Source organism: Bacillus sp. 95MFCvi2.1, assembly GCF_000374965.1.
Taxonomy (GTDB): Bacteria; Bacillota; Bacilli; order Bacillales; family Bacillaceae_G; genus Bacillus_A; species Bacillus_A pseudomycoides.
This window is the reverse complement of the sequence record NZ_KB895690.1, coordinates 461,372-519,042: the sequence shown is the minus strand read 5'-3', so window position 1 is coordinate 519,042 and position 57,671 is coordinate 461,372. Positions and strand designations below refer to the sequence as shown.

Here is a 57,671-nt window from a genome sequence, read left to right as displayed (position 1 = left end):
TCTTAAATGGGATTAATTGTATATGGATATAGTTAGGGGGAAGAAATGTGCAAAGGGTATATAAACTGACATTGATATGTATCATTTTTATCTTTTGTAATGCTTTTGGTACACAAACAGAAACAACGAAAACAGAGAACAAGAATGTAAGCCAGAATGTAAGCCAGAAAGAAAGTAAGAAAATAGATAATGAAAAACAGGTTGTTCATTCTATTCCTGTTACATTTGAAGAAATGACGAAATATCCGAATGGAAAATATAACGGGAAGTATAAAGTGGGGTTATTGGACATATCGAAAGAATTGGAACCGATTATGAAAGAGGTAGCTCATGATACGGAAGAGAATGTAAAATCTGCCGATTTGAAGAATAAATCTAATAGTGAGCAAGCGGACTTATATGTACATACGATGTATAGCTTGTTAAAATAGGAGATTATACCATTTGATAAAATGCCATTACAAATTTTAGAAATAGGCAGAGTTGAGGATGAAGAAAAGAAAAGTAATGGAACAAAGGGAGAGCAAAAAAATAAAGAGGACAGGGGAAACTATAATATTGAAATACTATTAGATGCTAGTGGGAGTATGGCTGGTAAAATCGATGGAAAAATGAAGATGGATATTGCAAAAGAGGCAATTTAGCAATTTGTTTCTGATTTACCAGAGGCTGTTAATGTTTCGTTACGAGTATATGGACATAAAGGATCAAATGATGAGAAGGATAAAACGGCTTCATGCGGAGCAATTGAAAATGTATATACTTTACAAAAGTATAATCAAACAACGTTCCGTCAATCATTAGATGGGTTTCAGCCGGTAGGGTGGACACCGCTCGCTGAAGCAATTAAAAGATCTACAGAAACGTTCCAATCTGCAAAAGCAAATGATAAAAATATAATGTGTGTTGTAAGTGATGGAGTGGAAACATGTGGAGGAAATCCAGTTGAAGAGGCTCAGAAAGTTTCGAATTCAAACATAAAACCTATTATGAATATTATTGGATTTCAAGTAGATCATGAAGCAGAAAAACAATTAAAAGAGATCGCGGAAGTAAGTAAGGGGAAATACGTACTAGCAAATAATGCAAAAGAGTTACAAGATCAGTTTAAAGAAACAGGAAAAGATATTACGAGTCGTAGATTAAAGGCTGGTGGAGCTCAAGTAGATTTAAATATGGCTAGCGTCAGTGATAAAATGAAACTTGATGAATATGAACGGAAAACGAAAGAAAATATAAGAAGCGTTCAGATTGCTATGAAGCATACGGTTACAATTCTACATAAAGACGAAAAAATGAGTCAACAACTAGCTGATGAAATAGAGAAAAAGATAAACGATTTAACCGAGAAGCAAGAGAAACAAGTGGAAATGGCATATAGTCAATTCCAAGAAAAAATAAAAAAGCATTATGAAGAGATGAGTAGGTCGATTAAAAGCGAGTAATTGATAGATAATCCAAAAGGTAATGAGGGATTTTATGTTACCTTTTGGATTAGGAAATATGAATCAAGTTTCCAAGTGTTAGAATGATTGGTTTTGCGCAGGTTTAATAAATTGTTCTGGGTTCTCAACAAGCCCGCATACTGCACATTGGACACGATAGGAAGGTCCTTGATATGCCATATGAAAAGCATTCATTGTTTCGTTCGTATATTCTTCTTCAATTTGACCAGTTTGTGGATTTAATTTTACTGGTTTTATTTGCTGCTCAAGAATATTAAAGCGAGTGCGATTTGTTTTACAACTTGGGCAAAGCATTGGTTCCATATGTATACACCTCCATTTTTAGCATCTCTTTATATGAAGAAATTTATTCAAAAGCAAAAGTTATTGATGTACAAGCAATTATATTTAACCATCCCTGTAAAAAAAAGTTTCTCAACATAAATCGTTGATTATTATATTTAAAATTCAGAAAAGATAAAATATAATAAAAGTATGAACTGGTTATGTCCAAACCAATCTCCTGTTTTATGCCAATATGTTTGAGACCGAGAAATCGGTCTTCTTTTTTTTGTTTATAATTATGAATACTGTCATATAAACAAGGTTTTCTACGTCCTTTGTCGAATTTTTAGAAGAGAATTTGAAAGGGGGATTACAATGAACTTAAAAATGAAATATGTCATTTTATATGTGGAGCGATATGAAGAATGTCTTCGGTTTTATAAAGATCTTTTATGCTTACCGATAAAAGGCGAACATGGTACATACATTGAGTTTGATACCGGAGCAACAATTTTAGCGATGAATAGTAGAGAGGATGTACGAGAGTTAACGGGATTATCAATTCCAAAGGGTGAATCAGAATCCTCTAATTTTGAAATTGGATTTGTTGTGGAGGATGTTAACGAAACGATTTCGGGATTAAGAGAAAAAGGTGTAAAGGTATTAGTGGAGCCAATAACGAAACCATGGGGGCAAACCATTGCTTATGTGTCTGATCCAGATGGTAATTACATAGAAATTTGTAACTCATTAGAGTAGAGGGAGAAAAGAGAATGGGATTTCCAATCTTAGAAACTGAGCGTTTAAAATTACGGGAATTAACATTATTAGACGCTGAAACAATGTTTTATTATTTTGAGAAGGCATCTGTTATCCGTTACTTTGGTATGGACTCTTTTCAAAATATGGAACAAGTGAAAAATACGATTCAAACTTTTAGAAAAAGGTATGAAGAGGGAAATGTTTTACGCTGGGGGATAGAGCTAAAAGGAACAAATCAATTAATTGGTACATTTGGATTTCATTTAATCAATCAAAATCATAAGAGAGCCGAAATTGGCTATGAATTAGATGATACGTATTGGGGAAAAGGGTATGCATCTGAGGCTTTACAGGCAATTCTTACATATGGATTTGAAACACTACAGCTAATAAGGATTGCAGCAGTTGTTTATACCGAAAATGAGGCTTCACATCGATTACTGAAAAGAGCTGGTTTTCAGGAAGAAGGATTACTTCGAAAATATATGATTCAAAATGGTGTAGCTCATGATACTGTAATCTATTCATTATTAGAAGAAGAGTGGAAAAGATAATGAATTCAAACGAATTAGTAAAAGTGATTGCTGAAAATACAAGTAATCGTTTTATTCTAGGTATAGATGGTCTGAGTCGTTCGGGAAAAACAACATTAGTCAAGCAGCTAGAAGACGAATTGAAACAAAAAGATATTCCATTTCATATTTTTCATATTGATGATCATATTGTGGAGCGTAGCAAGCGCTATAATACGAAATATGAAGAATGGTATGAGTATTATCAACTACAATGGGATGTTGAATGGTTGCAACAGCATTTGTTTCATAAATTAAGAATGGCAAATCAGCTAACCATTCCGTTCTATGATCATCAAACGGATTTCTGTGAAATGAGAGAGCTAATCATACCTAATCCTTGTGTGATCGTAATTGAAGGAATATTTCTTCAGCGTAAAGAGTGGCGAGAATACTTTGATTACATGGTGTATTTGGATTGCCCAAGGGAACAAAGATTTCTTCGTGAAAATGAAGAAACACAAAAGAATCTCCTAAAGTTTGAACATAGATATTGGAAAGCGGAAGATTTTTATTTAAAAACGGAATTTCCGAAGCAAAATGCTAATTTAGTTATAAAATGAATGTTCCTACCCATTCATAGATAATTATAATTGTTAAAAAGCTAGCAAAATGCTAGCTTTTTGTATTTCTAATATTTGTATCATTTTTAATACGACGTGACATAATACCAATTTTTCTCGATTTTTGTGATTTCTTTATATTCGCTATTAAAATCATTTTTGTTTGGTTTTATATCATTTGGTGTGTAAATAAACCCGGAAAAGTTATCTAATATACCACGATAAGTAAAAAAGAAAACTAAGGTACCATTTTTATTATGCTGTATAAGTACATCTCCACCGCCTTTTGAAGTAGCTGCAAATCGTTCAGGTAAATGAATTTGGCTACTATCATGATTAATATTAGGAGTTAACTCTTTGCGATTTATAAGTTCTACAACTTCTTTACGGTTTTCTTTGTAGAATATAAAATCTAGTTTTAGATAGATTAGTGTAAATGGTGTACATAGCCAAATAACTATTATCGTTATTTGAATAATAAAAGGTTTCCAACTTTTATATTTGATAACATGTATAATCGTAAGGATTAACATTACGAAAAACCATCCGTGAATTGCTATTGATAAAAACGGCATAGCAAATGGTGTAAGAAATTCTACTAAATACCATTGAAAAAAATGATAGAAAATAAGAATGAGACCACTTGTTATTGTAATTTTTGTTAAGTTTTTATTCATATTCTGTATGTCCTTTCCATCCTGAAAAACATATCATTTTAGTGGGAATGTTCCGGATTATTGTATTTCTATTATATTATAAATTAAATATGTAGTGCGACAAAGGATAGATAAGGCATAAATGTTTTTGCCTTATCTATCCTTTTCTTGGTTTTATATAATGAGCAATATGTTAATTTACGAGTCTTTTTTGAAAAGTTTAAAATTCTAAAAATATAAAAGGATAAATTCGATATTTATAGAATTTAAAATAATAACAAAATAAGGAGGGATACAATGGAAGTATTGAATTTGACAAGTAGAAAAAAGGAGACATATGACGTTCAAATCAAGTATTCATTACTGTTTGAGTGTGCGCTCGGGATTGCGGCGATCACTCATAAAAGGCTGATTGATACGTTAGAAAAATCTCAAAGTGAGTGGGAGGAGATAAGACAATCATTATCAGCGGAAATGATAGAGCATTTACGTTTCGTAGAGAAACATAACACGTGGAAAGCGTTGTTACAGCTATTATATCGAGAGGATTTTATGAATTTATCTGAGTTTATTCAGTATATTAACTCGCTATCAGAGGAGGAACTAAAGTATATATGCATTCCATTTGTCGGCTATACATATCAAGAAAAAAGAAGGAAGGCAGCAAATGGAGAGATGAAAGCAGTTCAGGACTTAAAAGAGTTAACAAGTAGCAATCCATTTTTTCCTGCTTATATTGATTTCATCTGTAAAGCGGATATAAAAATGCTTAAAGAGCATTTCATTACAGTGATGACAGGCTGGTATGAAGCTATTATTGAACCGGAAGCAGAAAAGCTATCGCTTATACTAAAACAAGACTATGAAACGAAATGTAAAATGAACGAAAAGATGAAGGCCGAAGAATTTGTTGAATGGGCAACAGGCGGTGTTACCTATTCTCCAGAGCTAAGTGTACATCATGTTCTTCTTATTCCACAATACACGTATCGACCTTGGAATATCGAAGCAGATATAGAAGATACAAAAATATTTCATTATCCAATCGCAAATGAAAGTATACATCCAGAAGATCCATATCAGCCAAGTTATTTTTTAGTTCATAAACATAAGGCTTTAGGTGATGAAGCAAGATTGAGAATTGTAAAATTGTTATTTGAAAAAGATCGTACATTGCAGGAGATAACGGAACAATTAAATCTTGGGAAGTCAACAATTCATCATCATTTGAAAATTTTAAGATCTGCGAAGTTAGTTGATATTCAAGATGCAAAGTATCTTTTGAAAAAGAAAGCACTAGAGGCTATATCGAAAGAGTTGGAATTCTATTTAAATCATTAATTATAAATTTGTACATCCAAAGGTAAAAGATAAAATAATTTTACTTTTATAGAATATACACAATAGGAGGAGAACTAAAAATAAAAGTTGGTGCAAAATGGGGAGAAATATTTTAAAAAATCGATCGTTTTTCTTTATGTGGATTGGTAGCGCGATTTCTGAATTAGGCGGTGCATTTGGTACCCTATGTAATTCCATTCTTATTTATCAATTAACGGGCTCGAAAATGGCCTTAGGAAGTATGTGGCTACTTTACTTTATCCCATCGCTTCTTTTACAGCTTGTCATTGGTCCTTTCATTGATAAGTGGAGCCGGAAATGGATTATGATTGTATCTCAGTGGACACGTGGGCTAGCTTTTTTACTCCCTCTATGTATGATAATCATTGGAAATATAGAAACATGGCATATTTTTGTTGTACAAATAATCGTGGGGCTTATCACCCCATTCTATGTACCAGCCAATCAAGCGATTACACCAATAATTGTATCAAGGGAAGAGCTACAAACAGCGAACGCTTATATTGATGGTATGGTTCGTCTTATGATGTTTTTAGCCCCTGTATTAGGGGGAATTGTTATTGAGTTTATAGGCGTAAAGCTAACTTTATTTTTCGTTTGTTTATTTCTATTTATAAGTGGTACTTTACTGTTATTTATACAGGAACATAGAGTAGCTCAAACTGTTCGTAAAAGTTGGTTAAAGCAATCTATTGAAGGATTTACCTATTATTTCAAACAACCCATTATCGTTTGGTTAGGTATTTTTCTCACATTTGTTCAATTTGGAGTCGGTGTAACGATGGTTATCAACCTTCCATATATAATAGATGAGCTTTCGGCAAGTTATGCTGATTATGGATATTTTATGGCAGGTTTTCCCCTTGGATATGTAATTGGCTCTATACTTGTTGGGAAAGTTCAGTATCATAGTCGACGTCTTCTCATGCTTGGGGCGCTATTGGTAGGAGGAATCACATATATTTCACTAGGCCTAAATCATAGCATCATTTTAGCAGTTATGATTGAAGTTGTAGCGGGCGTATGCATGGCGTTTTTTAATGTCCATAACACGACAATATGCCAGCAAACTGTGCCAAATGATATGATGGGGAAGGTATTTTCGGTACGCTTATTTTTAATAAGGGGTGCGATGCCACTAGGTGTTTTAGTTGGAGGAGTATTGAGTGAGATATGGGGAGTAAGAACGTTATATATATTAATTGGCTCTATCATATGTGTAACTTCTTTAGCTGGAATAGTCCTTCCGTATTTTAAATTTCTCAATGAATCGATTCGAGAAAAATCAGCTTGAAACATTTTAATTGAAAATGATTATCGAAATCAATTATAATGAAACAATAATATATTTATTTGCATACAAAGGGAGTGGGATATATGTTTATCGAAACGAAAACAATTACAGTTAAAGAAGGAACTTCAGACCTTGTTGTTCAGCGTTTTTCTGGAGAAGGTATTATTGAAAAATTTGAAGGGTTTATCGACTTAAGTGTTCTTGTTAAAAAGGTGAGAAGAGGAGACGAAGAAGTCGTAGTTATGATTCGCTGGGAATCTGAAGAAGCATGGAAAAACTGGGAGACAAGTGAAGAGCATTTAGAAGGGCATAGAGCAAGTCGCGGAAAACCAAAACCGGATCATATTTTGAAATCGGAGCATGCGGTATATTATGTGAAATCATCGAAATCTGCTTATCAGCAGTCTTAATCAAAAAAGGAAATAAATTTTGTAAAATATAAGACATGGAGTGTCATAAAGTTTTTTAATATCAATGTTTTGTTTATAATATATGAAAAAAGTACATCACACATAGTGGTGTACTTTTTTATTCACTTGGTATGTGTAAATGTGTAAACAAACACGAATAATATTAAACATGTAAACAACATGAGAGAAAATCCTTTGGAGACTCAATCTTAACTTGCCGTTGATAGGGTATTACCAGTATTTTTGAAAAGATAAGTTAAGCTAAATAGACATGAAATGATAATTTTATCCACATATCGTGTGAATGTACATATCTCCACATGATACAACCTGTTGGACGGCAATGGTAGATTCTATACAAGGAATTGGATATATGAGCACTTGAAAAAGAGAAGCAATTCGTATGTCAAATGTTAAAAGATTGCATACAAGTATCTTGGAATTTTGATGACAGAACTCTTTCGTATGATTTTCAATAGAAAATGGAACAAAAGAAACTTTTATCTTGTCTATATAAGGGAGTCAATTATAAAACATGAGGAAAGGTGTTTATGCTTATGCAAATAAGCTTGAGGTGTTGAGATGGAACATAAGGTTATTGAAAATTGCAATCATGATGAAATTGATAATGTTATAAGAGAACATTGGCAAGACGTATGGAATTATTCATTCATTATTACAAAAGATACACATTTATCAGATGATATAACGCAAGAGGTGTTTATAAAAGTATTTAAAAAGTGGGATTCATTTCGGAATGAGTCCTCTGTTAAGACATGGTTATTAAAAATTACAAGGAATACAGCTTTAAATTATTTAAAGTCCTCCTATTTTAAGAGGATTTCTTTAGTAAGTTTTTTTCGACATGATAAGGAATATCCGTCAGCAGAAAAACAATTTTTACAAAAAGAAACTATGAATGAAGTTTGGGACACCGTATTAAATTTGCCCCAAAAACATCGTGAAGTATTAATACTAGATGCAAAATATGAATTATCTTATGATGAAATTGCTGAAACATTAGGCGTGTCTATTGGAACTGTGAAATCTAGGCTACATCGCGCTCGTGCACGAGTTTCAAAAATATTATCGGAGGATGAATTATGAACAATGATAGAAAGCCGGATTGGTATAAAGAATTAAAAGGTGGGCCTATGAAACAGCCTCAAGACGAAGAGGAATTTATTTATAAAATAAAACAATCTATATACCAAAATAGGGAGGAAGGTTTCCCTAAAATTAGAAGGCCATTTCGTATAAAGACATTCACTGTTGCAGCTGTTCTAGTTTTTACGGCTGTACTGTTTAACTTTCAACAATTCTGGTTTGGAAAAAATGAACCGCCTGTGCAAAGTAGCACTCAAATTGAAGTTAAGATGAAAGATGAATCTAATCAAGATCAATCACTAAAACAATTTATGGATGAATTAAATCAAAACACAAGCTTAAAAAATAAGAACGATTTATATAGAGTATTGGATGAAGAATTTGTTTTTAAGGGAGAAAAGTATAGTGAAAATGAATGGAAGTTTGATGATGATATTTTTCATGATTTACAAGTAGCTCTTGCAATGGGGGGAGAATTTGTGAATGATACGAAAACATTATATAAGATACCAAGTGGATTGGCAGAAAGTAACCAAACGAAGCAAGAACGTTATTTATATGCTACTGTTGTTGGTGAAGAAACAAAAATTTTAACTCAACCAAAACATGATTCACGCGTTTTATATCGGGTATCTAACGAAACTGTAAAAGCATGGATTCCGGAGAAAGTGAAGAATGATGGATATATAAAAATAACTACAATGAATGGTTATACTGGCTACGTAAAAGAAGACCATGTATCAATAGATATCCAGTATTCTTTCATTTTTGAAAAACAAAATGATGGTATGTGGAAAATAAAGAGTATAGATTCTATATGGTAAAAGAGAAAGGTTCACTTTATTGAACCTTTCTCTTTATTTTTTATTCTCTTTTTGGAGAGTATCCCACTCCTTTAAAATTTCCGCTGCAACAAGTGCTGCACTATTTCTTTCAGAATTACCACCAGGAATAATGACAGAAATAGCAATATGCGGATTTTTAGTAGGGGCATATGAAATAAATAGAGAATGATTTATAACTTTCTCTTGTTCATTCGGCGAACTTGTTATTCCCGTTTTACCAGCAACGTCAAAGGGTAAGTTTTTAATTTCTTGTATGTTTTGACTCATTCCACTTTGTAAAACATTCCAGAATCTTGAAGGATAACGATTTGAACTTTCTAAAATTGGTTTAAATTCTTTTGTTTTTTTATCACCGTTTTCCATAATTGCATTCACGATTTGAGGTTTGTATTTGTCCCCTTTATTTGCAAGAGCAGCCGCATATTGAGCGAGTTGGAGAGTAGTGTGTACTTCATTTGCGCCCCAAGAAGCATTCAATAAAGCAGAAATCCCACTTTCAAAATTACTAGATGCATGTAACTTATATTGTCCTTCTTCTTCAAAGGGCAAATCAATCCCAGTTTTGGAGCGAAGACCGAATTGTTTTAAATAACTCGTCCACACGGTTGCCACTTTTTCTAAATTTCCATTATTTTGATTGAATAGTGGAATTGCTACTTTTGCTGTCATAAATGTATTTGATGAGTTAATGATAGCTTGACTCGGTGTAATTTCACCAGTTGGAGTTCCAGCAGCATTGGTGATGTTATTTTGATTATTATACTGAAAGCGACCTTTATCTAAATATGTATCTTCAGGCTGAAAAAGCTTTTCGTTTAACCCAATTAATATAGTAAGCGGTTTTATAGTTGATGCCATATTTACATAGGAATCACCATACTTTAATTTTTGGATTGTTTTATTTTGAGCAAGTAATTGGATGTTTTCTTTTTCAGACGATGATAAAGGAGTATTGAATATATTTGGATCAAAAACTGGCGAGTTAGCCATAGTTAATATTTCTCCTGTTTTAACATCTATCACCACAGCATAACCAGCAGTAGCATCAGGGGTTTTCTGAATTTGGGATCTTAGTGCTTTTTCAGTTTTTTGCTGAAGTTTATAGTCTAGTGCTAGCTGAATATCTTTTCCTCTTTGAGGACTTTGTATGTTCCATAAGAACTTTTTATTTTTTATTTTAAAAGTGAGAGTTTTTCCTGGTTTCCCTTTTAAATCGTTTTCATATTGAAGTTCAATTCCGTTTTTACCAACAGGAACATAATTAGAATCCGAGTTATTTTTTTCATAGTCAACATACCCAATTACTTGTGAAGCAATTTCATGATGTGGATAAACACGTATCCACTCATTTTTTACTTTTATATTTTTGAAGTTGTTTTCGTTTATAAATGCGAATTCTTTATCATTTAAGTTTGCATGTAATCGTATTTCATTTTTATCATGATGTTTACAAGATTTTTGTAATTGTGAATTTATATCATCTACTGAAATCTTATGGTTAAACTTGGATGAAAACTGATTTAGAAAATTTGATATCTTCGCTACTTCTTGATCGGCTGGACAATCAATATTATAGACATAATACAAAGATTTTACTTTTTTATTTGTGGCTAGTATGACTCCATTTTGGTCAATAATTTTTCCTCTTTCAGCTGCAGAAGTTTTGATAGTAAACGAAATAAAACTCGTTTTGAATAAAAACATCAAAATAACTCCTAAAATGAATGAAACTGCTAAAATTATCCACCTCTTTGATTTTTTATGTAACATAAAATCCTCCCTTACCCAGATTCTATTCTATATTAAAATTTATTATTTTTTTTGTAAATGTGGGAACAACTTTATCATTTGGATTGTCTATTAAGTGTAGTAGCGCTTTTAGAGAAGTAAGCTGCTAGGAAAGGAGCAATGAAAATGAAAAAGAAACTGATATTAAAAGTAGGTCTATGCGCAAGTATATTAGGGATTAGCCAATTTGCCAGTTCAATATTTCCAGTACAAGCTGCCGAAAAAGTAGAGCAAATAAAAAATAAAGATCAAGAGAAAGATGTATCCATTTCACAATTGTATCCAAAGGTCTGGATGCATACAAGCATTGGAGTGGTAAATGGAACACGTATTCCTGCAAATGGTTTAATTCTTGAAACGTCTAAAGGACTAGTACTAATTGATACACCTTGGAATGATGATCTTACAGATCAACTGCTTCAAATACTAAAAAAGCAATTTCCTACAAAAGAGGTCACAGAAGCAATTGTGACTCATGCTCATGACGATCGTATAGGAGGAATTAAAACGCTGACTAAAAAAGGCGTCAAGGTACACAGTACGGCTTTAACTGCTGATTTAGCAGAGAAACAAGGTTTTGATAAGCCTCTTGGAGACTTGAAGAAACGCGATAATATGCGATTTGGTGATATAAACGTGGAAACATTTTATCCAGGAAAAGGACATACACAAGATAACATAACAGTATGGTTACCAAAGTATAAAATCCTATTTGGAGGATGTTTAATAAAATCACTAGATACGCAAGAGATTGTACAAACTCCAGGTTCATATGTATCTAATTGGTCAAAGGCAATTAAAAAAGTAGAAAAGAAATACAGCGATATAAATATTATTGTACCAGGACATGGAGATCCCGGAGATAGTCGTTTATTTACTCATACGTTGAACTTGTTAAAAAATAATGAAAATTAATAGGGTGTGACGGCCACGTAATATAGAGGAATAGCCTAATTTTTGTTTTAGATATATTAATAAAAAATAAGGGGAACTGCTTATGATTGAATGCAGTTTCTCTTATTATTTATCCCGCATTAACGGGTAGTAAGCCCCTCGGCTTAAGAGGCAGAGAGAAACGAGGAAGAGAGGTGAGGGCTAACCATCAGTGAGGGATGAAGAAAACGCCCACTGATGGAAGTTTCACTTTATGTAAATAGAGGAACGATTCCATTTTCATCTATTCAATTCATTAATTGAATGAACCGCTACCTTTTAGTTTTCTTTGTATAAAGATCGAATAACACATATGCGTGAATTTGTATATGAAACTGTAATCTGAATGAAACTCATTAAAAAATGGAGGATATATGAAAAAGCAAATAGGAAAGAAGCAGAAGACATCGATATCTATCCGATTAAACATCCTATTTTTCTGCGTATTTATACTATTTTCGGCTATTATTTTTCAGCTAGGAAAAGTACAAATTGTTGATGGAGAGACCTATAAAAATCAAGTAGAAAAAAATGAAAATGCAACAACGAGTATACCAGTTCCCCGTGGGAAAATTTATGATCGAGAAGGGAAACAGGTTGTTGATAATAGAGCACTTCGTACGATTACGTATACAAGATTGAAGGGTGTAAGCTCTGAAGACATTTTAAAAACTGCAAAAGATATTGCAAATATACTTGAAATATCAGAAGAAGAAATAAATAAATTAACGGAAGTAGATAAAAAAGATTTTTGGATGCAATTAAATAAAAAGCGTGCTAAAGCAAAGATCACGAAGCAAGAAGAGGAAAAATTTAGAGAAAAGGGTATAGAAGGGAAAGAGTTAGACAAAAGAATCGAAGAGTTAAGACGAAAACGCATTACAGAAGAAGAATTAGGAGAGCTCACGCCACAAGACTTACAAGTGTTAGTTATTAAAAGTAAAATGAGTTCTGGTTATCAAATGACACCACAAGTTATAAAAAAAGACGTGACAGAGCAAGAGTATACGAGGATAAGTGAAAATTTAGCGAAATTTCCAGGGATAGATGCGACAGTTGATTGGGAACGAAACTATGTAAATGGTGATTTATTCCGTTCGGTATTAGGTAATATAACAAGTGCTGAAGAAGGGTTGCCAAAAGAACACTTAGATTCTTATTTGGTCCGCGGATATAATCGGAACGATCGCGTGGGGAAAAGTTATATTGAACAGCGATATGAAGATGTATTACATGGAACAAAAGAAGAAGTTAAAAATAATATTGATAAAGCAGGAAATGTTGTTCAAACAGAAACAGTCTCTAAAGGAAAAAGTGGTAACAATTTAACTTTAACAATTGATATGGAGTTACAAAAGAAAGTAGAAGAAAGTATAGAAAAAAATTTAAAAGCTTTTAAGAGTTCTGAACCATTAATGGATCGTGCTTTTGTTGTCATGATGGATCCAAAAACTGGACAACTTTTATCTATGGCTGGTAAGAGATTTGTAGAAAAAGATGGGAAAGTAGAAGTAGAAGATTTTGCATTAGGTAACATGGTAACTTCTTATGAGTTAGGATCAGCTGTAAAAGGTGCTACTTTATTAACTGGATACCAAACAGGAGCTATACAACCAGGGACTCAATTTTATGATGCACCTATGAAGTTTAAAGGTACGAGAGTTAAAAAATCATGGAATGTATCTGGATTTGGGAATATTAATGATTTAAGAGCTTTACAAGTATCATCTAATGTATACATGTTTCATACAGCGTTACAAATAGCTGGAGTGAATTATGTACCAAATAGTTCATTGGATATTAAACAAGCAGCATTTGATACAATGCGTTATTATTTTAAACAATTTGGTTTAGGGGTTCCAACAGGAATTAATTTACCGAATGAAATAACTGGACAAACAAGACAAAAAGATAGCCAACCTGGATTTTTATTAGATTTTTCTATTGGACAGTATGATACGTATACACCACTACAATTGGCACAATATATTTCAACTATTGCGAATGATGGATACCGAATGCAACCTCAAATTGTCCAAGAGATTCGAGAACAAACAACAAAAAAAGAAGAAATTGGAAAAGTTGTACAATCTATAGAACCTGTTGTGTTAAATCGAGTGGATGTGAAATCGGAATATATTGATCGAGTAAAAGAAGGGTTTAGATGGGTATTTCAAGAAGGCGATGGAACTGGTGTGAAATATTTCCAAAAGGCTCCGTATAAACCAGCTGGGAAAACAGGAACAGCTCAAACAGTATATGGAGGAGATAGTAAAATTGGAAGGAATGAGAAGGGAGAACGTATTGAGTGTTACAATTTAACATTAGTTGGATATGCTCCATATGATAATCCAGAAATAGCATTTTCTGTAGTAGTCCCTTGGGTTCACAATGATAAAGGCGGTATTAATTCATTAATTGGAAAGGATATATTAGATATATACTTTGACTTGAAAAAGCAACGTATGAATGGTGAAGCTACTAATATAGTGAATCCTAATCAGTAATAGTGAAATTTCGTTCTCTGTAGGGAAGGTAATGATTACTAGGATCCAAGTTATATTGTTTATCCAGTTATTCGCGGGCAGTAAGACTCTCACCTCAAATTTCGGCGAAAGCAAACAAGTTTAGGTGGGACTCAATTGTCCGTAAAAGCCTGGTTAGAGCGGGCTTATTAAGGTTGTACTTTATATTAAGAAGCTTTTTGAATAAAAGAATTAAGGTGAATTTGTGGAATAGCAGCTAGTATAGTTGCTATTTCACAGGTTTTTAATCATAACTTTGTTACCAAGATATAGAACATTATTAAATCTCAGGTTCATATTAATCAGTAGAAAACGAGCGGATGTACACTATTTATAGCAAGTTACTCATGTAAAAAGGATTATAAGAATTATTTAAGCTATTTTGATTTATTTAAAGGAGAAGTTTGAATTGAAAAAAATATGGATACTACTTTTCTTTTGTTTCACATTTATATTGGTAGGATGCAATAAAGGCGAAACTTCAGAACAAGCATTTGAAGCATATATAAAATTATGGAATGACAAAAAATTTGCAGATATGTATGATCAACTGTCAAAACACGCAAAAGAATCCATTTCAAAAAAAGAATTTACAGAGAAAAATGAAAAAATTTACGAAGGTATTGGAGTTGAGAATTTAAAAATTAAAAGAGAGAAAGTAAGTAAAGATGAAACGGAAAGTAAGGTCATTCTTTTTACCGTAAGTATGGATACTGCAGGAGGAGAAATTTCTTTTTCACATGAAGCAACACTTGTGAAAGAAAAAGATGGAGATAAGAAATCTTGGAAAATAAATTGGACCCCAGACTTTATCTTTCCAGGGATGAAAAAAAATTATAAAGTCCGTCTGCAGACAGAGCAAGGAAAACGCGGTGAAATATATGATCGAAATGGAAAAGGGCTTGTAGTGAATGGAAAGGCAACTGAGGTTGGAATTATTCCAGAAAAATTAGGAGATACTGCAACACAAACGAAAGAAATAATAGCGCAATTACTTAATATGTCTATCGAAGAAGTCGATCAGAAGCTTACAGCGAAATGGATTAAACCAGATTCCTATGTACCAATTGGTATTTTACCAGAAGGACGAACACAAAGTGATTATATTTCGTTGGAAGGTGTTTCGTCTCGTCCAGTAAAAGTCCGTACATATCCATTAGGAGAAGCGGCAGCACACTTAACGGGATATATAGGAGAAGTAAATGCAGAAGAGTTAAAATTGCTTCAGAAAAAAGGATATCAAGCGGATGATTTAGTAGGTAAGACAGGATTAGAAAAAGTCTTAGAAAATAAATTGCGCGGTGAAAAGGGTGGACGCGTATTTATGGAAGATGAGAACGGAAAAGAGATTAAAAACTTAGCAAAAACAGAAGCAAGAGATGGAGAGAATGTTACATTAACAATCGATGCCTCAATTCAAGAAAAAATCTATAATGAAATGAAAAATGAAGCAGGATCTAGTGCAGCGATTAATCCAAAAACGGGTGAAACAATTGCCCTTGTAAGTAGTCCAGCTTATAATCCAAATATAATAGTTAGAGGGGCATCAAAAGCGCAACGTGAAGTATGGAATAATGATTTGAAAAATCCAATGATAAACCGTTTCACACAGACAGTTGTACCAGGATCTGTATTTAAAACAATTACAGGGGCAATTGGTTTGGAAGCAAACGTTATAAATCCAACGGAAGAGTTTAAAATTGAAGGATTAAAGTGGACAAAAGATTCATCATGGGGGAATTATTATGTAACACGTGTGAAAGATGCTAGTCCGATTGATTTCGATAAGGCAATGAAGTACTCTGACAATATTTATTTTGCACAACAAGCTTTAAAAATAGGAAAAGATCAGTATGAAAGCATGCTTAAGAAGTTCGGATTTCATGAAAAATTGCCGATTGAATACGAATTTCCTATGTCAATCATTGCAAAAGATGGGATAAAAAACGATATTCAACTGGCAGATACAGGATACGGTCAAGGACAAGTATTAATGACACCTCTTCATTTAGCTTTAACATATGCACCGATTGTAAATGAAGGGAATATTCCATCTCCACATCTGATACAAAAAGAAGTGAAGAATTGGAAAGAGAATGTGATTTCTAAAGAAAGTCAAAGAATATTAAAAAGTGCGTTAATAAAAGTAATTAATGATTCCGATGGTGCCGGGAAAATTGCTAGGATTGATGATATGACTCTTGCTGGTAAAACAGGTACGGCAGAACTAAAAGAATCAAAAGAAGCAGATGGAAAAGAACTCGGATGGTTTGCAGCTTTCGATGCAAATGCGCCGGATATGATTGTTACAATGATGATTGAAGATGTGAAAGGAAGAGGGGGGAGTAATGTTCCAGGTGAAAAAATAAAACATATTTTTCAGAAGTGATACTTAGATTTAATCATAAAAAAAGAATCCTCTTATAAAGAGGATTCTTTTTTTTAGAAAGTAAAAATATATTATTTAATCATCCGATTTAATTTTTTACTTCATCATACAACTCTAGCCCTTCTTTCACATTCAAGCCATTTTTAACAATACCGTGTATCGCTTGAATCATTGCAGCTGGATGTTCTGACTGCCAAATATTTCGTCCCATATCAACTCCAATCGCACCCTCTTGCAATGCTTGGTATGTAATTGTTAAAGCGTCTTCGATCGAATCTAATTTTGGGCCACCTGCAATGACGACTGGGGCAGGGCATGTGCTCGTAATTTTTTCAAATCCTTCGCAGTAATACGTTTTAATAATATCAGCACCCATCTCCACACATACACGCGATGCAAGTGCTAAAAAGCGTGCTTCTCGTTTTTGTAGTTCTTTTGCAACGGCCGTAATACCGAGAACAGGTAAACCGTAATCATGAGCCTCGGAAACTACGTTTGCTAGATTTGAAACAGTTTGTGTTTCATATTCTGAACCGACAAAAACAGATACACCAACTCCGACTACATTTTGCCGCAGTGCTTCTTTAATTGGTGTAACAATGGTCTCGTTTGCTAAATCTTTACCAACGACAGTTGGACCGCCTGAAACACGTAAAACCATTGGTGTTTTGCAGTCTTTAGGAATGCAGGAATTGAGTACACCCCTTGTTAAAAAGAGAGAATCTGTATAGGGAAGTAAGTTTTTTACTGTTTCTAATGGTTGTTCTAATCCATGAATTGGACCTAAAAAGTAACCGTGATCAATTGCTAACATAACTGCTTTTCCATCAGGCAGAATCGTATTTAATCGATTTTGAAATCCCCAAGTCATTGTGAATCACTCCTTCGTTAAATTTGGATTTTCTGTTTGTACAGTATCTTTTTCTTGTAAATGTGGTGACTTAATAAAAACAGCTTTAAAGATTTGATCTGAGTGGTTAATAAGATAGTGAGATTCATGAGGGCGAACTTGCAAGACGTCACCTTGTTTTACAGGAACTCTTTCATTATCAATATAGAAATCAATTTCACCTTCTAGGGCATAAAAAATTTCTTCGCATGTAGTATGATAATGATTTTGAAACTCTTGCCCAGGCTGAATGACTACAATGCCAAGGTCAATGTTAGGGCCCTTTATTAAATATTTTGGGCCGTTGTTACCAAAGCGATAGGAGAAATCCTCTTCATTTACTTTGAGCATATTGTTCACTCCTTTATGAATGTGTTACAGTGCACCTGGTGCAATCCACATATGTGATGTGAAGCCTTCATCCGCTAGCGGGAGTTGTTTTTCATAAACAGATTTCCATGTTTGATAGAAATTTTGATATAATTTATAATTTTCAGCATTCGGTTCGTAGGTGCTTTCCCACTTTACAAATTCCTGAGAGATTGTTTCCATAGAGTCATATATTCCAGCACCAACTCCTGCCGCAATTGCTGTTCCTAAGGCGGCCGCTTCTTTTACAACTGGTACTTTAACAGAAATTCCGAGAACATCCGCAACAATTTGGGGCCAGAGCTTGCCTTTGGCAGCACCCCCAGCAAATATCACTTCAGAAGGGAACTTTCCTGTTAATGATTCTATTAATTTTAAATTTCCAAGTGTTATAAATGCAGCATTTTCTTCGAGTGCACGGAACAGTTCTTTCTTTCCGCATTTATTAGCATCTAAGCTTAAATTAATGAAAGAAGGTGCGGCATGGCGCCATGAAATGTAGTTCATTACATTTGAAAATATAGGAATAATGCCATATGATCCGACTGGCACATGTTTTGCTTGTTCCTCTAATAATTCATAAGCATCTACACCTAGTTTAGTAGCAAGTTCTTGTTCTTCTTGGCAAAAACCATCTCGAAACCATCTCATCACAAGCCCGGGGAAAAAAGCGATTGTTTCATATTGCCAAAGTGTAGGGATAGCGTGGCAATTGACGCGAATACGAGCATTTGAATCTGTTTTTGGACTTGTTATATTTACTTCTTGTTGCCAAAAGCTCCCTCCGCAAATAAATGTTTGTTCAGGATGTACGACTCCCGAACCGAGTGAAGCCATCTGGGCATCTCCGCCCCCAGCAACTACCGGTGTTCCTACATGTAAACCTGTTAGTTCTGCACTTTGTTTTGTGATATTACCAATAACTGTCCCCGCTTCATTTACATTTGGAGAAAATGATAAGTTTAGACGGCATTGCTCAGCAATCGAATTATCCCAAGTTCTATTTTCTAAATCAAAAATACCAGATGTACATCCATTGGAAGGGTCTATTTGTAATACCCCGCACAATTTATATAAAATCCAATCGTTTAACATTGTAAAGGAATAGATTTTATCATATATATCTGGTTGATGTTTTTGAATCCAAAGTAGCCTAGGCAGAGCGCCAAGTGCAAAAGTTTGCCCTGATTTCATATATAAATCTTCTTCAAGATGGGAGCGGATCTGTTTTAATTGACTTACTTCAGAAGAAGCACGGCCATCAACGTTCGCACATGCCCATATTTCTTGCCCACTTTTATCATATAAAACAAATCCTTCGCGCATACTTGTTGCACTAATCCCTTTAATAGAAGAAGGGGTTATGTTGCTTTTTTGAAGTACATCTTTTGTGCATTCTTGAACGAGTTTCCAATTCTCTATCACATCAAAGTTGACAGAACCAGGATAACGAGAGTCGGGTTTATGAACCCACTCTTTTTGACTCACAGCAAGCTGATTTCCTTGTAAATCGAAAAGGACGGCCCTGATACTACCAGTACCCGCGTCATAAGCTAATAGAGAAGACATTATGATTCACCTTCCTTTCTTAATAGGGAGAGTGCTGTGTCCTCATCGGTAATTAATGTATGAATGAATCTACCTTTTAAGGCTCCGTAAATTGCATCTATTTTTTCTTCACCGCCAGCTACACCGACTACGTGTTTCATCTTTTGAAGAGCTGAAAGAGGTGTACCAATTAGGCGGTCGTGATGGGGAAGTTCTAGTAATTCTCCATGTGTATTATAAAATTGTCCTAGAATATCTCCGGCACCATTTTGACTTCGTATATAGGTCATTTCACGAAGCGTTAATTTTTCTTCTTTTACAATGGTTGCATCATGAGATAAACCACCAATACCAACTATTGCTGTATTAGCAAGTGAAGCGACATGTAGCATATCTTTAACGGCTGGTTCGGAAAGGATACTTTGTGCCATTTCGGTTGTGGATGCTAAAAATGGCGTAGGAATGATATGAAGTTCGCCTTGCATGTGATTGAGATAGTTTTGTTTTCTAGGAAGGTAATGATTTACACCACCTGTAAGAGTAACGATTGAAAGTTGTATAGATGCTTCAAAATGGATGTTTTCTAACATTTTTGATATCGTTTCCCCCCAACCAATGCCGAGTAAATCTCCTTGTTGTAAATGTGTTTCTACATATTGCGCTGCAGCTTTCCCTAAAGAAGAAGGGGAATTTTCCATTAGCGTAGGGATAATAAAAGAGTCTTTTAAATGAAATCTTTTAATTAGTTCACGTTCAATGCTTAAGCAATGTAAACCCGTACCTTTTACATGAAATGTAACGACACCTTCAGATCGAGCTTTATCTAATAACCGTACGACCTTATTTCGTGAAATGTGAAGCAAAGAAGCGATTTCCTGCTGCGTTAAATGATCTTTATAGTAATACCAGGCTACTTTTGTTAACAAATTTTCTTCAAAGTTCAACTGTGACATTCTCTTCATCCCTTTCAACAATTGACCGATGCTTAAACATATGTGCTTATTTTTTTGTTTATACCGATAGAAGTAGTAATTGTGTTCAAGAAAAATTTGTTCTAGATATGAAAAAAGGGATATACAATGCTACAAAACAAGTAGAACAAAAAATCATTTTCTCAAAAATTGTTCTGTATAAAGGCAGGTGACAAGATGTGGAGAATGCCCCCTTATTAAAAGTGAGGCAAATGAGTAAATCATTCTCAGAACAAAGGGTACTAAAAGAAGTGAATTTAGAATTAGACTATGGCGATGTATATGCTTTAGTTGGCGGAAACGGTGCTGGGAAATCAACATTGATGAAAATATTAACAGGTTTATACTCTTATGATGCTGGGGAGATGTATGTAAAGGGAGTAGTGCAAAGTTTTTCTAATCCAGCGGAAGCACATTTAAATGGTATTTATTTAATTCCACAAGAACCGTTAATTTTTTCTCATATGACAATTGAAGAAAATATATGTATCGGAATAAAAGCAAAGAAGAAGGAACTTCGTACAAAGATAAAAGATTTGATAAAAAGTTTAGGGTGGAACATAGAACTGAGTGCAATTGGAAGTTCATTATCAATTGCACAGCAACAATTAGTAGAAATATTAAGAGGGTTAATAAGAGAAGCAGAGATTCTTATTTTAGATGAGCCAACATCGACATTAACAACTCATGAAATAAAGAGTCTTTTTGTGCTGATAAAAGACTTAAAAGAAAAGGGAATCGGAATGATTTATATTACACATCGTTTTCCGGAAATCTTTGAGATTGCGAATAAAGTAGCTATTTTGCGTGATGGAATGATAGTGAGTCAAGGGGATGTATCAGATTATACATACGACATGCTAATGGAGGGATTATTGCCAAAAGATTATAAACAAGAGAAGAAGAAAGTGGCACCTCAAGAAACGATGAAACTTTCTCAACAAGTATTAGAGGTAACAAATCTGTCGAGTTATGCATTTCAGAATATATCACTAAATGTACATGCTGGAGAGATCGTAGGGATTGCTGGTGTTGTTGGATCGGGTAGAACGGAATTAGCAGAAGTGTTATATGGGATAAGGCCCATACGGTCAGGGGATATTTTATTAGAAGGGGAGTCAATTGCAAAGTGTTCTACGAGCAAACGATTAGATAAAGGGATGGTATATGTTCCAGAGGATAGGGCAGGGAATGGTATTTTTTCAATTCGGTCTGTTAAAGAAAATATAACGGCAGCTTCTTTACACCGAATGAGCCCATTCTTTTTAAAGTATAAAAAAGAAAGCGCTTTAACAGAGTTGTATATGAAAAAGTTTCGGATAGTTGTTTCCAATGTAGATGAAAAAATGACATCTTTATCAGGTGGAAACCAACAAAAAGTTGTATTAGCAAAATATCTTGCTTGTGAACCTAAATTAATTATTCTTGATGAACCAACGCGCGGGATTGATGCAAAAGCAAGATTAGAAGTATATGAGGCAATTCAAAGTTTAAAACAATCAGGGCTTGCGATTTTATTAATTTCCTCAGATGTAGAAGAAATTGTTCAATTAGCAAACCGGGTATATGTGATGAGGAATGGAAAACTTGTTTCACATTTAGAGAAAGGAGAAGTTTGTATAGATGAAGTTACACGCCTTGCATATGTGGGAAGGGAAGGTGTAACGGAATGAAACGTTTTTTAAATATAGTTAAAATGCATGAAACATCCATTATTATTTTATTACTTATTTACATAGCCCTCGTAGGAATTATTAATCCTAGTTTTGTTCAGTTTAGTTCGCTTTCTTTAATTATGAAATCAAGTCTTATTTTAGTCATACTAGCTATTGGTCAATCATTCGTATTATTTACTAAAAATATTGATGTTTCAGTCGGTTCTATTATGGGATTAAGTGCAGCAATTTGTGGGATGTTTTTGACAAATGGTAATAGTATCTTAATTTCAATCATTGTTGCAATCTTGCTTGGAGCTGTGATTGGAATGATAAATGGCGTTGGGGTTACGAAGTTTCGTGTACCGGCAATTATTATGACATTAGGAATGTTAGGGATTATTAGAGGAGCGATGTTGATCTATACAGGTGGCAAATGGATTGAAGATATTCCTAAGTCTTATAAACAGATGTCTTCGGTCATGATACTAGGGCTTCCAGTTACAGTATGGATCATTTTGGCTATTTTACTATTATTATATATCTTTTTAACGAAAGCACCTTTTGGAAGATATTTTTATGCTGCCGGAGATAACGAAGACGGAGCACGCCTCATTGGAATACCGGTAGACAAGGTGAAAATATATGCATTTATTATTTCTGGGATGAGCGCAGGGGTTGCAGGGTGCATATTTGTTATGAATATCGGCTTTGTGCCAAATCAAACTGGTACAGGAATTGAGTTACAAGTAATTGCTGCCGCTGTTCTCGGCGGAATTCATCTAAAAGGTGGAACAGGTTCTATATTTGGAGCAGCACTGGGAGCGATTTTTTTAGAAGTTATAAGTAGTTCACTAGTCTTTTTAAAAATACCTGCTTTTTGGAATAGTGCTATATCAGGATTCTTACTGTTACTTATTATTATATTAGACAGCATCTTAAAAAAATGGAAGGGAATAAGACAGTTGGAAGAAAGAAGGATGAATCTATGAAGTATGCACGTGGATTTTTAAGATGGGAAGGAGTTCTTATTGTATTACTTATTATAGAGTTCATTCTCTTTGGTTTGTTAAACAGTGATTTTTTAAATATTAGTAATTTACTTTTCAGTATGAATGACTTCGTTTTTATTACGATTGCCGCAATTCCAATGACTTTTGTAATTATAACAGGTGGAATCGATGTATCTGTAGGATCGATTATGGGGCTTACTTCAATTCTTATTGGTGTACTCTGGATGAATGGAATTCCGGTTATTTTAGCTGTAATTATTTCCTTGTTTATCAGTTGTCTAGCGGGTTGTATCAACGGGGTGATTATTAAAACGACAGAGATAGAACCTCTTGTTGTTACACTTGGAACGATGTTTTTATATTCAGGAATTGCACTTGTTATCTCGGGTGGCTCAAATGCCAGTGGATATGAAGGGATAAGTGGTTTACCGGGTTCTTACGTGCAACTTGCAAATGGAAGTTTTATGGGAATTCCTAATTTAGTATGGTTACTTTTCGTTTTGACTGTTTTGTTTACACTCTTACTTCATCGAACAAGGTACGGACGTTATGTCTTGTTGACAGGTGCGAATGAAAAGGCAGCACAATATTCTGGTATTCGAACAAAAAAAATAGTAACTATTTCCTATATTCTTTCTGGGTTAGGAGGTGGATTAGGAGGGGCTTTTTTAACAGCATATTTTGGCTCAGCTCGAGCTGATATTGGAAGCGAGACAATTCTGCCGGTTATTACGGCAGTTGTATTAGGTGGGACACTCATCACTGGGGGAAAAGGAAGTATTCTTGGAACAGTACTAGCAAGTATATTTATTGGAATGATGCAGTACGGTTTACAAATGACAGGTTTAACGAACGAACAGTCAAATGTAGTTATTGGTATTATACTTATCCTCTCTGTTATTATTAGGCATTTCAAGTTACAGCAACTCACTATGTGGAAAAGAAGGAAATTGCATAAGGGGGAAATGTCATGAAAAGAAAACTAGGGATCTTTATCATTATATGTGTTTGTATTATCGGTTTAATTGCATGTTCTAGCAAAACAGCAGACAAGAAAAAAGCAGATGATGTGAAATTTGCATTCATTCCGAAATTGACAGGGGTTGGCTTCTTTACATCAGGTGGTGAAGGGGCAAAAGAAATGGGAGATAAATTAGGGGTGCAAGTGAAATATGATGGGCCATCAGAGGCGAGTGTATCAGGACAAGTGAAATATATAAATAATTTTATTAATCAAAACTATGATGCGTTAATGGTTTCATCTACATCGGTTGATGGTCTGACGCAATCCTTACAGAGAGCAAAGAAAAAGGGAATGACAGTTTTAACATGGGATTCTGATGTGAATCCGAAAGATCGTTCATTTTATATAAGCCAAGGAACACCGGAGCAATTGGCAAATTTATTAATTCAAATGACCTCATCACAAATTGGAGATAAAGGAAAAGTAGCATTCTTTTATTCAAGTCCGACTGTAACAGATCAAAATCAGTGGGTAACAAAAGCAAATGAGATAATAAAAGAAAAATATCCAAATTGGGAAATTGTAACGACGCAGTACGGAGAGAATAATGCACAAAAATCATTATCGGTTGGAGAAAGCATTTTAAAAACGTATCCAGATATTAATGCGGTCATTTGTCCGGATGCAACGGCACTTCCAGCAATGGCACAAGCTGCTGAAAACTTAAAAATGGATAAAAAGGTAGTTGTGACGGGATTTTCAACTCCAAACGTAATGCGTGATTATGTAAAACGTGGAACTGTTCAGCAATTTGGATTATGGGATGTAAAACAACAAGGCGCACTTGCAACTTATGTTGCAAATGAAATTGTGGTAAAAGGAAAGAAATTAAAAGTTGGCGATAGCTTTGAAGTTCCGAATATAGGTAAAGTAAAGGTGGAACCGAATTCTATTCAAGGTTATGACTACGAAGCAGATGGAAATGGAATCATTGTATTACCAGAAAGAGTTGTATTTACGAAGGATAATATTGATAAGTATAATTTTTAATGTTGAAATGAAAAACGTCCGGTATTTTTATCGGACGTTTTTATTATGCCAATCTTTTAGAATCTCTTCATCAATTTGTCCAACTGCTTCTTGTGTACCATCACCTTTTTCAATTCTAACCTCAGCCCATTCTGTATTACTAACGACATACCAAAACCTTTTCGTTCCTTCAACAGTAATGATTTTTGCATTTTTGTTCCCGACATAAACTTTAGTAATAGCGTTATCACGAATTGTTCCAGCATAAATGTAAGGGATTTGATGCATGGAAGTCCATCTTACGGGGCTATTCCATTCAGTTCCTGTAGTTCTTATCCAATTCCATTTGCCATTTTCTTTTTCAAAATAAGCAATAAATATTTGTTCACCTTGCTGGTTATGCTCTGTAAATATTGCTACGGCATCATTTTCTTGTGAAACATTCATTTTTGTATGAATGAGAGTGTAGGAATTATTCTTTTGTCCAAAATACATTTTTTGCATCTTTTCATGGAAGTACATATAAAAGGATTGCTCTTTTGAACAGCTAATAAGAAATGTGATTAATATGAGGAAAGTATAGGTTATATTTCTATTCAACTTGCTACCTCCTTTTATCTTGAAGGATAAGTCTTTTTAGCAGAATAAGTAGAAATGTCCTAATAATTGTATTTATGTTAAAATTATTCTGAATATTAAATTATGTGATTGGAGGAATCGATTTGCTTACACAAGAACAAATCTCCAACTTATTTAGAAATTTTTCTATAAAAGAAGGTAAAGGATCGAGCGATTTATACGAACATTTATCATTGGAAATTTCAGAAGATGAGGAAATCCTTACATTAGCGTCACACGCACAACTTGGTCAGCCAACTCCTAACTTATTACTTGGTGCCGTTCACTATTTATTACTGAAAGGGAATAATCATGTATTAAAACAATACTATGGTAGCCTTGTTTCTGTTCCAGCAAAAAATCTAGAACATGCTTTTCAACATTTTAAAGATTTTTGTCAGATTCATAGGGAAGAGATAATCAATATTTTAAAAACAAAGCTAGTGCAGACAAACGAAGTAAGACGATGTACATATTTATATCCGAGTTTTTGTTATATGTTTAATAAAGTGAATAAGCCTTTAGCGCTAATTGAAATTGGGACAAGTGCGGGCCTGCAGCTGTTCTGGGATCAATATAGATATTCTTATGGAACAGGCGAGGTGTTTGGAAATAAAGACTCTAAAGTTCATTTGAAATCAGAAATAAAAGGGGAGAATCAGCCATTTTTCTTACAACAAAGTCCACCTGTCGTAGAAAGAATCGGACTTGATTTACATATAAATGATTTAAATAATGAGGAAGATTATTTATGGTTACGCTCACTTATTTGGCCTGAGCATAAAGAACGACTTGAAATGTTTGATCACGCAGCAGCTTGTTTAAAAGAACAATCTGTGAAACTGATAGAAGGGGATGGAGTAGCTCTTCTTTCAGAAATTGCGGAACAAATCTCAGAGGATGCAGTAATTTGTATTTTCCACACACATGTGGCGAATCAAATACCAGAGAGTGTAAAACATAAATTAATAGATAAAGTGAAAGAAATTGGTGCGAAACGGGATGTTTTCCATCTTTATAACAATATGTGGGATAGAGATCTTCATCTTGATTATTTTATGAATGGGAAAGAATACAATGAAACTGTTGGAGAAACGGATGGCCATGCGCGTTGGTTTAGTTGGAGGTTGGGCGATAAATCGCTTTGTTAGATTGATATTTTAACGGTGTATAAAGAAGGGACAACTTACATGAGTTGTTCCTTCTTTATTGTAATACATAAATTTTCATGTAAAATGAACCTTTTGTGAGAAACGAGCGAATATAGTGTGAAAGATTGTTTAAAACGTGAGAGGGGAACGAGAATTGGATGAAATAGAACTAAAGGAATGGTTACAGAGAATGGCCTTTGGAGATCAACAAGCCTTTCAGGTTATTTATGAATTTACATGTAAAAATATTTGTAGAACAGTAGCTTTTTTAGTAGTAGATAAGCAGGATGTAGAGGATATTGTGAATGAAGTATATATTCAAATATGGAAATCTGTAGTTAACTATGATGTGAAAGGTGAATTAAGTTCAAAAAGTGGTAGTTTTTATTAATGTTCCAGTCGGTATTCTATCCTTACTTTTCGTCTTGCTTTTTATTAAAGAATCATATGATCATACAGCTAGTTCTAAAATAGATTGGGCAGGTATGGTTACTTCATCATGTGCATTGTTTTTACTTGTATACGCTCTGATACAAGTAAATAACTCGAGTTTAAGTCCGCTAAGTGTAAGTCTTCTCTTTGTTATTTCTTTTATAAGCTTTATATTGTTTATCTTTATTGAAAAGAAAAGTAAAAATCCGATGTTACCCCTATATTTATTCTCATATAAAGAGTTTTCGTTTTCAAATCTTTCATTATTTTTTGTAGGCATGGGTTTAATGAACTTTTTATTTATTTTTGCATTTTATTTAGTTCAAGTAGATGGAATGAGCGAGCTTCAATCAGGGATGATTATTAGTACACTTGCGATAGTATCAATGGTAGTTACCGCGATTATGACACCCATTGCTGCAAAACATGGAAGTAGTGTTATCGGTATTATAGGAATTATCGCATTTATAATCGCTTCGTATTTATTTGGTCATATGGAATCAGGCTTTTCAAATTGGGATTATATTTGGCGACTCGTGGTTGTAGGTTTTGGTGCAGGGTGTACGCTTGCTCCATTGACAACAACTGCCGTTTTAAGTGTTCCAACCGAAAAATCAGGTATTGCGTCAAGTATATCTAATATTTCTAGAACAGTAGGAAGTATAGTAGGTGTAGCGATATTAGTGGTGATTTTAAATCATCAATTATCTATCGAAAAAGAAGAAATAAAGCAACAAGTGAAAGCGATGATTCAAAAAGGCGATCAAACAGACTTTGAAAAACAAAAAATACTACACGTAATACAAACAAGTGATGAGAAGAAATATGTAAGCATGGAATCAGAGGAAGGAAATAAACTCTACGAACAAATTAAATGAAAATATAAATACGGGGTTATTCGTAGTTTTAATAAAACTTTTTTAATAGGAGCATTTATTTTCTTTTTGGCACTTATTTGTAGTGTGCTAGAAATATATATGAAGAGAAAGAGAGGGAATAAATTAAGAGCCACATGTTAAAAGGAAGATACAATACAATAACACTATTTACATAATATAATTATGGTTAAGATGTTTAAGGATGCTATTATTTATTTGGTAACCCTCATCTCAAGATAGTAAGAAAGAGATAAAAACAGTGTGTGAAAATGTTTGAAGTGAAAGTTTACCATAAAAAAACTTTAAAAAGAACGCTAGTTCGTATATACTTAATACAATTGAAGTTGAAGTAGAAGAAGGGAAGAGAAGATGATGATTCATAAAGTTGGTCAAATTATGCTATATGTAAATAATCAAGATGAGGCTGTGCAATTTTGGACAGAAAAAGTAGGTTTCCACTTAGTTGCTGATGAAGATAACGGTCAAGGATTTAGATGGATTGAAATCGCGCCAACAGAGAAAGCAGAAACGAGTATGGTTCTACATAATAAAGAATTAATTGCGAAGATGCAGCCTGAATTAAATCTTAGTACACCATCCATGTTGTTTTTCACTGAAGATATCGATAAATTATATAAAGAGTTTGTAGAGAAAGAAATTACAGTTGGAGAACTTGTAAATATGCCGTCTGGTAGAGCGTTTAATTTTGCTGATCATGAGAAAAATTACTTTGCAATTATGGAAAAGAAGTAAGTATAAAATTGACTAACTTGATCTTTAAACGAAACAACACCATTTTATAGATGGTGTTGTTTTATAGTTTTTGAGCAATTATTTATTACAAAATGCAAATGATTATTTACATTTTGTTGGTAATCATTTACAATGAGAGTGTTTGAAAAGGAGGGAAGTGAAGTTAGGATGCTTGAAAACAGAGTTAGAGAATTACGGGCAAGATTTAGGTGGACTCAGCAAGACTTGGCTGATGCAATTGGAGTGACGAGGCAGACAATTGGGTTAATTGAAAAAGGTGATTATTCTCCCTCTGTCACCATGGCGTTAAAAATAGCTGCCGCGTTTCAACTTACAGTAGAAGATGTTTTTTATTTAAAGGGAAAGGAATGATTATAATGAAACAGGTTTTAAAATCTCCGCTTATAGGGGCCGGTATATTTGTTTTGATTATTGCATTTTTACTATTTTCTCTTATGAGTACACAGGTCGTTTTAGCTAGATTATGTTTTTGGATTCTAGTGACGGTTACTGTTTTCTGGTTCATTCTCACAAAGCTTTATAATCGAAAGAATTCGGATGATAAGATTAGATTATTTAGCTTTATACCATCCGAATTTCGTGAAATAGATGAAGGGCAGCAGTGGGTAACTTATAAGGCTTGCCGAAATGTATATATTTACTATAGCGTTGCACTTCCAGTAACGGCAGGGATCTTCTTCTTCTTTTCTCAACATAATTTTGTTCCATTACTGTGCATTGGTGTATTAGGTGCAGGCCAATACATGGTCTATTGGTTAACTACTATTCTTATTTTAAATCGTATTTAATCTAAAGAAAAAAGGGGATGAAACAATATGCTAGAGTGGGCTCAAAATGCAGGTGAAATGTGGCAATATGTCGTTTTATTTCTATTAGCTTTTGCTCCATGGATGGATGTATCAATCGTTGTACCACTTGGTATCGCATGGGGATTGCAACCATTTGCAGTAGGGGTGACTGCATTTGCAGGGAATCTTATCTTGGTTCTATTATTGGGATTCTTCTTTAAGCAGTATGCAAAATGGCAAGCGGCAAGAAAGTTAAAAAAAGGTATAACAACACCTTCTAAAAAAGAAACTAGATCAAGGCGAATATGGGAACGATATGGTATTCCTGGTTTGGCATTGCTTGCTCCCATTCTCGTAGGAACTGATATTGCAGCCGTATTAGCTTTAACATTTGGATCTAACAAGACACACGTCATAAGTTGGATGACAGTCAGTCTAGCGGTATGGACAATCATTTTTGTAGTTGCTTCGATGTATGGATTTAGCCTTTTACATATTATTTAGGATGATATAAAACTGTCTATGAATATAGTAATGAAGTAAAAGGGATGAAGAAAAAACGTCGTAGATTGAATATGGAAGTCAAAATAAGAAGAAGTGTCCAATTTAAGGTTATTAAAGTCTGAATTTTCCGATCGATTATTAGGATCTAATAGGAATGGATCTTGGTTCTTCTCCGATTACACTGATAGAAGTGATTAAGGGAGAATAATGAAATATGAAAAAAACTGTATATATTGCATTAGAAAAGATCTCGTTAAAATATAAAAATTCACTATATTGTAAGGAGAGAAAATAATTGAACCTAGGTAATCCGATAGCTATTGGGAATACAGCAAAGATATATCTTTATGATAATAAAATTGTGAAAGTGTTTAAAAAACACTTTCCAAATACAGAATCGTTATATGAAGCAAAGAAACAAGAATACGCTTATTCATGTGGGATTCAAGTCCCAAAGGTATTAGAAGTCACAAAAATAAAGGGTAGGCAAGCAATTATAATGGAATATGTAAAAGGGAAAACAGTAGGTGATCTCTTAATTCATAATATGGAACGAGCGGAGCATTACATAGGTATTTGTGTTAATGCACAACAAAAGGTGCATGCTGTTGTTGTTGATTCAGATTTACTTGAACCGATGTCAGAAAAGCTACGTCGTCAAATTGAATCAGTACAGAATCTAGATGAGAAACAAAAGGGTAAATTGTTAAGAAAATTGGATTCAATGGTATTTGAACCTAGGCTATGTCATGGGGATTTTCATCCATTTAATTTGATTTTGAGTAATGATAATGTGAAAATTATTGATTGGGTGGATGCTAACGCGGGAGATATTCGTGCCGATGTCTACCGAACATATTTGTTGTATGCCCAGGCTTCAGTAGAGTTGGCTGAAATGTATTTACGTATATATTGCAAAAATGCTGGTTTATCAAGGGATGAAGTTATAAAGTGGGCTCCTATTATTGCTGGGGCAAGATTGTCAGAAAAAGTATCTTCAGAAAACATAGAACATCTAAAGAGATTAGTAGACCAGTATTGTCATTAAGGAACACGATAGAACTAGCATTTCTGTAATGATCAAACTTTTTTAATGCGACAGTATTAGATAATAAAACCGTTCAAAATTTTCGAACGGTTTTTGGTTGTTATATTATTTTTTAACTTATATATTGAAAAGTTATGCTAGATAGTTATTTCGATTTGATTTCCTTCTGGATCACTAATTACGCTCTCATAATAGCCATCTCCAGTGAAACGTGGTCCATTTAATACAGGATATCCAGCTTCTTTTAATGCTTTGGTTAGTTGATTCACATTTTCTTCACTACCAACAGAGAAAGCGATATGGGCATATCCAGTTAGGTTAGAACTAGGTTTATCTTCTATTCCTTTCTTTCGCATAATTTCAAGGCGTGCTCCAGATTCAAAAGTAATAAAATAAGATTCGAAGTGTTTAGCTTTATTGTGATATAAAGAATTTGCCTCTCCATTAAAGTATTGTGTATAGAAAGTGCGCATTGCCTCTAAATCATTTACCCAAATAGCTATATGTTCGATTTTCATTTATTTCACCTGTCCTATTCCTATATAAATTTATATAAGTTAATTAAGTATTGTGGGCTAATAATCAGTGAAGATGAAAAACAACGATTAGAGTTTCACTTTATGAAGTTTGAAATGATATGTCAAGAAATACGGATGACTGCTCAGACCCATCAAGCTAAAATTAAGTGATTTTCAAACGGCAGCACAAATTGCTACGCAAATGGGGATGGCTGCTAATACAGTTCACAGTGGAAAAGGTTTTAGTCACGCAAGTTTACAGCACCACTATTTTTATTTTTTCGAAATAAAATCTTGTCATTTTCCCTATGTCAATTTTATTTGTTGGTTTTTTTGAACATTAAATCAAAAAGAATCATATAAGTGTTTTTGCAAAATCAAAAGGAGCTATCTCATGTGAGAATAACTCCTTTTGAAAGTCATCAAATTATTTTTTGGATTTTGTTAGTTCTTTAGTCCCGCGTGTTCAATAATGCGCTTCATCGCTTGAATTTGCCCCAAATGATTTGCTTCATGCATTAATGTAAGGCCGGCTAATTCTCCAAAGGTTTCCAATCCCATAAATGATTTTTCCAGCGTTTCATTTAACTGTTCAGCAGGAATTTGTTGGAGACGAACTAATTGATCTTTCAACTCTATAATGAGTTTATCTACGGTAGGTACATCTCCCTTCCAATCAGCCGGCTTTGTACCGTTTCCAAATAATTCGATATAATTTGCAGGAAGATGCGTCGTTTTATGTGGAAAGCCGAGCATAAACTGTTCAGTAACCGTTAATACATGGCCGATATGCCATTGGATCGTATTGTTAAAACCGTCTGGCTGTACATTTGTTATTTCCTTCGAAAATGATTCTACGTTTTTAATAAAATAACTTCTTGTCATCGCAAATTGTTTAAATATTAGTTTATTCATACCTTACACCCCTTTCAAATCCCTCTCATTCATTAGCGTATTAAAAATCTGGATAAATTAGAAGTGACATGAGATAAAGATCGATTATATTCTATACGAATCATTCATATCGTGTAAAGCGGAATGACTTTATAAAAGTTATTATTTGTTCATTTGTATATAAGCGCGAATCATAAAATAACTAATATAATCAGGAAGCTGTTCTTTAATAGCTTTCAATCCACCTTCAGCTTGCGTACTTCAGCGATATGAGAAATTATTGTTTATAGATGCTTTCTTGCATTCTTTTGGAATTTTAATGATTTTTAACTTGGTTGATTTACTCATTATAGATTGGCTTATATTTTGTTGGATTACCCCGAGATTTGTTGTTATTCCTAGTACAGAAGGGATGAAGGGATATAAAGATTATAAGATACATCTAAGAGGAGCAATGATTGGTACGTCTTTTCTAATAATAGTTAGTTTATTCATTGCAGCAATTGCTATAAATATTTAGTATGAGGAATATATTATATTTTACTTTACTTTGAGGAGATAAGGATGGACATTTTTATTAGAAAACTAGAAATACATGATTTGAATGGAATTCCTGAAATTGATGATAGTTTTACGGTTGATTCTAAGCTATTCCTTTCATTAGCAGCGATGGATCAACGAATAGAATACACCGTGCAAGAAATACAAAGCTATGAGAAAAATTATTCAGAAGATATATATAAAGAGGATCAAGAGAATGATTTAGATTATAGTGAATATGTTAATAATCCAGATAAGATAATTTATTTGGCGTTTATGAATCACCAAATAATTGGAATGATTATAGTAAAGAGAAACTGGAATGGTTTTGCTTACGTGGAAGATATAAAAGTAGATAAGCAGTTTAGACAACTTGGAGTTGGTAGGAAATTAATTGAGCAGGCAAAGCATTGGGCGCAAGCTTGTGAAATGCCAGGAATCATGCTGGAGACACAGAACAATAATGTTAAAGCATGCAAATTTTATGAAAGTTGTGGCTTTGTTATAGGAGGCTTTGATTTTCTTGTATATAAAGGCATTCATGAGCAAAATGATGAAGTTGCAATATATTGGTATTTGAGATTTAAAGACAGTCCGATATAACCTATAGTGCTTCACGCGAACAAAGAGTGTCTTTAGAGATTTTTAGGGCACTCTTTGTTCGTTATTATGCTAAAAAAATTCTAAAGATACAAGGAATAGGTTAGTTCACCGTATGTGAGAATTTCATCATCGGTAAACCCCTGATTAGAATAGAATTTTTGACCCGAATCATTTTCAGGATGCACAGTTAAGCGAATACGATGGCAAGATGGATGAACGATTTTTAAATGGTTAATTAACGCTTTTATTGCCGCGGCTCCAAATCCTTTTCTTTGATGTCCTTTGTCGATAAAAAAATGAAACAGCCAAAAGTCCTTTTGACAATCTAGTTCGTAATGTAGATTAAAGAAACCAACCATTTTCTCGTTATGATAAATTCCAAAAGGTTCAATCATTCTATCATCCGGCCTAATATACGCTTTAGCAAGTGCAATAGCAACAGGTGGTGTAACTTCAGAAACAAACTTTTGTTGTTCAATATTTACAGAAAGCGTGAGAGCCTCTCGCCAGTTGTCAGAAGTTATTTTTTTCAGAGTTACTTGAGACATAAGTTGAAACCTCCAGTTTAAATAGGGAATATGGGAAGAGCTATTGAACAAGCGTATTTTGCCCAGCAGCAATTTTCCATGTTTCTTTTTCTTTAACCATCACATAAACAGCTAAACTGCCTTGTTCATTTTCTATTATTTTTCCTTCAGAGGTTGTTGGGTATTGTCTAATATGTGCGATAGCTACATCAGAGCGAATAAAGTTAATACTTTCAACTGTATAACAAGCGTATGAGTCCCGAAGAGGTCCTGGTAAAAGAACTTTGTGTGTCTCATTGATTTGCTTCCAACCTGAAAGCCGCTTGCCAAATACATTGACCCATGTGGCATTTAAAGTGAAGTAGCGATCTAATTCATCTGCATCATGTGCATTAAATGCACTTTCTATTTCGGTGATCGTTTGCTGGATTGCATGTATTTCTCTTTGCTGATGTTCTTTGGAATCATAACCTTTAGACATATTCATTCCTCCAATGTTGGTTTGATATCTATAGATTACTAAAGTAAAGGTGCTATAACATCCAGCAATAGTAGCATTTTTTGAGGGGAGACTTATACGAAGGTATGATGGAAAGATGGTTTTATATACTTATATTTATATTTTTCTCTAAATTGTATTCGTTATCTAATAAGAGGAGTTAACTTAATGAGTCTAGGATATTATAACGTTATGAATAAGGAGGTGAAATATGTTATTTCAAAAAGGGAGTTTATCGATTAGATATGTTATAGAAGATGATGTGAATACCATTTCAAAATGGTTAACAAATCCAGAAGTTTTACAGTATTACGAAGGCAGAGATAATCTGCAATCTCCAGAGCAAGTTCGTACTCATTTTATTCATGATCCAAAGAGTGCTGAGAAAAGATGTTTAGTAGAACATGCTGGAGAACCGATTGGTTATATACAAATTTACCCGATAGATTCAGAATGGAAAGAGCTGTATGGATATAAAGAAGCCCAAAATATATGGGGCATGGATCAGTTTATTGGAGAACCAATATATTGGAATAGAGGAATAGGAACAGAGCTTGTGCAAGTTGCGATTACATATATTATCGATGAGTTAGGGGCAGAAGCAATTGCGATGGATCCAAGAGTGAGCAATGAACGTGCGATTTGTTGTTATGAAAAGTGTGGATTTCAAAAGATAAAAAGGTTAATAAAACATGAACTTCATGAAGGGAAGCTAGAAGATTGCTGGATGATGGAGTATAGACGATAAAGGTATGTAGTGATTTTAATTTTATTAAAGTCATATAATATTAATATATATAAATCTATATAAATCTATATTAAAAAGGGGAGCGATATGTGATGAAGAAAGCTTTGGTAGTAACAGATGTTCAAGAAAGTATATATACAGCTTTACCCTTTGGATTTAGTATTTAAAGGGGTGTTATTTATTTTTGATGGGTTTTATAAGGATTATAGCTATTTTTCAAGACTAAAAATTGCTTTCCATTTTGTAGATTAATTACAATTATACTACGCCCTCCGCTATGCTTCGGTTGTGACATAATAAGAGGGCGTTAATTATGAATAACAAAATTTAATTAGGTAGGTGTGAATGGTGGTATATAAAGTGGAAAGTTTTAACTTTTCTGAAAAATACGACTGTTGGGATGGGTCTATAAACGTAAATTGTTCCGTTTCGTTTTTTGAACAAAAAAAAATTGAGATAAAGGGGTATTTAGAGAGTAATCAACCTTTAACAAAAGAATCTTATAATACGCTATGTTATTTAAAGGAACACTTTGATATTGTTTATGAAAATATACTAAAGGGTCTATTTGAATTGCAATGTAAAGATTTAATGAGTTACGAGATATATAATGAAAATGATCATTCCTTTAGTCCCATTACTTTTAATAGTATGGAAGAAATCCATCCTTATATAGGAACTCCTACATTTGAGATTTTACCTGACTATATGAAGGATAACTATGCTTACTTTGCAATTTCATTTGATGAAGGTTGCTTGCTATCTATTGAACATGGTCTCATAGCTTTATTTTTTAAAAATGATATGATTCATATTCAGCCTTCTGATTCATATTGTGTGCTTGAGATGCTTATGGATTACGAGGAAGATTGTGTAAAGTGGCAAAAAGATTTTTGGTTAGTGTGTTTTGAACTAGCTAAGAACAATTTATTAAACGATAGAGAATTGGTTAGAGCCAAGTGGTTGAAAAGTAAATAACCCTCTTAGTTTTTAAACAGAAATCTTAAAAACAAAACTGATGATAGTTTTTAGCGTTATAAAACCTAGCAGCATAGCGTTATGTTGCTAGGTTTTATTTTCTGTTATTGTTGCTTTGAATAAAGTCACGAAACTTCATCTCTTTCAATTAAAGAATTCTACGAAAGCTTCAAACAAACTTTTTATAAAATGGAATGTTTTTTGGTTAAAGTTGTTGAAGTTCATGCAATTACTCCTGATATCCGAAATATTGAAGGATTACAAAAAAGATCAATCTTTTTTATAAAAGAATAATCCGATTAAATACTATAAGAGCATGTTTTGATTAATCTTTTTTTCAAAACACGCTCTTTTCTTTTGTTCTTCTATTACGGTTAATAGCATTAATTTGATCAAACTTTATTCGAAACCTACAGTTTTAGATTTGGGAGGAAAGAGAAGTGTCATCAGATTTGATTAAAGGGAAATTAGTACATATGTGAGGTCATTTATGAAATGCTGCATTTCGAGAGTTTTTTCTCAATATTCAATTGCAGTTGGCTCTACAGGTAGCTTAGGCTTTCAAGTAATTGTACATATGTCAGTGGATGTAAAAGGGTGGAAGGAAGAATAGTTAGTGTAAAAGAAGGGTGTCATTACCAGTGTAATGACATCCTTCTTTTTTATTTTTTCTTATCTTTATCTAAGATGTTTTGTTCTTCAGCAAACTCAGTTCCATACGCGAAGCGGCCATTCATATTAATTCGTTCATTGTTGAGCCGTTCATGCGTATGAGAAAAACGATGCACAAACACTTCAGATAATGTAAAGACAATAGCGGATAGAATACTACCCCATGCAATCTGCATATAATTGCCCAATAAAATATTACCGAAAATCCACACACTTAAATATGTTAACAAAAAGTCAGCCATAATAGCGGCGGAATTGCCAATACGATTCAAAAGGATTTTATCAACAAACATATAAGAAACGATTGTTACAAACAGGCTAAAGGAAATAACATCAACAATTGTTGCATCAAAAAATAAATCAAGTCCGATAGCAAAAGCAATGATACACGATATAAATTTGATAAGCACAATCGTAAAATTGCTCAAATTGCACACCTCCCGTTTTTTATATAGTTTTGGTATAAAACAAGAAGTTCATACATTTCTTATGTATGTACATAGCTGCAAATAAAATTTTTTCATGTTGAACATCTTGTCAAAATATTAAAAAAATAAACGAAAAATGTTATAGTAAAATGAGAGTGTATGACATTTTTAGGTAAGGGGGGATCCAAATGTGGATTACTTCAGAAGTAGAAATTCCAGATGAACTATTTGATAATCTTGAACAAGGAAGGCTTGTATTATTTGTCGGAGCAGGAGTTTCTATGAAAGGGAAATCAAACTTACCAAATTTCGATGATTTAGTTGATGAAATTGCGGAAGCTTTATATGTTGAAAAGCGTGAAAATACAGAACCGCATGATTATTATCTTGGAAAAGTTGCGAAGACGAAAGATGTACATCAAGTTGCACAAGATCTTGTTGATGTGAAAAATTCAAAACCGAATCCATTACACTATGCCATTCCACGGCTTTTTTCAGATGATATTGATGTTCGCATCGTTACTACAAATTTTGATCAGCATTTTACAAGTGTAATTCGGGAAATGAATCCAGATATTAATATATATTACGCACCTGCACTTCCAACAGGTAGAGCGTTTAAAGGTTTAGCATATATACACGGCAATGTAGAACAGGAAAAAGAAAATTTAATATTAACGGATGGCGATTTTGGAAGGGCTTACTTAACAGAGGGTTGGGCAAGAAGATTTTTAGTTGATTTATTTTCAAATTATACGGTGTTATTCATCGGATATAGTCATAATGATCCTGTCATGAAATATTTAGCAACAGGTTTACCACCGAGTACAAAACGTTATGCATTTGTTGCACAAGGAGATAATACATATCACTGGGAGCATTTAGGAGTAAGGCCCATTGTTTATCCAAATAAGGCGAACAATCATCAGGCACTTGTTCAAGCGGTGAAGCGCTGGGCTGAATTAATGGGAGATAATTATATTACAAAAAGAATGCGGATTCGTGATATTGTGACAGTTCCACCATCAGTTGAACAAGAGCAATTATCATATATAAAACAATCAGTAAAAAAAATTGAAACACTCCGGTATTTTATAGAATTTGCTCGCGATTATGGATGGGTAGAATGGTTAGAGGCAGAAGGCAAAATCCAAAATTTATTTTTGCTTTCCACTATTCATAGTGAAGAGGATGAATTGTTGGCCGAGTGGCTCGTCAAACAATTTCTTTTTAGCCACCAAAAAGAATTATTTCAGCTTATTTATAAAAATCACTCAAAAATTTCTCCTTTGTTATGGCGAACGATTTGTACGTATTTAAACGAAGCAAAAGAGCCAATTGAACCGCTATTATTCGCAAAATGGACATTGCTCTTACTGGAAACAGCAGAAAAAAATAGTAGCTCTATAGAATTGGTTTCATATTTGTTACATAAATGTTCCTTTCCTGATCATAAAGAAATTTTCGTCTTATTGTTGGCGTTTATTTTGGATGGGAAAATTAAATTAAAGCGTGTCAGAAGATGGGAACACGATATGCAAGATTCAATTGAATTAGAGGAGACAAGCCGTTTACCAGTTCCCGTATTTGCATTTGTACAAAGAATCTGGGATGAAAGAATGAAACCGCATATCGCATATTTTGCTGACCCAATTATGGTTATGGGGTTAGAAAAAATCCAAATGTTATTTTTAAGGCAGACTGCACTGCAGAAAAAGGACGGTGTGACATATAATACAGTCGAATTTTCAGAGCATGATTTACAGCCGAAAGATTTTACATTTTTAATTCGTATTGTAAAAGAATGTCTCGCCTATTTATGTGAAAATAATAAGAGAAAGGCAAACTACTATATCGCCCAAATGATAGAAACAGATAGTATAGTACAAAAACGGATTGCAATAGCTGCGATGAGTAAAAATTCATTTGTAACTGACGATGAAAAAATCAAATGGCTACTAGAACAAAAATTACTTTTACATGTTACATATAGGCATGAAGTATTTAAATTTTTAAAGAAGCATTATCCATTTACCTCGGAACAAAGAAAGCAAGAAGTGTTACAAAAGGTTATGAAACACCTTGTTAATGAGAGGGCTTTTGATGCTTGCCTTATTATGGATTTACTTTATACATGTGATCCAAATAGTAATTGTACAGTACAAGCATATAAAAAAATGAAACAAAAACATCCTCATTTTTCCCCAGAACATTACGGTGAAAAACGAGTAGAGGATGCTGTACAAAGTATTACATGCAACGTAACGGCCGATGGATTATTGCAGTTGAAAGACCATGAAATGATGAAACAAGTTAGGCTTTTTTCTCATGATGGTATTTTTGAACAGCGTCATTTTTTAGAAATGTTATCAAAAGCATGTAAATTGGATACAGAGTGGAGTATTTCGCTTGCGTATCAATTAGTAGGGGAAAGTAATGTAAGTAATGAAGTATGGTTTGTCTGTATTCGGGCATGGAGAAATAATCGTAAGCTTACAAATCAACAAATACAAAAAATCATTCCACTCCTGCAACAATTTGTAAGAAATACATCTTTTCATTGGTTAATTAGCAGTTTTCTTTATGAAATCAGCAATCGATTAGAAGAATTCCAAGAGAATAGTATACGTGTGGTGAAACGTTTTGCCTTTTCTTTATTTCCTCAAGTAATGAAAGGTGATCCGAATTTTAAGATAGAAGAGCATGATTTTTATAATGAATCTATTCAACATCCTATTGGAAAGATGACGTCAGTATTATTAAAGTTACTAGCATATGACCACTTATACGATCGGAATATTCACGAATACTTGTTTTTATTTGAAGAACAAATGCGAACATTTTCACAGAGTACAAACTTCATGTTTGCACGATTAACAGCAGATATAACATTTTTATATCATATTGAGAAACAATGGTGTAGAAAAAATTTGCTACCTTATCTCGATTTAAAAAAACAAGAAAAATCAATAAAATATGCATGGGCAGGACTTTGCTATACACAAATAAATTTACCGTTATTTACAGAGATAAAGCGACATATTAAATATGCAGTCGAGCATTTATATTTGTTACATCCACATACAAAAGAAGTATTCTTAAAGTGGCTCAGCTTTGTTTTTATTAAATGTGTATTATATTGGGAACAGCGAGCAGATTGGTTATATCCGCTTTTTATACAGGAAACGGAAAATGACAAAATTAAGTTTATGGAACATTTATGTTATTATGTGAAAACATTAAGCGTGAGAGAACAACAAAAATTTTGGGAAGCTTGGTTAGCTGGATTTTTAATTGAACGTCCAAAAATGAGTTCCGTAACTGGTAGGGAATATGTCATGTTTTTACGTTTTGTATTATGTATGGATGAAGTTGCCGAAAAAGGATTACAAACAATTCTTACTCGTTTCTCTCCACCATCAGAACGTTACGATCAAGCGGAAATGAAACAACTATTTTTGTCTATTTTGGAAAAGAAAAATAATATGAAATATCATGTAGAAGCCTATGGTGAGTTGTTTTTTTCGTTATTACAAAACCTTCATGAGGCAAATTCTTTTGAAAATGAAATCATTGAGATTAAACAATTGTTAACAGAGTACCAAGTGGAGAAACATTTGCTAATATCTATTCAAAACGAAATGATTCGTATTGGACTTGTGATGACAAATTTACAAGATTAATAGTGGGTAAAGAGTGGAATTTTAAAAAAATAACTAAAAAGGTGTTGACAGTATTTGAAAAAGCATTCTATAATACGAATCATAACTTATTCAATTTCAAAAACATTTGAATAAACAAAGTGCAATGAAGAGATCACAGTAGTGAGGATCTTACTGTAACAGAGAGCTGATGGTTGGTGTGAATCAGTACAGGGATAATCATGAATTACAGTCTTGGAGCATCTTTTTCGTAGTAAAGATTTGTTTTCTTTATGAAGGAAAGGCGGTCAAATGATCGTTAACAGTGAAGAGAGGTAGACGAAATAAGTCTACAACTAGGGTGGTACCGCGATAAATATCGTCCCTACTGATTGGATCAGTAGGGACTTTTTGTATTTTTGTGGCCCAACTTGAAAATGGAATATAACATGCGGTGAAAGGAAAAGAAGTAGTAGTTGTTTCCCTGTAACAGAGAGCTGGTGGTTGGTGTGAACCAGTACAAAGACAAGTGCGAATTACAGTCCTGGAGCATCTTTTTCGTAGTAAAGATAATTGTCTTTATGAAGGGAAAGACGGTCAAATGATCGTTAACAGTGAAGAGAGGTAGACGAAATAAGTCTGCAACTAGGGTGGTACCGCGATAAATATCGTCCCTACTGAGTAGATCAGTAGGGATTTTTTGTACACATAAAAGGCGGAATCGATCTCATAATAAGTTTTTGTGGAGTTTCAATTCAGAAAATAGGGAATTTTTATTCTCTTCACATAGTTTTAAACATTAAAAGGAGGATTTTAAAATGGCAAATCATGAGTTAGAACAATTACGTAAACAGGTGGATAAAATCAATTTACAGTTACTAGAGCTTTTAAATGAACGAGGTAAAATTGTTCAGAAGATTGGGGAACAAAAACAAGTGCAAGGTACGAAACGTTTTGACCCAGTTCGTGAGCGTGAAGTACTGGATATGATCGCAGAACATAATGAAGGGCCATTCGAAACTTCAACAGTTCAACACATTTTCAAAACGATTTTCAAAGCGAGCTTAGAATTGCAAGAAGATGACAACCGTAAAGCATTACTTGTTTCACGTAAAAAGAAAAAAGAAAATACAATTGTTGATGTAAAAGGTGAATTATTAGGAAATGGAACACAAACATTCATCATGGGTCCTTGTGCGGTAGAAAGTTTAGAGCAAGTTCGCCAAGTGGGGCAAGCGATGAAAGCACAAGGATTAAAATTAATGCGCGGCGGTGCTTTCAAACCGAGAACGTCACCATACGACTTCCAAGGATTAGGGGTTGAAGGCTTACAAATTTTACGCCAAGTAGCTGATGAATTCGATTTAGCGATTATCAGTGAGATTTTAAATCCAAATGATGTAGAAATGGCTCTTGATTACGTTGATGTCATTCAAGTTGGGGCACGAAACATGCAAAACTTTGATTTATTAAGAGCTGTGGGTAAAGTAAATAAACCTGTATTATTAAAACGTGGTTTAGCAGCGACAATTGATGAATTCATTAATGCAGCTGAATACATCATCGCACAAGGAAATGATCAAATTATACTATGTGAGCGCGGTATCCGCACATACGAAAGAGCAACGCGTAATACGTTAGATATTTCAGCAGTACCAATTTTAAAGAAAGAAACACATTTACCTGTTGTTGTGGACGTAACGCATTCTACAGGACGCAGAGATTTATTATTACCTACTGCGAAAGCAGCACTAGCAATTGGAGCAGATGCAGTCATGGCAGAAGTACATCCAGACCCAGCAGTTGCATTATCTGATTCTGCACAGCAAATGGATATTCCAGAGTTCCATAAATTCATGGAAGAGTTAAAAGGATTTAAAAATAAATTATCTTAATTTCATATTGAATATGCGTAGAAAGGGAAACAGTAGTGCTTATCTCCCTGTTTATAGAGAGCTGATGGCCGGTGAGAATCAGTACAAAGATAAGCATGAATTACAGCCCTAGAGCATCTTTTTCGTAGTAAAGATCATATCTTTATGAAGGGAAAGACGGTCTCATAGATCGTTAACAAGGATAAGAGGTAGACAAAAAAATAGTCTACAATTAGGGTGGTACCGCGATATGAATCGTCCCTACTGAGCGCTCAGTAGGGACTTTTTTGTACAAAAAAATAATAAAGGGGTAAGAGAAATGAGATATATTACAGCCGGAGAATCACATGGTCCGCAGTTAACTGTTATTTTAGAAGGTGTACCTGCAGGATTATCGTTACAAGCAGAACATATTAATAAGGAATTATTAAGAAGACAAAAAGGGCATGGTCGCGGGAGACGCATGCAAATTGAAACGGATACAGTAGAGATTGTAAGTGGTGTGCGCCACGGAATAACACTTGGTTCACCAATTACATTAATCGTAAAAAATGATGATTTCAAACATTGGACGAAAGTAATGGGGGCTGAACCTATTTCGGAGCAAGAAAGTAAAGAAATGAAACGTACAATTACAAAACCACGTCCAGGACATGCTGATTTAAATGGTGCAATTAAATATGGTCACCGTGATATACGAAATGTTTTGGAACGTTCTTCTGCAAGAGAGACAACTGTAAGAGTAGCTGCTGGTGCAGTTGCAAAACAAATTTTAAAAGAATTAGGTGTGCAAATTGCAGGACATGTTCTTGAGATTGGCGGGATACAAGCAAATCGTGTAGGCCGACTACTAATAGAAGAAATTCAAACAATTACAGAAAATTCACCTGTGCGTTGCCTAGATAAAGAGGTAGAGCAAAAGATGATGGATGCTATCGATACTGCAAAAAGCAGTGGGGATTCAATAGGTGGAATTGTAGAAGTAATTGCGGAAGGGATGCCAATTGGTGTTGGTAGCTACGTACATTATGATCGTAAATTAGATGCAAAACTCGCGGGAGCAATTATGAGTATTAATGCTTTTAAAGGCGCTGAAATTGGGATTGGATTTGAGGCGGCAAGGCAGCCAGGAAGCTTAGTACACGATGAAATCCTATGGGATGAAGAAAAAGGCTATACAAGAAAAACAAATCATGCAGGTGGATTAGAAGGTGGTATGACTACAGGAATGCCAATTGTAGTAAGAGGTGTAATGAAGCCGATTCCTACATTATATAAGCCACTTGCGAGTGTAGATATTGATACGAAAGAAACATTCCAAGCAAGTATTGAACGATCTGATAGTTGTGCAGTACCAGCTGCAAGTGTTGTTGCAGAAGCTGTGGTTGCATGGGAGCTTGCGGACGCATTAGTTGAACAATTCGGAAAAGACCGCATGGAATTAATCAAGCAAAATATTACGCAGCATAACAAATATGCAAAAGAATTTTAAAAAGGATGGATGCCAGATGAAGGTAAAAGAGCAATTATCATCATTACAGCCATATAAACCAGGTAAATCAGCGCAGCAAATGAAAGAGATATATGGGGATCATTCATTTGTAAAATTAGCATCAAATGAAAATCCATTCGGTTGTTCACCACGTGTTATAGAAGAGTTGCAAAACGCATGGCATGAACATGCCTTATATCCAGATGGAGGAGCTGTAGAACTTCGCCAAACAATTGCAGAAAAACTACAAGTTCAAAAGGAACAAATTATATGTGGAAGCGGACTTGATGAAGTCATTCAAATTATAAGCCGTGCGGTACTTTGTAAGGGAGATAATGTAGTAACAGCAGGAGAAACTTTCCCACAATATCGTCATCATGCAGTTATTGAAGGGTGCGAAGTGAAAGAAGTAGCTTTAAATAACGGTGTATATGACTTAGACGAAATTTCTTCAGCGGTTGATAACAATACAAAAATCGTTTGGATTTGTAATCCGAACAATCCGACAGGCACATATGTAAATGAGCGAAAATTGACTCAATTCATTGAGGGAATTAGTAAAAATACGTTAATTGTCATTGATGAAGCGTACTATGAATACGTAACAGCAAAAGATTTCCCAGAGACATTACCGCTTCTAGAAAAACATAAAAACATTCTTATACTAAGAACGTTTTCTAAAGCATATGGATTAGCATCATTCCGTGTTGGGTATTCGATTGGACATGAAGAGTTAATCGAGAAATTAAATGTTGTACGTTTGCCGTTTAACGTATCTTCATTGGCACAAAATGCAGCAACGATTGCCTTAAGCGATGAGTCATTTATTGAAAAGATAGTACGTGTTAATACAGAGGGGCTGCAACAATACGAAAGTTTTTGTAAGAGAAATGAAATTCCATTCTATCCGTCGCAAACAAACTTCATCTTCTTGCCGGTAGATGGTGCTGAAGAAATTTATGAAGCTTGCGCGCACGCAGGGTTTATTATTCGTCCGTTTCCAAATGGTGTCCGTATTACAATCGGAACAAGGGAACAAAATGAAGGAGTGATTTCAGTGTTAAAACAACACTTTGAAAATAAAAAACATAAGTCTCGAGATGAGGCCAATGTGTAAAAAGGTAGTATTAATTGGAACAGGATTAATAGGAGGCTCTCTCGCATTAGCAATTAAGAAGGAGCACGATGTAACGATAACAGGTTATGATTTATTTAAAGAGCAGGTAGAGCGTGCGAAAGAATTACATGTAGTAGATGAAGTAGCAATAGATTTACAGCGTGCATGTGAAGAGGCAAATTTAATTATTTTTGCCTCTCCAGTTGAAGAAACGAAGAAGTTATTACACAAACTAGCGTCATTTCGTTTACGGGATGATGTAATAGTGACCGATGTTGGAAGTACAAAAGGAACAATTATGAATGAAGCGGAAGCTTTATTTTCAAAGAAAGTTTCTTTTATTGGCGGACATCCGATGGCAGGGTCTCATAAAACTGGTGTTGAAAGTGCAAAGGCGCATTTATTTGAAAATGCATTTTACATTTTAACACCGATGAATCATGTGCCAAATGATCAAGTGGAAGAGCTAAAAGTATGGTTGAAAGGAACAGGATCACATTTTCTCGTCTTAAATACAGAAGAACACGATTATGTAACAGGAATCGTTAGTCATTTTCCGCATCTTATTGCGGCAGGTTTAGTAAAACAAGTCGAGAAACATGCAGGAGATAATCCACTCATTCATCAACTAGCTGCAGGTGGATTTAAAGATATTACACGTATCGCATCTAGCAGTCCGAAAATGTGGAGTGACATTGTAAAGCAAAATCGTGAGCATTTAATGGTATTATTAAAAGAGTGGATCTCTGAAATGGAAGAGTTATATAAGACGGTTTCTATAGGACATGCAGGCGAAATACAAAACTACTTTGCAGATGCGAAAGAATATCGTGATTCTTTACCAGTGAGAAAAAGAGGAGCTATTCCTGCCTATCACGACTTATACGTCGATGTTTTAGATAAAGTAGGGGCATTAGCTCATATTACGAGTATTCTTGCGCGCGAAGAAATTAGTATTACGAACTTGCAAATATTGGAAGCGCGTGAAGGGTTGCTTGGGGTATTACGTATTAGCTTCCAAAGAGAAGAAGATCGTATGAAAGCAAAACTAGCGCTTGGAAAAGAAGAATACCAAACATATGAAACAATTTAAATGAGAAGGTGAAAACGTGAAAGAAAGAACAATACAACCTGTTAATAACGGATTGAATGGAACCATTACAATTCCTGGTGATAAATCCATTTCACACCGCGCTGTTATGTTCGGCGCAATTGCAGAGGGAAGAACAACAATTAAAGGCTTTCTACCTGGTGCAGACTGTTTAAGTACTATTTCTTGTTTTAAAGAAATGGGAGTAGACATTATGCAAAACGGTGATGAAGTTATTGTAATCGGAAAAGGAATTGAAGGTTTACAAGAACCAAAAGCTGTATTAGATGTTGGTAATTCTGGAACTACGATACGATTAATATCAGGAATATTGGCAAACACGCCATTCTTTTCTTGCGTACAAGGTGATGCTTCTATCGCAAAAAGACCGATGAAACGCGTAACCAATCCATTAAAGCAAATGGGCGCAAACATTGATGGCCGAGAAGACGGGACGTACACACCGCTAACAATAAGAGGTGGAGCATTAAAAGCAATCCAATACACTTCCCCAGTTGCAAGCGCACAAGTAAAGTCAGCTATTTTACTTGCAGGTCTTCGTGCAGAAGGTGTAACAGCTGTTACAGAACCGCACATTTCACGCGATCATACGGAAAGAATGCTTAAGGCGTTTGGTGTTACAGTAACTCGTGAAGGGAAAACTGTAAAACTAGCAGGTGGCCAGAAATTAACTGGAATAGACGTTCAAGTTCCAGGTGACGTATCATCAGCGGCATTTTTCTTAGTAGCAGGAGCCATTATTCCAAATAGTAAAATACAACTACAAAATGTAGGAATGAATCCGACTCGTACAGGTATTATAGATGTTTTAGAGAGAATGGGTGCTACGTTCACTATAGAACCAATTAACGAAGGAGCATCAGAACCAGCTGCAAACATTACTATTGAAACATCTTCACTAAAAGGAATCGAAATTGGCGGGGATATTATTCCAAGATTAATCGATGAAATTCCGATTATCGCATTAGCGGCAACGCAAGCTGAAGGAATTACGGTTATTAAAGATGCGCGTGAGCTAAAAGTGAAAGAAACGAATCGTATTGACACAGTTGTTGCTGAACTAACGAAATTAGGAGCTCGTATTGAAGCAACAGATGACGGAATGATTATTTACGGTAAATCAACTTTAAAAGGCAATACAGTACATAGTTACGGTGATCACCGTATTGGAATGATGCTTGCAATCGCCGGCTGTATAGCTGAAGGAAAAACAACGATTCAAGATGCAGAAGCAGTAGGTGTATCGTATCCTACATTCTTTCAGGAATTGAGCAAACTACAAACCGAATTGGAAAAAGCATAAAGTGAAACTTTATATGGTATACAGGGGACATGATAAAAGTAATTAGTAAGTACAGCTTTTTGTTTTATGGTAAATCTTTATTTGGAAGATAGTGTGTGTTATATCGAGATATAATAATTATAGAAAGGTCGATGTATATTTCATCGACCTTTCTGATTTTTTAGATAGGATTTTATCCGCATGAGTACGAATGTAATAAAGGGAATAGGAGGAGAAAGTCATGAAAGTAATTGAATTAGCAGGGCGACAATATAGAGAAGCGATTGCTTTATCTGAATATGCCTTTCAATATAAGGTACCGGAAGATCAAATTGAAAAGCGTCTTACATTAATGAAAAAACACCATCAACTATTTGGAATTTTGGAAGGAGATCAACTCGCAGCAAAACTGCACCTTCTTCCGTTCGAAATAAATATTGGTGATGAAATGTTTAAAATGGGTGGAATTGCAGGAGTAGCGACATACCCAGAGTATAGACGGAGTGGGCATGTAAAAGAATTACTGAAGTATGTGCTACAAAAAATGAAACAAGATGGATTTAGTGTATCAATGTTACATCCATTTGCAGTTTCATTCTATAGAAAGTATGGATGGGAACTATTTGCCAATCGTTTCATATGTTCCATGACGAAGAGTGATTTAGTGATGCAGAAGCATGTGAAAGGGAATGTGAGACGTTTTAATAAAGATTCACATCCAAAAGAAATAGAAGCAGTATATGAGCAATTTGCAAAGCGATTCGTTGGTATGCTAGTTCGAAGTACGGATTGGTGGACGCAAGCAGTTTACCATGATTTGACGGCAGCGGTCTATTACAATGAAAAAGATGAAGCTACTGGTTATATGCTGTACAAAATAAATGATTCAAAAATGACAGTGGAAGAATTTGTACCGCTAAATAATGAAGCTCGAAATGGACTTTGGAATTTTATTTGCCAACATGATTCTATGATAAAAGAGCTTAAGATGATACTAAGTGAAACAGAGCCATTACTTTATACTTTACAAGAGCCTCGAGTGAAGGCTGAAATTACTCCTTATTTTATGGCTCGGATTGTAGACGTGGAGCAGTTTTTAAATCAATATCCATTTGTTTGGAGTAATCAACAAAATAATGTCATTTTACATATTTCAGACTCATTTGCCTCATGGAATAATGTGACGGTTAAATTACAAAGTAAAGAAGTAGTAATTATTAATAAAGAAGAAACCGAAAAATGGAACAGTAGAGGAATCCATTTAAATATAAATGATTTATCAGCAATGTTATTCGGATATAAGCGTCCATTAGAGTTATACGAAATGGACCATATTTTAGGGAGTGAGGAAGAAGTAAAAACACTTGAACATTTGATTCCATTACATAAGCCGTTTATTTATGATTTCTTTTAAAATTTCAAATAAAAAGCACGATTTGAAAAGTGCTTTTTATTTTGTTGAAATAGAAAGATGATTAGATATACCTTTAGATGCCTAAGTATGTTATAGTAATTGAAGTATGTATATAAAAGTATCGAAATTGGAGGAAACACATGATTACAGTTAGTAACGTAGGATTGCGCTTTGCGGACAGAAAATTATTTGATGATGTTAACATAAAATTCACACCAGGTAACTGCTACGGTTTAATCGGAGCAAACGGTGCTGGTAAATCAACATTTCTAAAGATTTTATCTGGAGAAATTGATCCATCAACAGGTGATGTAAACATCACGCCAGGTGAGCGTTTAGCAGTATTAAAACAGAACCACTTCGAATACGAAGAGTTTCCTGTATTAGAAACAGTAATTATGGGTCACACACGTCTTTACAAAGTAATGCAAGAAAAAAATGCAATTTACATGAAAGAAGATTTCAGTGATGAAGACGGTATGCGTGCTGCAGAACTGGAAGGTGAATTTGCTGAGCTAAACGGTTGGGAAGCTGAATCTGAAGCTGCAATTCTTTTAAAAGGCCTAGGCATTGGAGAAGACGTTCATGACAAAAAATTGTCAGAGTTAACAGGGGCAGAGAAAGTAAAAGTATTACTTGCTCAAGCATTATTCGGTCAACCTGACATTCTATTATTAGATGAGCCTACCAACCACTTAGACTTAAAAGCGATTCAATGGTTAGAGAACTTCTTAATGAACTTTGAAAATACAGTTATCGTTGTATCCCATGACCGTCACTTCTTAAATAAAGTATGTACGCACATGGCGGATCTTGATTTCGGTAAAATTCAATTGTATGTTGGTAACTATGACTTCTGGTATGAATCAAGCCAATTAGCATTAAAACTAACACAAGATGCAAATAAGAAAAAAGAAGAGAAAGTAAAAGAGTTACAAAACTTCATTGCACGCTTTAGTTCAAACGCATCTAAAGCGAAGCAAGCGACTTCTCGTAAAAAATTATTAGATAAAATTACATTAGATGATATTAAACCATCATCACGCCGTTATCCATTCGTTGGCTTCACACCAGAGCGTGAAGTAGGAAATGACTTATTAACTGTAGAAGGTCTTTCAAAAACGATTGATGGAGAAAAAGTGTTAGATAATGTGTACTTCACATTATCTAAAGGTGATAAAGTTGCATTTATCGGACGCAATGATATTGCGATGACAACATTATTTAAAATTCTTATGGGTGAAATGGAGCCAGATAGCGGTTCATTTAAGTGGGGCGTTACAACATCTCAAGCTTACTTCCCAAGAGATAACTCTAAGTACTTCGAGAACAGTGAATATAACTTAGTTGAATGGTTACGTCAGTTCTCTCCGCAAGATGAAACAGAAAGTTTCTTGCGTGGCTTCTTAGGTCGTATGCTATTCTCTGGTGAAGAAGTAAAGAAAAATGTTTCTGTATTGTCAGGTGGAGAAAAAGTTCGTTGTATGCTTTCTAAAATGATGTTAAGCGGAGCAAACGTATTAACACTTGATGATCCAACGAACCATTTAGACCTTGAGTCTATCACAGCATTAAACAACGGTTTAATCGCATTTAAAGGAACATTACTATTTACATCTCATGACCATCAGTTCGTACAAACAATTGCAAATCGTATTATCGAAGTGACGCCAAACGGTGTAATCGATAAAGAAGCAACATACGATGAGTTCTTAGAAAATGTAGAACTTCAAAAGCAAGTAGATGCAATGTATCAAGGGAAATAATCTGTAAAACAAAACCCTCGCACTTAGAATAGAGCGAGGGTTTTGTTTTTTTACTATAGGTACATCAATTAAAAAACCGACATAAAACCCCTTTTTTTAGGTGGGGGAGAGCTTCTGGCCATGCATAGAAGTGGTCAGGGCCTTTTTCTGCCACATGCGAAGTAAAAACAGAAAGAACAAACGAGTGTAAGTTACTTTTTATTCTGCATAGCAGGATTTGTATATATAAATGTGTTCAATTTTTTCAATATTCATGAAATTATGTTGAAAAGAAGTTACATATAATAAAAAATTACATGTCTTTCCAAACGGAACCGGTCTGTTCAGATTAAATATATTCTTTTCGTATCACAAAGCTAATGTTAAATGAACAGGAGAAATAATGGAATTAAATGTTGTTTATAGAAGTTAATAATAAAAAATATGTATGTGAATTATAATTTTTTACATATAAAGGACGCAGTAAGAAGAAATTTTCTCAGAATGAATAAATTAGCAGCAATAAATCCAATTGGTAATTTTGGAAATAAGAATGTTTGCGGAGTGAAGAATAAAAGTTTATAGTGGGGAGTGTCCTAATAACCGGACGGATTTTTAGAAAGTTAGATAGAAATAAAAAATGTTACAAATGCATTTTATTAAATATATATCTAGGTCAACATATTTAATAAGAAATAGTTGAATAAATACAACCTTAAACTTATAATTACTAATATTCTTCATAAGGTTAAAGAAAAGTGAGGGTTGTTTTGGGAAAGTAAATTCAAAACAGAGGTAGACTTATAAAAAATAAACCTTGGATGATTAAAAGAGGTGGAGAGATGAAACAATTATTATTAAAGAGCAAACGTGTGTTAAGTAATCATTTTGGGTTCTTTATTTTTGCAGTTGTTTTATTCTGGTTAAAAACATATGCAGCATATGTTACAGAATTCGACTTAGGAATATCGAACACAATCCAAAAATTCTTGCTATTTTTTAACCCGCTAAGCTCAGCTGTCCTATTTTTAGGACTTGCATTATTTGCAAAAGGGAAACGATCTTATATTTGGTTAATTATTATTAATTTGTTACTGTCAATTATCTTATACTCAAACGTAGTATATTATCGCTTTTTCAGCGATTTTATTACGTTCCCGACATTAACACAAACGAATAACTTTGGAGATTTAGGTGGTAGTATTTTAGCGTTATTACATCTATATGATCCATTATATTTCTTAGACACAATTATCTTGCTTGTGTTGGTAATAACAAAATTCGCTAATCCAAAACCAATTCGTGTTGCAAAATATAAATTGTCACTTGTATTTATTATGGGGGTTTTGATTTTTAGCATCAACTTAGGTTTAGCAGAATCTGATCGTCCTGAATTACTAACAAGAACGTTTGACCGCAACTACATTGTGAAATACTTAGGTGCGTACAACTATACAATTTATGATGGCATCCAAAGTATGAAAGCATCGACAGAACGTGCTTTAGCGGATGGAGATAGCATGACAGGTGTAAGAAACTATATTACATCGAACTATGCAAGCCCTAACCCAGAGTATTTTGGTAAGGGGAAAGGTATGAACGTTATCTATATTCATTTAGAGTCGTTCCAAAACTTTTTAATTAATTACAAGTTGAACGGACAAGAAGTTACACCATTCTTAAATTCATTTACACAAGATGCAAATACACTGTATTTTGATAACTTCTTCCATCAAACAGGACAAGGTAAAACATCTGATGCGGAGTTTATGTTAGAGAACTCACTATTCGGTTTACCACAAGGGTCTGTATTTACAAACAAAGCTCATAATACGTATCAAGCAGCACCAGCTATTTTAGGACAGCAGGGCTATACATCTGCGGTGTTCCATGGTAACTACAAAACATTCTGGAATCGTGATGATATTTATAAATCATTTGGATTTAATAAATTCTTTGATGCATCATATTATGATATGAATGAAAAAGATGTTGTAAACTATGGTCTGAAAGATAAACCATTCTTTAATGAGTCTATTCCAATGTTACAAACATTAAAACAACCGTTCTATGCGAAGTTTATTACGTTATCAAATCACTTCCCTTATCCAATTAATAAGGATGAAGCGACAATTGAACCAGCAAAAACTGGTGATTCATCTGTAGATACGTATTTCCAAACAGCACGTTATTTAGATGAATCTGTAAAAAGCTTTATGGATTACTTGAAGCAATCTGGTTTATATGACAATTCGATCATTGTGATGTATGGAGACCATTATGGTATTTCAGATAATCATAATGCAGCGATGTCACAAATCATGGGTAAAGAAATTAATTCATTTGAAAATGCACAATTACAACGTGTACCTTTAATCATTCATGTTCCAGGAATGAAGGGCGGAGTTCAACACCAATATGGCGGAGAAATCGATGTTCTTCCAACGCTGTTACATTTACTAGGTACCGATACAAAGAATTATATCCAATTTGGTACAGATTTATTATCACCAGAGCATCAGCAAGTTGTTCCTTTCCGTAATGGTAACTATGTAAGTCCGACCGTTACTGCGCTTAATGGAAAGTATTATGACACAACCACTGGAAAACCAGTAGAAGCAACGGATGAAATCAAACAAAATGAAAAAATGGTTCAACAGAAACTTAAATTTTCTGATGAAGTTGTAAACGGAGATTTATTACGATTCTACACACCAGAAGGATTTACACCAGTAGATCGTTCGAAATATAACTATAATCATCGTGATATAAATAAGACGAAAGTAAAAACTACGCAAGAAGGTTAAACGTAATAAAATAAATCAACGTTAGTCTCCTTATAAGGATAAATATCCTTGTAAGGAGGATTTTTTATTTTGGAGACATTTGATAATTTCACATACCGAATTGATAAAGTATAATAAATGTATGAAAAGAGTACAATTATTGCACACTACAGAAACGATAATTTGGAGTTAATTTTATGGGGGATACAAGATACTATATTAGTAGAAAGTGATTGGAACAATCTAATTTTGCAAAGTTAGTATCTATACTTGTAAAATTAATAACTTCTATTTTCTAAACAAATAAAAATAAAAAAAGACTTGATTTTCCTATAAAGAAAATCAAGTCTTTTTTTTATTACATACGTTTATCATGCCAGAAGTTTAATGGGAAATGTTCATCTTCTTGATAACTTTCCAGTTCATAACCTTTTTCTTTTAGACCTTTAATGATCCCAGGCACAGCTTTTACTGATTGTGGGTGAATATCATGCATTAACACGACCTCGATTGGATTTGTAGCACCAGCAAGAACATTTTGTACAATTTGCGCCGAGGCAGCATCTACTGGCATTTTATTATATCTCCAGTCTAAAGAGTCAATTGTCCAATCCCAAACCTTAAAACCACCTTCAGCAACTTTATTGCGGAGCGCTTCATTCAATCCTGGCATTGAGCCATATGGTGGACGTGTTAAGATAGGGGATTTTCCGATAATCGCAGCAATTAAACTTTGATCTTCTTTCATTTCATCCACATAATGTCCTTCAGTATATAGCTTTTTGTAGTTATGTGTCATACTGTGCATACCAACATAATGTCCTTCGGCTAATTCTTGTTTCACAAGATCTGGAAATGCTTTAACGTTTGCTCCAATTAGGAAAAATGTAGCTTTCGCATCTTCTTTTTTCAACATTTCTAATAGCTCAGCAGTGTACTTTCCAGGACCATCGTCAAATGTTAAGTAAGCAACTTTTCTAACTTGCCCGTTATATTGTTTTGGAGCTTCTTTCGGAGCTAGAGCAGTTTGAATTTCACTTACAAGTTGAACAGATTTTGTTTCATCTTCCGTACTTGCCCGAGCAATATGAGTTGGACCGTACATTGCTTCGTATAAAAATAATACCCCGACGCAAATTAACAATGCCCTTTTTACTAAGGTTGTCATTCGAATTCCATTGTGCATAGTTTTCCTTCTCTCTATAATAGTTCTACTCTACTATATTAGCAATTTTAGGTAGGTAAATGCAAAAAAAGATTTTTACAAGTACAAAAAAGTTTATAAAAAAGTATGCAAGATTTTGTTGTTTTTACTGTGATAATTATTCTTGCTTAGCAGGTTTTTGAGAATGAAAAGAGAAATGGACAAAAAACAGTAATGCGTTGGTTAAAAAATCTAAATTCTATAATTGTACATATGCGTTTTTAAAATGAAAAAGGTGTGATAAAAGTGAAAAAAATAGCTTGTTTACATGCCTATCATTCAAATATTGAATATATAGAAAGAGCATTTGAAGTATTGGAGGTAGAATTAATTCATTTTGTGGATCCCATCTTGTCGAGGAGGATAGAAAATGATAAGGGATTTGGAAGGGCTCAAGCTCAAAACAAGTTGAAAAATCAGCTGAAATGGATAGCAGAAAGTAATATAGATGCAGTTTTAAGAGAAGTGAATGTCAGTTCCATAGTTAATCAGTTTTAATTTTTTTGCTACTGCTTGTGAAGCAAAATTATCCCAAGAAGTGCTATAAAGAGGAATACGACCTTCCTCTTGTACGGCTTTCGCCCAAGCTGATACAACATTATAGCCATATCCTTTCCCTTGGAAGGACACTAATGTTTCTACACTTGCTTCAGCGGCTATAGTTGTATTTCTTGCACTACAGCATATAGAAGCAATCATTTCGTTTTCAAGAATTACAAAACAAGGTTGTCGCCATTTTAACTGATGTAATAAATTTGGAAAGCTGTATTGAAGAAGTTCTTTATTTGTCTCCGTAATCTTTATTGCTCGGATAGGATTATCTAGCTTATTTGGAAATACAAAAGCAGGCCCTATCCAGATTTTATGTATCGGCTGTTCTCCGCTTAGTATGTGCATAATTTTTGCTAAATCTATGTGATTAGGATGATTGGTAAATAATTCTTCAATCTCATTTGTTAGAACGTTGGGTAGATCAAAGCGATATCGTCTAATCGTACCATCTTTTGTATGACCAAGAAAAAAACGAGGTGCAACTGTGCTTTCAGGTTCGTTAATACTTGTTATTTTTCCAAATTGATTATGAGAAAATAAAACTTCAGTCTGAATAGACATTAATTCAAAATTCGAAAGCAATGTATCATTCACCCCTTATTCATTGCATATGTGTAATATTATATAACATAAAAATCAAAATTCCTTCTTTAGTTAGGTAAGATCTTTCATTGCATCTTTTTTTTTTTTTTGGTTTATTTAATTTCACATACCGTATTTAAAAATAAAAACTAGGAAAATAATAAATAATGTCGAATATATCGTAAGTGCGTATTTAAGGCAAGGAGAAATAACATAAAAACGAGGTGCCCAAATGATATTAGAAGAAGTCATGCATCAGCTTGAGGAATGTGGAACAGAACAAAATCGTAAAACATATAAGAACCATGGGGCAAAAGAGCCACTATTCGGTGTTAGTTTTGCAAACTTAAAACAATTAAAGAAGAAAATCAAAAAAGATCATGAATTAGCCATGTCATTATGGGAAACAAAAAATATGGATGCAATGACATTAGCTACAATGATTGTTGATCCAAAAAAATTTACGTCAGAGCAGTTGGATGAATGGGTACAAGAGGTTGATTATTATTGTTTGATGGATGTACTTATGTCAGCTGTAAGTTCGTCTCCAATTGCAATAGAGAAATTGAAAAAGTGGACACCATCTCAAGATGAATGGATTGGTAGAGCGGGTTGGTCTTTACTCGCTCATGTTGCTATAAAGGATAAATCGTTAGAAGATGAATTTTTCCTACCATTTTTAAAAGAAATTAAGGCTCATATACATACTGAAAAAAATCGAAAAAAAGAAGCAATGAATAGTGCACTTATTGCGATTGGAATTCGAAATGATGAGCTTGAGCAAAAAGCAATCACAATTGCACGTGAAATTGGAAAGGTTGATGTTGATCATGGTGCCACTTCATGTAAAACACCTGAAGCAGAGGCATATATTAAAAAAGCACGGGATAGAGAAAG

At 34.1% G+C, this 57,671-nt stretch carries 53 protein-coding genes, 4 pseudogenes and 3 other annotated features (1 of these 60 cut by a window edge); of the genes and pseudogenes, 42 read left to right on the top strand and 15 right to left on the bottom strand.

Annotated elements, in window-relative coordinates; genetic code table 11:
• The first annotated feature begins 47 nt into the window (after positions 1-47).
• The 3 genes from C568_RS34110 (at position 48) to C568_RS34100 (ending at position 1,445) form a co-directional block, all read left to right on the top strand.
• Complete coding sequence (locus tag C568_RS34110) at positions 48-431, top strand: hypothetical protein (protein ID WP_018780733.1); 384 nt, start codon at positions 48-50, stop codon at positions 429-431.
• A gap of 21 nt (positions 432-452) precedes the next feature.
• Positions 453-644: a hypothetical protein gene (locus C568_RS34105; RefSeq protein WP_018780732.1), complete on the top strand. Its 192-nt coding sequence runs from the start codon at positions 453-455 to the stop codon at positions 642-644.
• Positions 645-746: 102 nt separating this feature from the next.
• Complete coding sequence (locus C568_RS34100) at positions 747-1,445, top strand: vWA domain-containing protein (RefSeq protein WP_148305771.1); 699 nt, start codon at positions 747-749, stop codon at positions 1,443-1,445.
• A 78-nt stretch (positions 1,446-1,523) separates the two neighbouring features.
• Here C568_RS34100 and C568_RS0102785 read toward each other — a convergent pair whose 3' ends face one another.
• Entirely contained in the window at positions 1,524-1,769 is a 246-nt protein-coding gene (locus C568_RS0102785; protein WP_003198313.1) for a hypothetical protein, read from the bottom strand.
• Positions 1,770-2,105: 336 nt separating this feature from the next.
• On the opposite strand from C568_RS0102785, the gene C568_RS0102780 reads away from it, so the two are divergent.
• The 3 genes from C568_RS0102780 to C568_RS0102770 are packed head-to-tail and all read left to right on the top strand — an operon-like array spanning position 2,106 to position 3,627.
• Positions 2,106-2,489 carry a VOC family protein gene (locus tag C568_RS0102780; protein ID WP_003198317.1) on the top strand — a complete coding sequence of 128 codons (384 nt, stop codon included), beginning with the start codon at positions 2,106-2,108 and terminating at the stop codon, positions 2,487-2,489.
• Between the two features lie 14 nt (positions 2,490-2,503).
• The gene (locus C568_RS0102775; RefSeq protein WP_018780730.1) at positions 2,504-3,046 is read left to right on the top strand and encodes a GNAT family N-acetyltransferase; all 543 of its coding nucleotides are present in this window, start codon (positions 2,504-2,506) and stop codon (positions 3,044-3,046) included.
• Positions 3,046-3,627 carry a kinase gene (locus tag C568_RS0102770; protein ID WP_018780729.1) on the top strand — a complete coding sequence of 194 codons (582 nt, stop codon included), beginning with the start codon at positions 3,046-3,048 and terminating at the stop codon, positions 3,625-3,627. The genes C568_RS0102775 and C568_RS0102770 overlap by 1 nt, the downstream gene beginning before the upstream one ends.
• 86 nt (positions 3,628-3,713) lie before the next feature.
• Here the strand turns inward: C568_RS0102770 and C568_RS0102765 are convergent, their stop codons facing one another.
• Positions 3,714-4,304, bottom strand: a complete 591-nt coding sequence (locus C568_RS0102765; protein WP_003198335.1) for a hypothetical protein — start codon at positions 4,302-4,304, stop codon at positions 3,714-3,716.
• Between the two features lie 276 nt (positions 4,305-4,580).
• Here C568_RS0102765 and C568_RS0102760 point away from each other — a divergent pair, with 276 nt between their 5' ends.
• From C568_RS0102760 to C568_RS0102740, 5 genes are all read left to right on the top strand, one after another.
• A complete protein-coding gene (locus C568_RS0102760; protein WP_018780728.1) occupies positions 4,581-5,624 on the top strand; it encodes an ArsR/SmtB family transcription factor in 1,044 nt (347 codons plus the stop codon).
• Positions 5,625-5,721: 97 nt separating this feature from the next.
• A complete protein-coding gene (locus tag C568_RS0102755; RefSeq protein ID WP_018780727.1) occupies positions 5,722-6,939 on the top strand; it encodes an MFS transporter in 1,218 nt (405 codons plus the stop codon).
• Positions 6,940-7,022: 83 nt separating this feature from the next.
• Positions 7,023-7,349 (top strand): antibiotic biosynthesis monooxygenase family protein, encoded by a 327-nt coding sequence (locus C568_RS0102750; protein WP_018780726.1) that lies wholly within the window; start codon positions 7,023-7,025, stop codon positions 7,347-7,349.
• A 582-nt stretch (positions 7,350-7,931) separates the two neighbouring features.
• A complete protein-coding gene (locus C568_RS0102745; RefSeq protein ID WP_003198341.1) occupies positions 7,932-8,456 on the top strand; it encodes an RNA polymerase sigma factor in 525 nt (174 codons plus the stop codon).
• Positions 8,453-9,280, top strand: coding sequence for an SH3 domain-containing protein (locus C568_RS0102740; protein WP_018780725.1), 828 nt, complete (start codon positions 8,453-8,455; stop codon positions 9,278-9,280). Before C568_RS0102745 ends, C568_RS0102740 begins: the two co-directional genes overlap by 4 nt.
• An 11-nt stretch (positions 9,281-9,291) precedes the next feature.
• Here the strand turns inward: C568_RS0102740 and C568_RS31705 are convergent.
• Positions 9,292-11,071 (bottom strand): annotated as a pseudogene (locus C568_RS31705) (peptidoglycan D,D-transpeptidase FtsI family protein).
• 144 nt (positions 11,072-11,215) lie between these two features.
• Between C568_RS31705 and bla the strand changes: the two are divergent.
• The 3 genes from bla (at position 11,216) to C568_RS0102720 (ending at position 16,936) form a co-directional block, all read left to right on the top strand.
• The gene (gene bla, locus C568_RS0102730) at positions 11,216-12,004 is read left to right on the top strand and encodes a subclass B1 metallo-beta-lactamase (protein WP_018765769.1); all 789 of its coding nucleotides are present in this window, start codon (positions 11,216-11,218) and stop codon (positions 12,002-12,004) included.
• Positions 12,005-12,396: 392 nt separating this feature from the next.
• On the top strand, positions 12,397-14,529 hold the full coding sequence (locus C568_RS0102725; protein ID WP_018780723.1) for a peptidoglycan D,D-transpeptidase FtsI family protein: 2,133 nt from the start codon (positions 12,397-12,399) through the stop codon (positions 14,527-14,529).
• 427 nt (positions 14,530-14,956) lie between these two features.
• Positions 14,957-16,936, top strand: coding sequence for a penicillin-binding transpeptidase domain-containing protein (locus C568_RS0102720; RefSeq protein WP_018780722.1), 1,980 nt, complete (start codon positions 14,957-14,959; stop codon positions 16,934-16,936).
• A gap of 88 nt (positions 16,937-17,024) precedes the next feature.
• Here C568_RS0102720 and lsrF read toward each other — a convergent pair whose 3' ends face one another.
• From lsrF to C568_RS0102700, 4 genes are read right to left on the bottom strand one after another with little or no spacing between them, the layout of a single operon-like run.
• Positions 17,025-17,807, bottom strand: coding sequence for a 3-hydroxy-5-phosphonooxypentane-2,4-dione thiolase (gene lsrF / locus C568_RS0102715; RefSeq protein WP_003198352.1), 783 nt, complete (start codon positions 17,805-17,807; stop codon positions 17,025-17,027).
• Between the two features lie 6 nt (positions 17,808-17,813).
• Positions 17,814-18,176 (bottom strand): cupin domain-containing protein, encoded by a 363-nt coding sequence (locus C568_RS0102710; protein ID WP_006095139.1) that lies wholly within the window; start codon positions 18,174-18,176, stop codon positions 17,814-17,816.
• 24 nt (positions 18,177-18,200) lie between these two features.
• Complete coding sequence (lsrK, locus tag C568_RS0102705; RefSeq protein ID WP_018780721.1) at positions 18,201-19,763, bottom strand: autoinducer-2 kinase; 1,563 nt, start codon at positions 19,761-19,763, stop codon at positions 18,201-18,203.
• Positions 19,763-20,713: a sugar-binding transcriptional regulator gene (locus C568_RS0102700; RefSeq protein ID WP_006095141.1), complete on the bottom strand. Its 951-nt coding sequence runs from the start codon at positions 20,711-20,713 to the stop codon at positions 19,763-19,765. The genes lsrK and C568_RS0102700 overlap by 1 nt, the downstream gene beginning before the upstream one ends.
• Before the next feature lie 179 nt (positions 20,714-20,892).
• Here C568_RS0102700 and C568_RS0102695 point away from each other — a divergent pair, with 179 nt between their 5' ends.
• The 4 genes from C568_RS0102695 to lsrB are packed head-to-tail and all read left to right on the top strand — an operon-like array spanning position 20,893 to position 25,395.
• Positions 20,893-22,386, top strand: a complete 1,494-nt coding sequence (locus tag C568_RS0102695; protein ID WP_018780719.1) for a sugar ABC transporter ATP-binding protein — start codon at positions 20,893-20,895, stop codon at positions 22,384-22,386.
• Positions 22,383-23,360: an ABC transporter permease subunit gene (locus C568_RS0102690; protein ID WP_018780718.1), complete on the top strand. Its 978-nt coding sequence runs from the start codon at positions 22,383-22,385 to the stop codon at positions 23,358-23,360. Before C568_RS0102695 ends, C568_RS0102690 begins: the two co-directional genes overlap by 4 nt.
• The gene (locus C568_RS0102685) at positions 23,357-24,355 is read left to right on the top strand and encodes an ABC transporter permease (RefSeq protein ID WP_018780717.1); all 999 of its coding nucleotides are present in this window, start codon (positions 23,357-23,359) and stop codon (positions 24,353-24,355) included. The genes C568_RS0102690 and C568_RS0102685 overlap by 4 nt, the downstream gene beginning before the upstream one ends.
• On the top strand, positions 24,352-25,395 hold the full coding sequence (gene lsrB / locus C568_RS0102680) for an autoinducer 2 ABC transporter substrate-binding protein LsrB (RefSeq protein WP_018780716.1): 1,044 nt from the start codon (positions 24,352-24,354) through the stop codon (positions 25,393-25,395). The genes C568_RS0102685 and lsrB overlap by 4 nt, the downstream gene beginning before the upstream one ends.
• 27 nt (positions 25,396-25,422) lie before the next feature.
• Here lsrB and C568_RS0102675 read toward each other — a convergent pair whose 3' ends face one another.
• Complete coding sequence (locus C568_RS0102675) at positions 25,423-25,974, bottom strand: hypothetical protein (RefSeq protein ID WP_018780715.1); 552 nt, start codon at positions 25,972-25,974, stop codon at positions 25,423-25,425.
• Between the two features lie 122 nt (positions 25,975-26,096).
• On the opposite strand from C568_RS0102675, the gene C568_RS0102670 reads away from it, so the two are divergent.
• The 8 genes and pseudogenes from C568_RS0102670 (at position 26,097) to C568_RS0102635 (ending at position 31,567) form a co-directional block, all read left to right on the top strand.
• Positions 26,097-27,143: a DUF2332 domain-containing protein gene (locus tag C568_RS0102670; protein WP_018780714.1), complete on the top strand. Its 1,047-nt coding sequence runs from the start codon at positions 26,097-26,099 to the stop codon at positions 27,141-27,143.
• 154 nt (positions 27,144-27,297) lie between these two features.
• A pseudogene (locus C568_RS0102665) lies at positions 27,298-27,495 on the top strand (RNA polymerase subunit sigma-70); the annotation flags it as partial.
• A gap of 25 nt (positions 27,496-27,520) precedes the next feature.
• Positions 27,521-28,594 (top strand): annotated as a pseudogene (locus tag C568_RS31700) (MFS transporter); the annotation flags it as partial.
• 231 nt (positions 28,595-28,825) lie between these two features.
• Entirely contained in the window at positions 28,826-29,206 is a 381-nt protein-coding gene (locus C568_RS0102655; protein ID WP_026008564.1) for a VOC family protein, read from the top strand.
• Between the two features lie 168 nt (positions 29,207-29,374).
• The gene (locus tag C568_RS0102650) at positions 29,375-29,578 is read left to right on the top strand and encodes a helix-turn-helix transcriptional regulator (RefSeq protein ID WP_026008563.1); all 204 of its coding nucleotides are present in this window, start codon (positions 29,375-29,377) and stop codon (positions 29,576-29,578) included.
• 2 nt (positions 29,579-29,580) lie between these two features.
• On the top strand, positions 29,581-30,015 hold the full coding sequence (locus C568_RS0102645; protein WP_029426848.1) for a hypothetical protein: 435 nt from the start codon (positions 29,581-29,583) through the stop codon (positions 30,013-30,015).
• 27 nt (positions 30,016-30,042) lie between these two features.
• Positions 30,043-30,519: a small multi-drug export protein gene (locus C568_RS0102640; RefSeq protein ID WP_003198383.1), complete on the top strand. Its 477-nt coding sequence runs from the start codon at positions 30,043-30,045 to the stop codon at positions 30,517-30,519.
• Positions 30,520-30,814: 295 nt separating this feature from the next.
• The gene (locus C568_RS0102635) at positions 30,815-31,567 is read left to right on the top strand and encodes an aminoglycoside phosphotransferase family protein (protein WP_018780710.1); all 753 of its coding nucleotides are present in this window, start codon (positions 30,815-30,817) and stop codon (positions 31,565-31,567) included.
• A 137-nt stretch (positions 31,568-31,704) separates the two neighbouring features.
• On the opposite strand, the gene C568_RS0102630 is transcribed toward C568_RS0102635, so the two are convergent.
• Both C568_RS0102630 and C568_RS0102625 read right to left on the bottom strand, forming a co-directional pair.
• Positions 31,705-32,085: a VOC family protein gene (locus C568_RS0102630; protein WP_006095153.1), complete on the bottom strand. Its 381-nt coding sequence runs from the start codon at positions 32,083-32,085 to the stop codon at positions 31,705-31,707.
• 444 nt (positions 32,086-32,529) lie between these two features.
• Positions 32,530-33,000, bottom strand: coding sequence for a DinB family protein (locus C568_RS0102625; protein ID WP_006095154.1), 471 nt, complete (start codon positions 32,998-33,000; stop codon positions 32,530-32,532).
• A 244-nt stretch (positions 33,001-33,244) separates the two neighbouring features.
• Here C568_RS0102625 and C568_RS30390 point away from each other — a divergent pair.
• Positions 33,245-33,499 (top strand): annotated as a pseudogene (locus C568_RS30390) (nitroreductase); the annotation flags it as partial.
• 44 nt (positions 33,500-33,543) lie between these two features.
• Complete coding sequence (locus C568_RS0102615; RefSeq protein WP_006095156.1) at positions 33,544-34,122, top strand: GNAT family N-acetyltransferase; 579 nt, start codon at positions 33,544-33,546, stop codon at positions 34,120-34,122.
• A gap of 80 nt (positions 34,123-34,202) precedes the next feature.
• Here C568_RS0102615 and C568_RS0102610 read toward each other — a convergent pair whose 3' ends face one another.
• Both C568_RS0102610 and C568_RS0102605 read right to left on the bottom strand, forming a co-directional pair.
• Positions 34,203-34,670, bottom strand: a complete 468-nt coding sequence (locus C568_RS0102610; RefSeq protein WP_003198414.1) for a GNAT family N-acetyltransferase — start codon at positions 34,668-34,670, stop codon at positions 34,203-34,205.
• A gap of 40 nt (positions 34,671-34,710) precedes the next feature.
• On the bottom strand, positions 34,711-35,130 hold the full coding sequence (locus C568_RS0102605) for an SgcJ/EcaC family oxidoreductase (protein ID WP_018780708.1): 420 nt from the start codon (positions 35,128-35,130) through the stop codon (positions 34,711-34,713).
• 229 nt (positions 35,131-35,359) lie between these two features.
• Here C568_RS0102605 and C568_RS0102600 point away from each other — a divergent pair, with 229 nt between their 5' ends.
• The 3 genes from C568_RS0102600 (at position 35,360) to C568_RS0102590 (ending at position 37,487) form a co-directional block, all read left to right on the top strand.
• Positions 35,360-35,896: a GNAT family N-acetyltransferase gene (locus C568_RS0102600; RefSeq protein ID WP_018780707.1), complete on the top strand. Its 537-nt coding sequence runs from the start codon at positions 35,360-35,362 to the stop codon at positions 35,894-35,896.
• Between the two features lie 360 nt (positions 35,897-36,256).
• Positions 36,257-36,874, top strand: coding sequence for a DUF6985 domain-containing protein (locus tag C568_RS0102595; RefSeq protein ID WP_231398622.1), 618 nt, complete (start codon positions 36,257-36,259; stop codon positions 36,872-36,874).
• Between the two features lie 490 nt (positions 36,875-37,364).
• A complete protein-coding gene (locus tag C568_RS0102590) occupies positions 37,365-37,487 on the top strand; it encodes a hypothetical protein (RefSeq protein ID WP_003198421.1) in 123 nt (40 codons plus the stop codon).
• A 49-nt stretch (positions 37,488-37,536) separates the two neighbouring features.
• Here C568_RS0102590 and C568_RS0102585 read toward each other — a convergent pair whose 3' ends face one another.
• Positions 37,537-37,974, bottom strand: a complete 438-nt coding sequence (locus tag C568_RS0102585) for a YndM family protein (protein ID WP_018780705.1) — start codon at positions 37,972-37,974, stop codon at positions 37,537-37,539.
• 188 nt (positions 37,975-38,162) lie between these two features.
• Between C568_RS0102585 and C568_RS0102580 the strand changes: the two genes are divergently transcribed.
• The 9 genes from C568_RS0102580 to C568_RS0102540 all read left to right on the top strand — a co-directional run bounded on the left by C568_RS0102580 (position 38,163) and on the right by C568_RS0102540 (position 54,457).
• On the top strand, positions 38,163-41,657 hold the full coding sequence (locus C568_RS0102580) for a DUF4020 domain-containing protein (RefSeq protein ID WP_018780704.1): 3,495 nt from the start codon (positions 38,163-38,165) through the stop codon (positions 41,655-41,657).
• A 115-nt stretch (positions 41,658-41,772) separates the two neighbouring features.
• Positions 41,773-42,005 (top strand) — a binding site (T-box leader).
• Positions 42,006-42,060: 55 nt separating this feature from the next.
• Positions 42,061-42,294: a binding site (T-box leader), on the top strand.
• A gap of 139 nt (positions 42,295-42,433) precedes the next feature.
• On the top strand, positions 42,434-43,510 hold the full coding sequence (locus C568_RS0102575) for a bifunctional 3-deoxy-7-phosphoheptulonate synthase/chorismate mutase (RefSeq protein WP_003198427.1): 1,077 nt from the start codon (positions 42,434-42,436) through the stop codon (positions 43,508-43,510).
• A gap of 9 nt (positions 43,511-43,519) precedes the next feature.
• Positions 43,520-43,755: a binding site (T-box leader), on the top strand.
• A 53-nt stretch (positions 43,756-43,808) separates the two neighbouring features.
• A complete protein-coding gene (gene aroC, locus C568_RS0102570; protein WP_003198429.1) occupies positions 43,809-44,981 on the top strand; it encodes a chorismate synthase in 1,173 nt (390 codons plus the stop codon).
• Positions 44,982-44,997: 16 nt separating this feature from the next.
• Positions 44,998-46,098 carry a histidinol-phosphate transaminase gene (hisC, locus tag C568_RS0102565; protein ID WP_018780703.1) on the top strand — a complete coding sequence of 367 codons (1,101 nt, stop codon included), beginning with the start codon at positions 44,998-45,000 and terminating at the stop codon, positions 46,096-46,098.
• Positions 46,091-47,191 (top strand): prephenate dehydrogenase, encoded by a 1,101-nt coding sequence (gene tyrA / locus C568_RS0102560; RefSeq protein WP_018780702.1) that lies wholly within the window; start codon positions 46,091-46,093, stop codon positions 47,189-47,191. Before hisC ends, tyrA begins: the two co-directional genes overlap by 8 nt.
• A 16-nt stretch (positions 47,192-47,207) precedes the next feature.
• A complete protein-coding gene (gene aroA, locus C568_RS0102555) occupies positions 47,208-48,512 on the top strand; it encodes a 3-phosphoshikimate 1-carboxyvinyltransferase (RefSeq protein ID WP_018780701.1) in 1,305 nt (434 codons plus the stop codon).
• 220 nt (positions 48,513-48,732) lie between these two features.
• A complete protein-coding gene (locus C568_RS0102550; protein WP_018780700.1) occupies positions 48,733-49,905 on the top strand; it encodes a GNAT family N-acetyltransferase in 1,173 nt (390 codons plus the stop codon).
• A 140-nt stretch (positions 49,906-50,045) separates the two neighbouring features.
• On the top strand, positions 50,046-51,671 hold the full coding sequence (locus tag C568_RS0102545) for an ABC-F family ATP-binding cassette domain-containing protein (protein WP_006095166.1): 1,626 nt from the start codon (positions 50,046-50,048) through the stop codon (positions 51,669-51,671).
• Positions 51,672-52,492: 821 nt separating this feature from the next.
• Complete coding sequence (locus tag C568_RS0102540; protein WP_018780699.1) at positions 52,493-54,457, top strand: LTA synthase family protein; 1,965 nt, start codon at positions 52,493-52,495, stop codon at positions 54,455-54,457.
• A 337-nt stretch (positions 54,458-54,794) separates the two neighbouring features.
• Here the strand turns inward: C568_RS0102540 and C568_RS0102535 are convergent, their stop codons facing one another.
• Entirely contained in the window at positions 54,795-55,622 is an 828-nt protein-coding gene (locus C568_RS0102535; protein ID WP_006095137.1) for a peptidoglycan-N-acetylglucosamine deacetylase, read from the bottom strand.
• Between the two features lie 264 nt (positions 55,623-55,886).
• Between C568_RS0102535 and C568_RS0102530 the strand changes: the two genes are divergently transcribed.
• The gene (locus C568_RS0102530; protein ID WP_018780698.1) at positions 55,887-56,138 is read left to right on the top strand and encodes a hypothetical protein; all 252 of its coding nucleotides are present in this window, start codon (positions 55,887-55,889) and stop codon (positions 56,136-56,138) included.
• Here C568_RS0102530 and C568_RS0102525 read toward each other — a convergent pair.
• A complete protein-coding gene (locus tag C568_RS0102525; RefSeq protein ID WP_033794340.1) occupies positions 56,097-56,753 on the bottom strand; it encodes a GNAT family N-acetyltransferase in 657 nt (218 codons plus the stop codon). The genes C568_RS0102530 and C568_RS0102525 overlap by 42 nt on opposite strands.
• Before the next feature lie 253 nt (positions 56,754-57,006).
• On the opposite strand from C568_RS0102525, the gene C568_RS0102520 reads away from it, so the two are divergent.
• Positions 57,007-57,671, top strand: the 5' portion of a protein-coding gene (locus tag C568_RS0102520; RefSeq protein ID WP_018780696.1) for a DNA alkylation repair protein. It continues 19 nt past the right edge of the window; 665 of the gene's 684 nt are visible here — the first part of the coding sequence; it begins with the start codon at positions 57,007-57,009; its stop codon lies beyond the right edge, outside the window.

Coding starts and splice junctions, on each gene's coding strand:
- C568_RS0102650 (WP_026008563.1), top strand. CDS start 29,375: ATGCTTGAAAACAGAGTTAGAGAATTACGGGCAAGATTTAGGTGGACT.
- C568_RS0102785 (WP_003198313.1), bottom strand. CDS start 1,769: ATGGAACCAATGCTTTGCCCAAGTTGTAAAACAAATCGCACTCGCTTT.
- C568_RS34105 (WP_018780732.1), top strand. CDS start 453: ATGCCATTACAAATTTTAGAAATAGGCAGAGTTGAGGATGAAGAAAAG.
- aroC (WP_003198429.1), top strand. CDS start 43,809: ATGAGATATATTACAGCCGGAGAATCACATGGTCCGCAGTTAACTGTT.
- C568_RS0102605 (WP_018780708.1), bottom strand. CDS start 35,130: ATGTCTAAAGGTTATGATTCCAAAGAACATCAGCAAAGAGAAATACAT.
- C568_RS0102765 (WP_003198335.1), bottom strand. CDS start 4,304: ATGAATAAAAACTTAACAAAAATTACAATAACAAGTGGTCTCATTCTT.
- C568_RS0102540 (WP_018780699.1), top strand. CDS start 52,493: ATGAAACAATTATTATTAAAGAGCAAACGTGTGTTAAGTAATCATTTT.
- C568_RS0102690 (WP_018780718.1), top strand. CDS start 22,383: ATGAAACGTTTTTTAAATATAGTTAAAATGCATGAAACATCCATTATT.
- C568_RS0102580 (WP_018780704.1), top strand. CDS start 38,163: ATGTGGATTACTTCAGAAGTAGAAATTCCAGATGAACTATTTGATAAT.
- C568_RS0102640 (WP_003198383.1), top strand. CDS start 30,043: ATGCTAGAGTGGGCTCAAAATGCAGGTGAAATGTGGCAATATGTCGTT.
- lsrK (WP_018780721.1), bottom strand. CDS start 19,763: ATGTCTTCTCTATTAGCTTATGACGCGGGTACTGGTAGTATCAGGGCC.
- C568_RS0102550 (WP_018780700.1), top strand. CDS start 48,733: ATGAAAGTAATTGAATTAGCAGGGCGACAATATAGAGAAGCGATTGCT.
- C568_RS0102745 (WP_003198341.1), top strand. CDS start 7,932: ATGGAACATAAGGTTATTGAAAATTGCAATCATGATGAAATTGATAAT.
- C568_RS0102525 (WP_033794340.1), bottom strand. CDS start 56,753: ATGTCTATTCAGACTGAAGTTTTATTTTCTCATAATCAATTTGGAAAA.
- C568_RS0102760 (WP_018780728.1), top strand. CDS start 4,581: ATGGAAGTATTGAATTTGACAAGTAGAAAAAAGGAGACATATGACGTT.
- C568_RS0102750 (WP_018780726.1), top strand. CDS start 7,023: ATGTTTATCGAAACGAAAACAATTACAGTTAAAGAAGGAACTTCAGAC.
- C568_RS0102685 (WP_018780717.1), top strand. CDS start 23,357: ATGAAGTATGCACGTGGATTTTTAAGATGGGAAGGAGTTCTTATTGTA.
- C568_RS0102615 (WP_006095156.1), top strand. CDS start 33,544: ATGGACATTTTTATTAGAAAACTAGAAATACATGATTTGAATGGAATT.
- tyrA (WP_018780702.1), top strand. CDS start 46,091: ATGTGTAAAAAGGTAGTATTAATTGGAACAGGATTAATAGGAGGCTCT.
- C568_RS0102755 (WP_018780727.1), top strand. CDS start 5,722: ATGGGGAGAAATATTTTAAAAAATCGATCGTTTTTCTTTATGTGGATT.
- C568_RS0102770 (WP_018780729.1), top strand. CDS start 3,046: ATGAATTCAAACGAATTAGTAAAAGTGATTGCTGAAAATACAAGTAAT.
- C568_RS0102600 (WP_018780707.1), top strand. CDS start 35,360: ATGTTATTTCAAAAAGGGAGTTTATCGATTAGATATGTTATAGAAGAT.
- C568_RS0102655 (WP_026008564.1), top strand. CDS start 28,826: ATGATTCATAAAGTTGGTCAAATTATGCTATATGTAAATAATCAAGAT.
- hisC (WP_018780703.1), top strand. CDS start 44,998: ATGAAGGTAAAAGAGCAATTATCATCATTACAGCCATATAAACCAGGT.
- C568_RS0102575 (WP_003198427.1), top strand. CDS start 42,434: ATGGCAAATCATGAGTTAGAACAATTACGTAAACAGGTGGATAAAATC.
- C568_RS0102590 (WP_003198421.1), top strand. CDS start 37,365: ATGAAATGCTGCATTTCGAGAGTTTTTTCTCAATATTCAATTGCAGTT.
- bla (WP_018765769.1), top strand. CDS start 11,216: ATGAAAAAGAAACTGATATTAAAAGTAGGTCTATGCGCAAGTATATTA.
- lsrB (WP_018780716.1), top strand. CDS start 24,352: ATGAAAAGAAAACTAGGGATCTTTATCATTATATGTGTTTGTATTATC.
- C568_RS0102775 (WP_018780730.1), top strand. CDS start 2,504: ATGGGATTTCCAATCTTAGAAACTGAGCGTTTAAAATTACGGGAATTA.
- C568_RS0102710 (WP_006095139.1), bottom strand. CDS start 18,176: ATGCTCAAAGTAAATGAAGAGGATTTCTCCTATCGCTTTGGTAACAAC.
- C568_RS0102610 (WP_003198414.1), bottom strand. CDS start 34,670: ATGTCTCAAGTAACTCTGAAAAAAATAACTTCTGACAACTGGCGAGAG.
- lsrF (WP_003198352.1), bottom strand. CDS start 17,807: ATGACTTGGGGATTTCAAAATCGATTAAATACGATTCTGCCTGATGGA.
- C568_RS0102630 (WP_006095153.1), bottom strand. CDS start 32,085: ATGAAAATCGAACATATAGCTATTTGGGTAAATGATTTAGAGGCAATG.
- C568_RS0102780 (WP_003198317.1), top strand. CDS start 2,106: ATGAACTTAAAAATGAAATATGTCATTTTATATGTGGAGCGATATGAA.
- C568_RS0102625 (WP_006095154.1), bottom strand. CDS start 33,000: ATGAATAAACTAATATTTAAACAATTTGCGATGACAAGAAGTTATTTT.
- C568_RS0102740 (WP_018780725.1), top strand. CDS start 8,453: ATGAACAATGATAGAAAGCCGGATTGGTATAAAGAATTAAAAGGTGGG.
- C568_RS0102535 (WP_006095137.1), bottom strand. CDS start 55,622: ATGCACAATGGAATTCGAATGACAACCTTAGTAAAAAGGGCATTGTTA.
- C568_RS0102545 (WP_006095166.1), top strand. CDS start 50,046: ATGATTACAGTTAGTAACGTAGGATTGCGCTTTGCGGACAGAAAATTA.
- C568_RS0102725 (WP_018780723.1), top strand. CDS start 12,397: ATGAAAAAGCAAATAGGAAAGAAGCAGAAGACATCGATATCTATCCGA.